The organism is Amycolatopsis palatopharyngis (assembly GCF_003385185.1).
GTDB lineage: Bacteria > Actinomycetota > Actinomycetes > Mycobacteriales > Pseudonocardiaceae > Amycolatopsis > Amycolatopsis palatopharyngis.
This window is the reverse complement of sequence record NZ_PQHZ01000031.1, coordinates 1-54,899: the sequence shown is the minus strand read 5'-3', so window position 1 is coordinate 54,899 and position 54,899 is coordinate 1. Positions and strand designations below refer to the sequence as shown.

Here is a 54,899-nt window from a genome sequence, read left to right as displayed (position 1 = left end):
ACCGAGCACCGCGAGGCACGAACCGTCCGATACCGACATCAGGAACAGGAAACCGTTGGCCATCTCGACCACGGTCTGCGCCACCGTGCCACCCTCGAAGACCTGAGCCGCGCCCCGCGCGAGGCTGGTCAGGCCCGAGGCGACCGCGGCCAGCTGGTCGGCTCTGTCCTTCGGCAGCCCCTTCGAAGCGGCGAGCAGCAGGCCGTCGGCCGAGACGACGACGGCGTGCGCCGCACCGGGAACCCGATGCACGAAATCGGTGATGAGCCAAGCGAAATTGCCCTGTGAACCGGAACCGCCTTGTGGTTTCGATCCGTTCGGCTGTGCGGAACCCGCCCTGGTCACTGTGTCCTTCCCCAACCGTGTGCCGTTTCCCGATACCGCGATGGATTCCCGTTCACGATCACTCCTCCACCCCGTACTCGGCCGATCGATCACTCGCACCGTTGACACCGACGGCGTCACGTTCGTGAGCCTCGGCCGGCGACTCCCTCAGTGCATGGCGCCCGCTCTGGTAGCCACGCTGGAAACTCACCATACGGCTCCGAGCCGCCGCGGCGGACCGGGCGATCGCTCCCTGCCCTGGCTTGCCCGAGGTGGTGTCGGTGAACGCGCTGCCCGCACTCTGCCCGACCGAGCCGGGAACAAGATAGGCATTGGGAACGCGCTTTGGCAGACCGGCCGGGGTGATCTCCTCGTCCTTGGATTCCAGCAGCGCCTGCGCGGCCTGCCAGCCGTTGCCGGTCGCCGCCCCCCAGCCTTCGGCCACTTCGGTCTCTTCGGCCCGATGGGCCTGTTCCGGTTGCTCCACGGCCACCTCCTCGGCCTCGGCTTGCGGACCGGCTTCCTCCGGTTGCGGCTGATCGCCACCCTCGCTGAACCATCTGGAGAGCACCGATTGATAGATCGGCAGGCGCCGCGTCGGAACGTCGTCGTCCAATGCGCTGCCGCCGTTGTGCTCGCTCTCCGGTTCAGGCCGTTCCGGCGCGACGGGCACGTACCGGGGCTCGTGCTTGGGCAGTGCGAGCAGGTAAGAGGTCTCGGCCTCGCTCGGCCTCGGCTCGGCGGGCACGTCCTCGGGATACTCGGCCTCGGCCGGTGGCTCGGCAACGGGCCATCCGGTCTCCCCGCCCGGGTAACCGGGCTCCGGTTCCGGAGCGGGCTCCGCTCGTGGTGCGGGCTCGGGGCCGGAGCTGAGGAACGGCCCTGCGGCGCTTGCCGATCCGCCCACCAGGTCGTCCAGGCTGATCGGCTGTTCCAGCGCCACGAGGCCGCCGCTCTGCGTGGCCGGCTCGGGCTCTGGCTCTGGCCAGGAGGGAGGCTGGCCGGTGTTTTCGACCGGCGGAAGCGTGCGCAGGTCCTCGTCCTCCTGAGGGCGGGCTGCCTCCGCTGCCTGGATCCGGCGTACCTGTTCGGTACTCGGCGCATCGGCGAGCAGTTCGGCAGGCACCACGACGCGGGCGATAACGCCGCCGTCGATGTCCTCGTTCTCCCTGAGCCGGACCTCGATCCCGTGCCGCTGGGCCAGCCGCGCCACCACGTAAAGGCCCATCCTGCGGGTCACCGAAACGTCCAGGTCCGGCGGGTCGGCGAGCCTGCGGTTCGCCTCGGCGACCTGCTGCTCGTTCATCCCGACACCGCGGTCGGTGATCTGGATGGCCAGTGCCTTGCGCCTGGTCACCACGGCCCGCACGCTGACCTTCGTCTCGGGCTCGGAGAAGTAGGTCGCGTTGTCCAGCAACTCGGCCAGCACATGCACGAGGTCGTGAATCGTCAGCCCCTGCACGGTCACGTCCGGGACGACGCCGATCTCGACCCTGGCGTACTGCTCGATCTCCGACACCGCGGCACCGATGACGTCCGCCGCGGGAACCGGGCGGGGCACCGACTTGGCGAGTCCTGCGCCGGAGAGCACGAGCAGGCTCTCCCCGTTTCGGCGTAGCCGGGTGGCGAGGTGGTCGAGCTCGAACAGGCTCGCCAGCTGGTCCGGATCCTGCTCGTCGGCCTCCAGCCGGTCGATCACGCCTAGCTGCCGCTCGACGAGCCGCTGGCTGCGGCGGGACAGGTTCACGAAAATGCCGTTGACGTTCTCCCGCAGCAGCGCCTGCTCGGCCGCCAGGCGCACGGCCTGCCCGTGCACGACGTCGAACGCCCTGGCGACCTGGCCGATCTCCTCCGTGGTCCGCACCGGGACCGGGTCGATGGCCCGCTCCGCCGCTGCCGTCGGATCGGATTCACGCATGATCCGGTCCACCGCTTCCGGCAGGTGCTTCTCGGCCACCTGCAATGCGTTCGTCCGCAGGATCCGCAGCGGGCGCAGCAGGGAACGAGCGACGATGAACATGAGCGCGAGGGCCAGCAGCAGGCCTGCGACCAGCAACGCGGAGGTGATGATCACGTCACGCTGTACCGAGGAGAGCAGACCGCCGGTATAGCCACCCGCGTCGGAGAGCATCGCGATCTCGACGTCGCGGACGAGGTCCAGCGTCACGACGGAGGTGCGGGCGACCGCGCCGGGATCGATGTCCAGCGGCAGTCCGGCCGCGGCGCGCTGCAGCGACAGCTCCTGCAGCTGGAACCGCTGCGCGACCTCGTCGCCCGCCACCGTGTTGGAGTACAGCTGCCGGTGCTCCGGGGTGGCCGCTTCGGTGAAACTGTCGATCGCCGAGACCAGGTTCGACTCGGCGGAGACGATGCCTTCCAGCTCGGCGGGCTCGTACTCACCGCGGATCGCGGCGTTGTGCAGGTAGGCGTTCTGCTGCGCGGAGTACTCCTTGGCGTGCGCCAGCGCACTCAGTGCCTCGTGCCGATCCTGCAGGCCCTTGTCCGTGACGTCGGCTCCGAACTGGTCGGACACACCGAGCAAGGCGTCGATCACGCCGGTGTAGGAGATGACCACGGCGGACGCGGGGAACTCGGCGTCCCTCGCCGACACCCGCAGTTCGCCCAGGCCGTCGAGCCGGGCGATCGCCTGCTGGTACAGCTCGGTCGTGCTCTGGTCGCCCAGGTCCTCGACGGCGTCCGACGCCGATCGGAGAGCATTCGCCTCGGCGTCTGACCGCGAGATCTGGGCGTCCAGCCCCACGCGGTCACCAGGCCTGCCGGAGACGATCCAGGCCGACATGGTCTCTCGCTCGACCTGCATCTTGTCGACTACCGCGGCGACCTTCTCCGCGATCTCGATGCGCTGCTCCGCGCGCTCGTAGACGCCGGTGTCCTCGAAGCCGTCGTAGACACGCAGCCCAGCGAGAAAGATCGCCGCGATGGTCGGCAGGAGGAAGGCGGCGACGAGTTTCGCCCGCAACGGCCAGTTGGCCAGCGAACCTAGCCCGTTCGGCCTATCGGAAGTAGCCGTCTCCTTACTCTCCGCGACTTCAGGTTCCATCGAGGACGTCGCGTTGCGACGCTCCCCGCCCGCGAGGTCGGGCACGAACCTATTCCTTCCGATCCGAGGTCAGCAGCCTGTGGCACCCGGCTTCCCACACCCGAGAGTTCTCGGCGGACCAGGCCCACCAGTGGTTGAGACCAATCACCGAATGCTGGCCGAGTCGACACCGAACGCGATTAATACACATGGGTCACCCGATTGGACGTTGAGGCTATCGACTGGCTGCCCGAAAGGGAAGTCCGAGGATATTCCCTCCATCGAACGGACCACCCACGCGGGGGACCACCCCTCTACGGATTGTAGACGACAGGCGAAAAATCCCGCGCGGACGGAAAGCTGAATCACTGCATCTCCAGCTCAATGTTCCCAGATATTGGGACGACGGACGGCGCCTTCGGCCACCGAGGAGGGGCAACCACTCACCGGACAGCTTGCCGGTTACCGCTTGACGATCATGGTCGTCTGGACCATTCTTCGCCTCACAACTTCTGCGCGTCTCACCCGAAAGGGCAAGTGCCGGTGTGGTCGGACTACTACCCCGAGTAGCTATCCCGGAACGACGTACGAGGTGCCCGACACAGGCGAAAGGACGGCTCCGATGACTTTGGCGTTCTCGACACGGCGGCTGATCACAGCGATCGGCGCTGCCGGTCTCCTGGGAGCGGCGAGCGCGTGCTCCGGCGGTGGTGCCGCCGTACCCGGCGGCGACTCGGGCGAGCAGTCGGCCGCGCAGAGCGTGCTCGACAAGGCTCCGGTCGCCGGGGAGGCGGAGATCGCCGCGAGCCCCACCGCCGCCGCGATCAAGCAGCGGGGCGAGATGCTGATCGGCGGCTCGCTCGACGCACCACTGCTTTCCCAGCAGAACCCGACCACGGGCGAGACCGAAGGCTTCGACGCCACCCTGGGCAAACTGCTCGCCAAGTACATCATCGGCGAGCCGAATGCCAAGATCGTGAACTCCGGTTCCGAGACCCGGGAGGCGCTGCTGCAGAACAGCACGGTCGACGTGGTGTTCCAGACCTACACGATCACCCCCGAACGCGCCGAGAAGGTGGCCTTCGCCGGCCCGTACCTGATCTCCGGTCAGTCGATCGCAACGGTCAAGGACAACAACGACATCAACTCACCTGCCGACCTCAACGGCAAGAAGGTGATCGCGGGGGCCAATACGCCGGCCATCGAGGCGATCAAGGAGGTCGCCCCGGACGCCGAGATCGTCACGTTCGGTACCGACCCGGAGTGCATGCAGGCACTGGAGCAGAACCGCGGCGAGGCCTACGTGCAGGACCTCACCCTGCTCGCGGCCAACGCCCAGCTCAACGACAAGATCAAGATCGTCGGTGAGCCGTTCACCAGTGATCCGTACGGGATCGGCCTCAAGCGCGGCGACGAGCAGTTCAAGCAGTTCGTCAACGACTGGCTGAAGAAGCTGCAGGACGAGGGCATCTGGCAGCAGGTGTGGCAGGACTCCCTCGGCACGGTCGTCGCGGGTGAGCCGCCGAAGCCGCCGGAGATCGGCTCGGTCCCCGGCTCCTGACCCGCACTTTCCCGGGAAAGTGCGATCGTGGTGAGCCCCAAGCCCAGCTCACGGACTTACCATCGCGCGCTTTCCCGGGAAAGCGCGATCGTGAGGAACGCATGAACGTCGTGTTCGACCACGCCGATGAGTTCGGCGAGGGGATCCTGCGCACGCTCCAGCTGGCGGGCTCGTCGTTCGCCGGGGCGGCACTGGTCGCGATCGTCATCGTGTCCTGCCGAGTCGCCCCGGTACGGCCGTTGCGGATGTTCGGCACGGCCTACGTCGAGCTGTTCCAGAACATCCCGCTGCTGGTCTGGATCATCCTGTTCGTCTTCGGGCTCCCGGAGATCGGCATCCAGTTCGACCTGATCACCACGGCCGTCATCGCGATCGGGCTGTACCAGGGCGCGTACTACGCCGAGGCACTGCGCACCGGGATCAACACCGTGGCCAGGGGGCAGGCCGAGGCAGCCCGCGCGCTCGGCCTCGGCTTCCGGCAGTCGCTGGCGCAGGTGATCCTGCCGCAGGCGCTGCGCAGCGTCATCCAGCCGCTCGGCAACCTCACGATCATGCTGCTGATGAACACGGCACTGGCCGCCGCGGCGGGAGTGGTGGAGCTGACCGCGGCGGCGAACCGGATCAACCTGCAGGTCGCCGACCCGATCCTGATCTTCGTCAGCGCCGGTGTCGCCTACGGCCTGCTCGCGCTGTGCATCTCAGGTGTGACCGGGTACCTCGAACGCAGGCTGGTGATCCACCGATGAGTGCCACGGACCTGCTCTTCGACGAACCGGGGCCGAGGGCTCGCCGCCGGATCCGCATCGCGACGGTCGCGGCGGTCGTGCTCGGTGCCCTCGCCCTCGCGCTGGCGCTGCGCCAGTTCGCGGTGAACGGGCAGCTCGAAGCCGAGAAGTGGGCGCCCTACGGCACCTGGCCGATGTGGCGCTACCTCCTCGACGGGCTCGCCTCCACCGCTCTCGCCGCGGTGCTGACGCTGGTGATCGCCGCGAGCGCCGGTCTGCTGCTCGCGTTCGCCCGCGTGTCCCGGTTCGCCGTCGTGCGGGGACCCGCCCGCGCGTACGTCGAGGTCGTGCGGGTCATCCCGGCGCTGCTGCTGGTCTTCGTCGTCCTGTTCGCCCTTCCCCGCTACGGCATGGACATGCCGCTGTTGTGGAAACTGGTGGCGCCGCTGGCGTTGTCGCACTCGGCCCAGTTCGCGGAGATCTTCCGCGCCGGGATCCTCTCGCTGGAACGCGGTCAGGGAGAGGCGGCGGCGGCGCTGGGCCTGCGTCCGGCGCAGGCGATGTGGCACGTGATCCTGCCGCAGGCGATCCGCAGGGTGGTGCCCTCGCTGGTCAGCCAGACCGTGGGCCTGCTGAAGGACACCTCTCTCGGGTACATCGTGAGCTATACGGAACTGCTGTTCAGCGCACGCATCCTGGCCAACTACAACCACCTGCTGATCCAGACCTACCTGGTCGTCGCGCTGGTCTATTTCGTCGTCAACTACTCGCTGTCCCGCTTCGCCCGCTGGCTGGAGGCCAGGCAGACGCGGTGAGGGCGGGTTCGTGCACCAGCGCGGACCAGCGCCGGACCGCTTCGACGTCCACAGTGGACTCCCAGCCCGCCGGGCGGGCCGCGCTGCCGACGTGGAAGGCGCGCACGCCCGCGGCGCGCAACGGCGCGACCAGCTTCTCCCGCAGGCCACCGCCCACGAGCAGCGTCGGCGGTTCGGGCCGCGCGGCGATCTCGCCGAGGACGTCGAAGCCGTCCTCGACCCCGGCGGGGTGGCCTGCGGCCAGCACGGTGTCGCAGCCGAGACCGGCCAGTTGCGCGTGCGCGGCCAGGACGTCGGCGGCGTGGTCGATCGCGCGGTGGAACGTCCACGCGCAGCCCGGCAGCACGGCGGTCAGCGCGGCACAGGCCGCGATGTCGACCCGCCCTTCGCCGGTCAGGAAGCCGAGGACGAACTCCCGCGCGCCCGCGTCGGTCAGCTCCTCCGCGGCGGCGCGCAGCCCGTCCAGGTCGCCTGGCACGAAGGACGCCGAATCGCGCAGCATCACTCGCACCGGGAGATCGGTCGCGGCGAGGACCTCGCGGACCACTCGTACCGACGGCGTCAGCCCGTCCGCGGCCATGTCGGCGACCAGTTCGAGGCGATCGGCCCCGCCTTCCTGCGCGCATTCGGCGTCGCGCGGTCCGAGCGCGATCACCTCCAGCAGGCCGTTGCGCTCGCTCACTCCCAGTTCCCTTCCAGCGCGGCGTCGGACACCGTGCCCAATTCACTCCACGGTGCCGGTCGCTCGTGCCGTCCCCGCCGGACCCCGCTCTGCAGGCTCGCCATCCGCAACCGGACGGCGTCGGGAGCCCGGGAGACGATCGGCCCGTCGTCCATCAACGGAGTGTCGACCACGCTCGGAACGAGGTCGACTCGCGGCATCCGCTTCGGCAGCACCGACGGCTCGTCACCGTTCTCCTCGGGGCCGGGCCAGACCGGCTCCACCCGCTCCAGCTCCACGGTGTCGGGCTCGCTGTCTCGTTTGTGAGTTCCGGTGCCGAACCACTCGGAGAGCACCTTCTGGTAAGCGGGCATCCGCTCGGTCGGGCCGTCGAAATCGAACTCGCCGTCTGGATCGTCGTCCTCGCTCGGCCAGGCGGGAGGTGCGTCCCAGTCCTCGACCGGTGCCCTGCGGGGCGGGCCGTGCTCGGCGAGCGACCGGTCCAGCGAAGGGCGCTCGGCGACCTGCGGCTGCGAAGCCGGTTCCGCCGTCTCGGATGTCTCCAGCTGTGGCTGGAGGAGCCGCAGCGGCACGTACAGCGGCCCCGGCAGTTCCGGCTCCCCCTGTTCGAGGTGGCCCACGTGGTCGACGACGGGTTCGGCCACGGGCTCCGGCTCGGGAGGCGGCGCGGCAGGTAGCTCCCGCGGTGACTCCTGAGCTTCGGGAACGTCAGTGACCAGCACGGCCGGAACGATGATCGTCGCCGTGATGCCGCCCTCGATGGCCGCACCGAGCCGCACCCCGATCTGGTGCCTGCGAGCCAGCCGGGCGACGACGTAGAGACCCATCCGCCGGGACACCTCGACGTCGACGTCGGGCGGTTGGGCAAGGCGGGCGTTCACCCGCGCGACCTCTGCGGGGGGCATCCCGGCGCCCCTGTCGGTGATCTCGATGCGCCAGTCACCGGCCACCGTCGCCGAGCTGACCAGGGTGACCGGCTCGGCTCCGGAGTACTCGGTGGCGTTCTCCAGCAGTTCGGAGATGACGTGCACGAGGTCGCTGACGGCATCACCACGCACCGCGAGCTCCGGGGTGGCGACGACGTCGATCCGCTGATAGTGCTCGACCTCGGAGAGCGCGGCGCCGATGATCTCCTCGGCGGAGATCGCACCGTCCACCCCCTGTTCGAGGTCCTGGCCGGAGAGGACCAGCAGGTTCTCGCTGTTGCGCCGCATGCGCGTGGCGAGGTGGTCCAGCTCGAACAGCCCGCCGAGGGTGTCCGGATCCTGCTCGTCGGCCTCCATCCGGTCGAGTACCGACAGCTGCCGTTCGACCAGCTGCTGGCTGCGCCTCGACAGATTGACGAACATCGAGTTGACGTTCTCCCGCAGCAGCGCCTGCTCACCGGCCAGCCGTACGGCCTGCCCGTGCACGACGTCAAAGGCCCTGGCGACCTCGCCGAGCTCCTCCCGGCTGTACACCGGCACGGGTGCGACGCCCCGCAGTTGGCGCACCCCTTCGGGCCGGGGGTCGGGGTCGGCGAGGATCTCCTCGACCGCGGCGGGCAGCCGGTGCTGGGCCACGTCCAGCGCGGTCCGGCGCAACGTCCGCAGCGGCCGCAGCAGCGAGCGCGCGACGATCGCGGCCAGTGCGCCGCCCACCAGCAGGACCCCGAGCACGATCGCGGCATCCCAGGACGCGGCCTCCCGCGCCTGGCCTGCCAACGCGTCGGTGCGCTGCCGCAACTGGACGAGCACCGCGTCCTGCACCTGGTCCACCAGGTTGACCGTGTACGTGGCCGCGACGTCCCACTGCCCTGCGTCGAGGCCGTCCAGCGGCTCACCGTCCTCGGCGCGGTTCAGCACCGACTCGACCATGCCGTTGCCGATGTCGACGACGAGGCCGATCACCGTGTCGTCGTACATGCGCTGCTGCTCGGCCGTGGCGAACTTGTTGTAGTCACTGCGAGCCGCCGCGAGTTCGGCCTCGGCGCCGAGCAGGGCTCGCTGCTGATCGGCAGGCAGCTCTCCGGTCGCGAGCGCTGCGGCAACGAGCGCACGTTTGACCGACATCTGGTCCTTCACCCTGGCGAGCGCGTTGACCGCGAGACGCATCCGGGTCAGATCGCGGTCAGTCGGCTCGGAGGCCGCCTCGTCCCCGATGTCGAGCAGTCCGGAGACCAGCCCGCTGTACGACCGCAGTACGGCCCCGGCCGGATACGTCGAGTGCTCGCCGGCGTAGCGCAGCCCGGTGAGCAGGCCGAGCCGGTCCTCGCTGCGCTGGAAAGCCGCGGACGCCGAACCGGACAGCCGAGGCTGGGCGTCAGCGAACTCCCGGTCGAACTCACCGATCGCGGTGTCCACCCGCCCCCGCTGATCACGCAGGCCAGCCAGATCTCCCTGCCTGCCCGCGGCCACGTAGCGAACGGTCAGGTCGCGCTCCCGTTGCAGCTGGTGGACCACCTCGGCGAGCCGGTCGTCCACCCGGACCCGCGTGGCGGCCTCGGCGAACTGCTCAGCCCGGTCCAGGTCCGCGCCGATCCGCAGGCCGACCAGGGTGACCAGGGTGAGGGTCGGGATGAGCAGCACGGCGAGCAGCTTCGTCCGCAGTCGCCAGTTCCGTAGCCGCCAACGGCCACCCGTGCCGGCGTCGGCGTCCAGTTGAGGATCCGCCGCGCCACCATCACGGGGACGACTACTGCGACGGGTCACCTGGCTTCCTTCTTCAACCGCTGCGCCTTGCGCGCTACACGACGCTCCGGGGACACCGCGTAAGAAACTACTGGAGGGTAGCGACCGTCGTGCGGTTCCGGAACCCGGTCCATCCCCGCGCGGCCCGCCGGCGATGCTATTGCCTCGCACCGCCTAAGCTCCACCACGAAACCAGATTCTCTCGGTCCATGGGAGCCACCGAATGAGGGCCTGTGCAAGAACAGCGCTCGCGTTCCTCAGCGCGGCCCTGCTACTGAGCGGTTGCTCACTGCTCGGGGGTGGCCAGGAACCGGAACCGCTCGTTCCCGAGCAGCGCACCCTCAGCGTCGGAGTCGGCAGCGCCATCGACACCGCGCCCCTGCGCATCGCGGTCGCCGATGGCCGGTTCCAGCGCGCCGGGCTGCGGGTCGAACTCGTCGAGCAGACCGGGGACGCCGACGCGCTGGCGAAGCTGGCGGCCGGCGATCTCGACGTCGCGTTCGCCAGTGACGTGGCACTGTTCAAGGCGGCCGCGGACGGGAGTCCGCTGCTGCTGCAGGGTGAGGCCTACACCGCGGGCCGCAACACGATGGCGCTGGTGACCCTGCCGGAGTCGGCGCTGCAGGCACCCAACGACCTGCGGTTCCCGGAGATCGCGGTGGACACGCTGGACGATCTCGGCACGCTCACGACCCGCTCGGCGCTCGCCGGAGCCGGGGTCGATCCGGAGCGGATCACTTTCGTCCAGCGCGCCCCGGAAACGATGGTGGAGGCCGTGCGCTCCGGCGACGTGGACGGCGCCTGGATGGTGGAGCCACACATCACCAGGGCGGAGAAGGACTTCGGGGCCAGGGTGGTGCTCGACACCGCGCGCGGCGCCACCCTCGACTTTCCCGTGTCCAGCTACGCCGCGAATGCCGCCTTCGCCGATTCCCGGCCCAACACGCTCGCCCTGTTCCGCCAGGTTCTCGGCAAGGCGCAGCAGCACGCCGCCGATCCGATGGTGATCAGGGAGGCTCTGCCCGATCTCGCGGATATCGACGAGACCACCGCCGCGCTCATCTCGCTCGGCGACTACCCCATCTCCATCAGCGGAGTTCGCCTGCAACGCGTCGCCGACCTGATGCACAGTTCGGGGCTGATCGGCGCCAGGCTCGACGTGCAGTCGCTGCTGCCGAAAACCGGACTCGGCTGACCGGCGCGGGAGAAGCGCCTGACCGGCACGTATAAAGGAAGACGTGAGCAATGGCCCGCTGATCGTCCAGTCCGACAAGACCGTGCTGCTCGAGGTCGACCACGAGCAGGCCGACGACGCTCGAATGGCGATCGCTCCGTTCGCCGAACTGGAGCGAGCACCGGAGCATATGCACACCTACCGGGTCACCCCGCTCGCGCTGTGGAACGCACGGGCGGCCGGACACGACGCCGAGCAGGTCGTCGACGCGCTGACCAGCTATTCCCGGTTCCCAGTGCCGCAGCCGCTGCTGATCGACGTGGTGGACACCATGGGCAGGTTCGGCAGGCTGCAGATCACCAACCACCCCGCACACGGGCTGGTGATGGTGTCCACCGATCGCGCCGTGCTGGAAGAGGTGCTGCGCAGCAAGAAGATCAGCCCGATGCTCGGTGCGCGCGTCGAGGACGACACGGTGCTCGTGCATCCGTCCGAGCGCGGCAGGCTCAAGCAGGCGCTGCTGAAGGTCGGCTGGCCCGCCGAGGACCTGGCCGGATACGTCGACGGCGAGGCGCATCCCATCGACCTGGACGAGCGGGACTGGAAGCTGCGGGAGTACCAGCGCCAGGCGGTGCAGGCGTTCTGGGCAGGCGGTTCCGGCGTGGTGGTGCTGCCGTGCGGCGCGGGCAAGACACTGGTCGGCGCGGCGGCGATGGCGCAGGCGGGGGCAACCACCCTGATCCTGGTGACCAACACCGTGGCGGGCAGGCAGTGGAAGCGTGAACTGGTGGCGCGCACCTCGCTCACCGAGGAGGAGATCGGCGAGTACTCCGGGGAACGCAAGGAGATCCGCCCGGTCACCATCGCGACTTATCAGGTGGTCACCCGCAAGACGAAGGGCGAGTACCGGCACCTGGAGCTGTTCGACTCCCGCGACTGGGGCCTGGTGGTCTACGACGAGGTGCACCTGCTGCCCGCGCCGGTGTTCCGGATGACCGCAGACCTGCAGTCCCGGCGCAGGCTCGGACTGACCGCGACACTCGTGCGCGAGGACGGCCGGGAGGGCGACGTGTTCTCCCTGATCGGCCCGAAGCGCTACGACGTGCCGTGGCGCGATATCGAGGCGCAGGGGTGGATCGCGCCCGCGGAGTGCATCGAGGTGCGGGTGACCCTCACCGAGGCGGAACGGCTGGCCTACGCCACGGCCGAGGCGGAGGAACGCTACCGGCTCGCCGCGACCGCCCGCACCAAGACAGCGGTAATCAAATCCATTGTGGACAAACATGCCGGGGAGCAGGTGCTGGTGATCGGGGCCTACCTCGACCAGCTGGAGGAACTCGGCGACGAACTCGACGCGCCGGTGATCCAGGGCTCCACCCGCAACAAGGAGCGGGAGTCGCTGTTCGAGGCGTTCCGCCAGGGCGAGATCAACACCCTGGTGGTCTCGAAGGTCGCGAACTTCTCCATCGACCTGCCCGAGGCATCGGTGGCCATCCAGATCTCCGGCACCTTCGGCTCCCGGCAGGAGGAGGCGCAACGCCTCGGCAGGCTGCTGCGCCCCAAGGCCGACGGCAGGCAGGCGCACTTCTACTCAGTCGTCTCCCGCGACACGGTGGACACCGAGTACGCCGCACACCGCCAGCGCTTCCTGGCCGAGCAGGGCTACGCCTACACCATCCACGACGCCGACGCCTACCTCTAACCCGACTTGGCAGTTCCCGGGCCCGAGTTTGCAGATCCCGGGGCCGAGTTTGCAGATCCCGGCACGCGAGTCCGAAAACTGTCAGACTCTCGAACTAGTGTTCGATCCGTTGTCGCAGACATCGCCGAACATCGATCCGAGGGGACTCGCCATGACCGTGGTCCAGCTGCATCCGCACACCCCTGCCGCCGAGCTCGCGCTTCCGCCCGGTCGCTGGCACGGCAGGCTGTGGGTGTCGGACTCCGCACTCACGAACCCGGACAGGTACCTCGCGTGCGTGGCCGCCCATTCGCGCACGGGCCTGTGGCCGGTGCTGATTCCACCGGACCTGCGCTTCGAACTCAGCGGCGAGGACTGGACCGTCGACAGGGGCAGGCTCGCCTCCGCGGGCGACCGGATCGCCGATGTCGACGTCGCAGCCACACTGGCCGAGTGGTGGCGCGAACCGTGCTGCGACGGCTCCTGCCTGCACCCCTTCGGGGCCGAGTTCCCTGGGCTCACGAAGCACTCGACACGCAGGGCCGACCCACTCGCCGAGGCTGGTAACACCGGCTCGATCCTCGCCGCGCGAGCCGACTGCCGCCTCGGCCTGGTCGAGACCGAACGGCCCGCCGACGTTCCCGCCCTGCTCGGCTGGGCCGGGATGATCAACACGACCGACGACGTCGCCGCGGTGTCGGCCGTGCTGCGCAGCTGGGAGGAACGGTTCGGCGCGGTCCTGATCTCACTCGGGTTCGACTCGCTGGAACTGTCGGTCGCGGCCCCACCGAAGTCCAGGGACCGCGCACTGGCACTGGCGGCCGAACACCGTGCTTTCTGTGTGCAGAACTTCACCGGCCAACCCGGTGACATGCGGGATTTCGGGACGAATCTCGCAGGCCGCAGGCTATGGCGCTTCTGGTGGGACTGAAGCCGGGCCGGGCTGCCTATCCCTGCCGGATGGCACGTTTGCCGGGTCCGCGATGAGTAGGAGCACCCGCTCCCGCGGCGGAGCCGGCGGTGGCTTCATCCGGGACGTGCGACTGAGCGCGCGGTCGGTCACCGGCCGGTATCCCTTCACCCTGCCCGTGGTGCGGCATCTGGTCGGCGTGGAGCGCCTGCCGCTCGATCCAGCTGTGACGTTCCTGGTCGGCGAGAACGGCACCGGCAAATCCACCCTGGTCGAAGGGCTCGCGGTTGCCGCCGGTTTCAACGCGGAGGGCGGATCGCAGTCCTTCCGGTTCGCCACCCGGGCCACCGAGTCCAGCCTGGGTGATTACCTGGTGCTGCGCTGGGGCATCCGCAAGCCGCGTACCGGCTACTTCCTTCGGGCAGAGTCGTACTACAACGTCGCCACCGAGATCGAGTACCTCGACAAGCAGAGCTCGTACCCGCTACTACCCGCTTACGGCGGTATCTCGCCGCACGAGCGCTCCCACGGCGAGTCCTTTTTGGACTTGGTGATCCACCGGTTCGGACCGGACGGGCTCTACGTGCTCGACGAACCCGAGTCGGCACTGTCGGTACGTGGCTGCCTTGCCCTGATCACCCGCATTTCGGACCTGGTGTCCCAGGGCAGTCAGTTCGTCATCGCGACGCACTCGCCGATACTGCTCGCCGTACCCGGCGCGCGGATCCTGCAGATCGATGACGACGGAGCGATCGAGCAGGTCCACTACGACCACGCCCTCCCGGTGGCCCTGACCCGAAGGTTCCTCAACGACCCCGGGGCCGTCCTGCGACAGCTGTTCGACGATTCCGGCGACTAGCAACGGTTCGCCGCCGGCTCGGATTCGATCCTGCCTCGACCGGGTAAACCGCTCGCCGACGCGGGGAGCGAGGAGATGATGGCCCAGATCCGGATCGGCACCTCCGGGTGGTTGTACCCGCCGTGGCGGGGTGTCTTCTATCCGAAGGGCCTGCCGCAGCGCCGGGAACTGGAGTACCTGTCGCACCGGCTGAACACGGTCGAGATCAACGGCTCCTTCTACTCACTGCAACGGCCCGAGCGGTATCGGACGTGGTTCGAGCAGACACCGGACGACTTCGTGTTCGCGGTCAAGGGCGGCCGGTTCATCACGCACCTGAAGCAACTGCGAGACGTGGAAACGCCGCTGGCCAACTTCTTCGCCTCCGGGCCGCTCGCGCTCGGGCACAAACTGGGCCCGCTGCTCTGGCAACTACCTGCTCGGCTGCCGTTCGACATCGATCGGCTGACGACGTTCTTCCGGCTACTGCCCCGCAGCACACCTGAAGCGGCGGCACTCGCCGAACGGCACGACGACAGGCTCAAGGGTGCGGCTTGGACCGAGCCCGGACAGGAACGGCCACTGCGGCACGCACTCGAGGTCCGCCACCGGAGTTTCGCGACCGGCGAGCTGGTGGATCTGCTACGCGCACACGACATCGCGCTCGTGGTCGCCGACTCAGCAGGCACCTGGCCTTATCTGGAGGACGTGACCTCCGACCTGGTGTACGTGCGACTGCACGGCGACGAGGAGCTGTACACCAGCGGCTACAGCACCGAGGCGCTCGACAGCTGGGCAGGCCGGATCCGCGAGTGGGCCAAGGGCGGCAGCCCTCGAACCGAACACACGGTGGGGACGTCGCCACCTCGCGGACACCGGGACGTCTTCGTCTACTTCGACAACGACGCCAAGGTGCACGCGCCGACCGACGCGATCGCCCTCGCCGAACGCCTCGGTGTCAGTCCCGTTCGGGAAACGGACAAATGAGTACGGTATCCGGCTAACGACCCTTCTGCTCAGGCGCGGGAGTTGCCATACTGCCGCCGTGACCAATGCCGATCGCGATGCCGGCCCCACGACCGCCACTCCGGATCAGCTGGGCCGATGGAGTTCCGTACACGGCCACGAGTACCGCGGCGTCCCGTACCGGCCGCAACGGTTGCCCGCCGAGACTTCACTGCGCACGTCCGCCGAGCTTCGCGAACGGATGAACACCAGGCGGACCGTGCGGATGTTCTCCACAGATCCAGTACCCGAGCAGGTCGTGCTCGATGCGATCGCCGTCGCCTCCACCGCTCCGAGTGGTGCGCACCAGCAACCGTGGACGTTCGTACTGGTGGAGGATGCCGAGTTACGCAGGAGAATCCGCGAGGAGGCCGAACGGGAGGAGCGGATCTCCTACGACGGCAGACTCGGCGAGCAGTGGCTGGACGCGCTGCGGCCGCTGGGCACCGACGGCGTCAAGCCCCACCTCACCGACGCTCCCTTCCTGATCGTCGTCTTTCAGCAGCGGTTCACCCTGCTGGAAGACGGGAGCGTGCGCAAGCACTACTACGTCGACGAGTCCGTCGGTATCGCCGTCGGCATGCTGCTCACCGCGCTGCACCTGGCCGGCCTCGCCGCGCTCACACACACCCCGTCGCCGATGAAGTTCCTCAGCGAGCTACTTCAGCGGCCCCGCAACGAAAAGGCGTTCGCGGTGATCCCCGTCGGGTACCCCGCAGCGGACTGCGAGGTACCCGACCTGCGCCGGAAGTCCCTGGATCAGGTACTCGTCCGGAAGTGACCCGAAACGGTTTCAGCGCCAGGCAGGCCCCGGCGCCCGGTGACGTGGTCAGGCACTACTGCGCGACTGGGCGCGGTGCACACCCTCGCCGATCTCCTCGACCATTTTGTCGCAGAAGGCAGGAAGGTCGCCGGGCTTGCGGCTGGTGACGAAGCCCGAGTCGACGACAACCTCCTCGTCCACCCATTCCGCACCCGCGTTTCGCAGGTCGGTCTGCAGGCTCGGCCACGACGTCATCCGACGTCCCCGGACCACGTCGGCCTCGATCAGCGTCCACGGAGCGTGACAGATCGCCGCGACGGGCTTGCCCTTCGCGAAGAACTCACCGACGAAACGCACCACGTTCTGGTCCGTGCGCAGCAGGTCCGGGTTGGCCACGCCACCCGGCAGCACCAACGCGTCGTAATCGTCCGAGGAGACCTCGGTCACCACCTTGTCCACGGGAAAGGTGTCACCCTTGTCCAGGTGGTTGAACCCCTGGATGGTTCCCGGCTTGATGGACACCAGTTCGGGCTGGCCACCCGCTTCCTGCACGGCCTTCCACGGCTCGGTCAGTTCCACCTGTTCGGTACCTTCCGGCGCCGCGACGAAGGCCACCCGGCGTCCACTGAGTGTGTCCGACACGTTTCGTCACTCCTCCCTGTCTGTGGATGTGCCGATCGACTACCCGTGTGCCTGTTCAGCAAACCGGCCACGGCCGCACTGGCATGATCGGGTGATGGACTTCGCCACCGCCCGGGTGTACGCCATCGGCCTCCGAAACCGCTTCCGTGGAATCACCGTGCGCGAAGGCGTGCTGTTGCGTGGACAGGCGGGCTGGGGAGAGTTCTGCCCGTTCGACGACTACTCCGATGACGAGTGCGTCCCCTGGCTCCGTTCGGCGTTGGAAGCCGCGGATCAGGGCTGGCCCTCGCCCGTCCGCGACCGGGTGCAGGTCAACACCACCATCCCCGTGGTCAGCCCGCAGCAGGCCCACGATCTCGCGGTGCGATCGGGCTGCCGGACCGCCAAGATCAAGGTCGCGGACAGCCGCTCCACCCATGCCGAGGACTGCGAGCGGGTCGCCGCGGTTCGCGACGCGCTCGGTGCGGGCGGCGCGATCCGGGTGGACGCGAACGGCGCGTGGGACGTCGACGCGGCCGTGTCCGCGATCAATGACCTCGATCGCGCGGCTGCCGGTCTCGAGTACGTCGAACAACCCTGCCCTTCCATCGACGAACTCGCCGCCGTGCGCCGGAGGACGCACGTCCGGATCGCTGCGGACGAGTCGATCCGCAGGGCGGAGGACCCGCTGAAGGTGGCGGTGTCCGGCGCCGCCGACGTGGCCGTGCTCAAGGTCGCCCCGCTTGGTGGGGTGCGGCGTGCGCTGCGGGTCGCGGAGTCCTGCGGATTGCCGTGCGTGGTGTCCTCCGCGGTGGAGAGCAGTGTCGGGCTGGCCGCGGAGCTCGCGCTCGCCGCGGCCCTCCCGAAGCTGGACTTCGCCTGCGGCCTTGGCACGATCTCCTTGCTGTCCGCGGATGTCACCGGTAACTCTTTGTCGCCTGTGGACGGTGAACTGACGGCGGTGCCACACGCTCCCGAACCGGAATTGTTCAGCTATGTCGCCGCCGACAGGGAAACGCGGGATCGGTGGCTCTCCCGGCTTCATCGCGTCGCCGCTCTCCTGACGGACGCGGAGCGGAATCGTTAGCCGTGTTCGACGGCCTGCCGGGCGGCTGCCCCGCGCTTGCCCTTCGGCCACCAGTACGCACTTCGGGTGCGGCGAAGCATGCGCAACGAGACCACCGTCGAGCGGCAGACCTGCTCCTTCACCCACGCTCCCGCCCAGCCCCGCAGGATCCAATCCTTCGGGGAATCGTCGGCCCGCACGGTCTGGATCAGTCCGTTCCTCCTGCCGAGGCTGACGCACTGGACGAAGTACCTGAACCTCAGCGGTTCGGCCTCCCGGCTCGCCGCCCGTGCGCTGATCACATCGGCCGCGTGCGCGGCGGCCGGCATACCCGAAGCGCAGGACATGCGCAGTTCGCCTGTCCCGGGAACTCGCACGACCGCGGCGTCGCCTACCGCGTAGACCTCTGGGTGGGATACCGACCGTAGCGTGTCGTCGACTCGGATCCGCCCCCGGTCGTCGACGTCCAGCCCCGCGTCGCCCGCGAGCGCCGGTACGACGAAGGACGCGGTCCAGACGATCACGTCAGCGCGGATGTCGCCCATATCGGTCCGCAGTACACCAGCCTCCACATGCGACACACGTACCCCGGAACGCAGGGTCACCCCAAGGCGCTCCAGTACCGCGCCCACGTAGGCCTTGCCTTTGACCGAAAGCCGGGCGCCTGGCTCATCTGCGCTGACCAACTCGACACGACGGCCTGGATACGCCTCAGCCAGCTCGGCCGCCATCTCGATTCCGGTCAGCCCGCCCCCGACGACCGCGACCGATCCGGTTTCCCCGCGCAGGCGCTCACGCAGTTCACGCGCTTGTTCCACTGTGTACGCGTACTCGGTCACCCCCCGGACCGTGGTGTCGGTCCGGCTGCCGAGCGCGTAGACGAGCGTGTCGTAGCCGATCTCCCTGCCGCTTCGGGTACGCACGATGCGGTCTTCGGGCTCGACTGCGATCACCGTGTCGCGCACCGTGCTGATCTCCCGCCCCCGCGTCAGCTCACCCAGCGGGATCGACACGCTGGGCCTGCCTGCGACGAACTCGTGCAGCCGGATGCGCTCGGTGAAATGCGCTTCCGAGTCCACGATCGTGACTCTGTGGCCAGGGCCGAGCCGCAGCGCAGTGGTCAGCCCGGCGTATCCGGCCCCCAGAACGACGATGTGTGCCATAACTGCCTCCCTCGTATGCGACCGCGAGTAGCCGTCCGCTCTTTCAGTGGAGACGACACAGCCGTCCGGAATGTGAGCATGAGCTGGATCACGCCGAGAGATGGCTGAGCTTGTCGGGATTGAGCAGTACGTCCACCTCGGTGATCAGCCCCTCGGCGACGGAGAACGCGAGCACGGCGTTCACCGCCCCTGACGGCTCGAGGATCACCAGCCCCGGCTCCGTGTTGACCAGTTCAGATCGTGCGTACAACCCGGTTCCGGCGTAGAACTTCTCGACCAGTCCGGTCAGCAGCCTGCTGACCTTGTCCCTGCCGAGCACGGGCACCCTGGCCGCGTTGACCACACCGCCGCCATCGGCACGCCAGACGACCTCGGGATCCAGCACCGCCACCAGCCCCGGCAGATCCCCGTTCTCCACGGCGGCGAGGAACGCGGCCACGGCCTTCCGATGGGCGGACAGGTCCACCGACCGCCTCGGCCCGTGTGCCTGCACCTGCCTGCGTGCCCGGGAGGCGGCCTGTCGCACCGCGGCGGCGTTACTCCCGACTATGCCGGCGATCTCGTCGAACGGGACGGCGAAGACATCGTGCAGCACAAGGGCGATCCGCTCGGCGGGGCTCAGTCGTTCCAGCACGGCGAGCATGGCCACACTCACCGATTCGTCCATGGTGATCCGAGCCTCCGGCCCGGGATCACGGGCCAGCAGCGGCTCCGGCAACCACTGGCCCACATAGGACTCCCGGCGCGCACGGGCAGAGGTCAGTGTGTCGTAGCAGATCCGGCTCACAACGGTGGTGAGGAAGGCGCGCGAATCCACGACCGCACCACGGTCGGCTCCCTGCCAGCGCAACCAGGCTTCCTGGACCGCGTCGTCGGCGTCGCCGACCGTGCCGGTGATCCGGTAGGCCACCGCCCAGAGGTGTTGCCGATGCTCCTGGAACTCGTCGCTCATCCTTGACACTCAAGCACACCCGGGGTGACTCAGGGTCGATGGTTCCGGGTGCGCTCCGGGTCCTTCCCCGATGTGTCCGGGCTCCGCACAGGGCAACCTGGGGTCATGACCAACGACACCACGTACGCCACGCAGACCGACCAGCCTGTCAAGAAGCTGCGCCGGAGTTCGTCCGACAAGATGATCGCCGGAGTCTGTGGCGGCTGGGCCAGACTGCTCGGCGTCGACGCCGCGATTCTGCGGATCCTGCTCGTCGCGACCACGATCCTCGGCCTCGGTACGCCGGTGCTGATCTATGCGGCCTCCTGGATCCTGATGCCACAGGACGAGGACTGAGCACGAACTTCAGCCGAGCCAGGGTTTCGCGATTCGGTCGTAGGTACCGTCGTTACGTACGAGATGCAGCCACTGGTCGATCCACTCCTGTAGTACGACGTCACCTCGCGGTATCAGGTATGCCTTCTCGGAGAACGTGAACGGCTCGTCCGGATGCACAGCGCACAACTCGGGGTGCTGCTCCGACTGCCACCGCGTCTCGGTGGCGTCGGTGATCATGAGGTCCGCGTTCCCGGCGATGATCTCCGTGAAGATCGTGTTGTTGTCCGGGTGCCGGACGATCGTGGCCTGGCTCAGGTTGTCCTCGGCGAACCGCTCGTTCGTGCCGCCCGGATTGACGATCACCCGGACCCCTGGCCGATCGATCTGGTCAAGGGTCTGGAACCGCTCGGCGTTCTCGCAACGAGTGATCGGTGTCTTGCCGTCACGCAGGTAGGGCTCGCTGTAGAAGGCCTGCCGGGCGCGATCCAGTGTCACCGAGATCCCGCCGACCGAGAGGTCGCAACGACGGCCCAGATCCTCGAGCAGGTTTCCCCAGGTCGTCGGCACGATGGTCAGCCGCACGCCGAGGCGGTCGGCCAGGTCTCGCGCCAGGTCGATGTCGATACCGCTCCACTCGCCGGTGGCCGGGTCGCGGTAGGTGAACGGCCGGTAGTCACCGGTACTGCACACCCGCACCTCGCCCCGCTGCAGAATCGCGTCGAGCCCGCTGTGCCCCGGCCGGAGCTCGGCCGACGAGCCGGAGCCCGAGACGTAGTTCGCGCTCGCGGTGCCGATTCCGAGTACGGCGAGCACCGCCAGGGTGATCGCCGCCGCCTTCCACCTCATTGCTTCACCTTTCGCGCACACTGTGAAAGGTCCACGGCCTCGGTCTCACCGCGTGCCACCGACACCTGGATCTCCTGCAGCACCTTGCCGTTGGGCTTGGCGCAGCGCAAGGTCCAGCTTTCCTCGATCGCGTGCCCGGTCCTGTCAGGACGGACGGAGGGGTTGACGTCCCAGGCGAAGTCACCGGATGCCGGGAGCGAGGAGGTCAGAGTGGTGGGCACTGGCAGTCGCGGCCCGGTCGAGCCGTCGGGCTGCCGCACGGGCGCGGTGTACTGGGTGAACGTCTTCTCCAGTGTCAGCAGCGCCTTCTTCGGTGCGGTACCGGTGATCACCGCGTGGTAATCGTCGTCGGCCGCGATCTCGAACTGGCGCAGCAGCCCCTCCCGCACGCCGCCGTCGGCGCCCTCCGCCGAGCCGGTGCCGAAGTACTGGTCGATCACGCCCTGCTGGTAAGGGATGTGGAAGTTGTCGCCGCCGAGCTCGAACTCGAAACCGAAGCCGCCGGTGGTGAAGTACGACCACTCTCCGGTGCTGCCACTGGTGTCGTAGAGCTGGTAGGACGGAATGCTGCGGTATCCGGTCGCGTCCCCGAGCCGGTCACCGATCGCCGCGTAGGTCTCCTCGTCCACGGTCAGCGGCGTGGTGGACTGCTGCGGCGGCCGGAGTACGAGCGCGCCGTAGTTGTGCAGGCTCTGTAGCGACGTGACCTGACGAGACGTCACCAGCTCGACGACGTTGCGTACCTCCGGCTCGGAGAACGGGGCCGCTCCCCGGTACGTGCCGCTGGCCGGGTTGGTGCTCGCACCACGGCCGCCCCAGTTCCCGCCGTAATTGCGGTTGAGGTCCACCCCGAGCCGGGAGTTGTCCTCGTCCGCGCATTGCGCGGGAGTGGGCACCGCACCGTCGGCGACCCGGCAGTTCTTACGCTTGTACTCGTTGATGTAGCTCCTGGAGATGTCGTAGCCGTCGGCGTTGATGACAGGCACGACGATGATCCGCGCCCGGTCGAGCAGACCGGTGATGCGGGAGTCCTTGCCGTCGTTATGCACGAGATCGGTGGCGAACTCCATCGCGATCTCGGCTGTCGGCCATTCGCGGGCGTGGTGGGTGCCCACGAGCAGGAATGTCGGTCTGCCATCCGGTACCGCGACATCGTGGGCGATCTCGACCCCGGAGATCGTCTTGCCCAGCAACGACTTGTGCGGCAGATCGATGGGCCGGACCAGGTCGGGCCGCTGTGCCACCAGCGCGTCCATCTCGGTGCCGAAGTCGGCGTAGGTGCGGTAGGTGTTGCGCCCGGTCGGCAGCGGCGACGCAGCCGTCGTACTGGCCCGCGCCTCGTCCTCGGCGAGCACCGCCTTGGTGTGCGCCACCAGGTCCGCGATCACCACGTCGTAGTCGAAGCCCGCGCTGCGCAACTGTTCGACGTCTTCGCTGCCGTGCGCGAAGACGTCCACCGAGTCGGCGCCCCGATGCTCGCTGATGTCCAGGCCGGTGGCGACCAGGCGGTTCACCTCGGCGTCCGTCGTCGCCGCGACCCGCAGCAGCGAGACCACGTCCGGCTCCTGCGGTTGCGCGGCCGCTCCGGCACCGCCGGTCAGCGTCGCTGCTGTCAGTATCGCCGCGACCACCGTGGCGAAGCCCGATCTCTTCCACCGAAGCGACATCGTCTGCCTCCCGCCCAGATTCCCACCAGTCCATCGAACGTAAAGTGGTTAGTTACCGGTGCGAAAGGTCCATCCGGGTAAATCAGCCGCACACGCACAGGGGCCCGGTCCCGCCGAAGCGGAACCGGGCCCCTGTGTGGCTACTCGACTGAACTCGAGATCGGTGGAAAACCGATCAGAAGTCCATGCCGCCCATGCCGCCGGTCGGGTCACCGGCCGGAGCGGCACCAGCCTTCTCCGGCTTGTCGGCGATGACCGCCTCCGTGGTGAGGAACAGCGCAGCGATGGACGCGGCGTTCTGCAGCGCGGAGCGAGTGACCTTGGTCGGGTCCGGCACGCCGGCCGCGAGCAGGTCCTCGTACTCGCCGGTGGCGGCGTTCAGGCCGTGCCCCTGGGGCAGACCCTTGACCTTCTCCACCACGACTCCGCCTTCGAGGCCGGAGTTCACCGCGATCTGCTTGAGCGGAGCCTCGACCGCAACCTTCACGATGTTGGCACCGGTGGCCTCGTCGCCCTCGAGCTTGAGGCCGGCGAAGGCAGCCTCGGCAGCCTGCAGCAGAGCCACGCCACCACCGGCGACGATGCCCTCCTCGACGGCGGCCTTGGCGTTACGCACCGCGTCCTCGATGCGGTGCTTGCGCTCCTTGAGCTCCACCTCGGTGGCGGCGCCGGCCTTGATGACGGCAACGCCGCCGGCCAGCTTCGCCAGGCGCTCCTGGAGCTTCTCCCGGTCGTAGTCGGAGTCCGAGTTCTCGATCTCCGCGCGGATCTGGTTGACCCGACCCTGAATCTGGTCGGCGTCGCCCGAACCCTCGACGATGGTGGTCTCGTCCTTGGTGATGACGGCCTTGCGGGCCTTACCAAGCAGCGAGAGGTCGGCGTTCTCCAGCTTGAGACCGACGTCCTCGGTGATCACCTGGCCACCGGTCAGGATCGCGATGTCCTGCAGGATGGCCTTGCGGCGGTCGCCGAAGCCCGGCGCCTTGACGGCGACGGACTTGAACGTGCCGCGGATCTTGTTCACGACGAGGGTGGCCAGGGCTTCGCCCTCGACGTCCTCGGCGATGATCAGCAGCGGCTTGCCGGACTGGATGACCTTCTCCAGCAGCGGCAGGACGTCCTTGACGTTGGAGATCTTGGAACCGAAGAGCAGGACGTAGGGGTCCTCCAGCTCGGCTTCCTGACGCTCCGGGTCGGTCACGAAGTAACCGGAGATGTAGCCCTTGTCGAAGCGCATACCCTCGGTGAGCTCGAGCTCGAGGCCGAAGGTGTTGCTCTCCTCAACAGTGACGACGCCTTCCTTGCCGACCTTGTCCAGCGCCTCGGCGATGAGCTCACCGATGGTGCGGTCAGCAGCGGAGATCGAGGCGGTAGCAGCGATCTGCTCCTTGGTCTCGATCTGCACGGCGGCCTTGTGCAGCTGCTCGGTGACGGCCTCGACGGCCTGCTCGATCCCACGCTTGAGGGCGATGGGGTCGGCACCGGCGGCGACGTTGCGCAGTCCCTCACGGACGAGAGCCTGGGCGAGCACGGTGGCGGTGGTGGTGCCGTCACCCGCGACGTCGTCGGTCTTCTTGGCAACTTCCTTGACGAGCTCTGCCCCGATCTTCTCCCACGGGTCCTCGAGCTCGATCTCCTTGGCGATGGAGACACCGTCATTGGTGATTGTCGGCGCGCCCCACTTCTTCTCGAGCACGACGTTGCGGCCACGGGGGCCGAGCGTCACCTTGACGGCTTCGGCGAGGGTGTTGAGGCCGCGCTCAAGACCGCGGCGGGCGTCCTCGTCGAACGCGATCAGTTTGGCCATTGCGGTGTGGTCCTCCGATATTGGGCGCTACCAGCGGAACAGCCGTGTTCCGGCTGCCCGCTGTAGCAGGACACGTCCTCGGCCAGGCTCGGTGCCCGCGACGGACGACTGAGTTCCCGCGGAGATTCCCGCCAGAACACTGCCTCACCGTCCCGACCTTCAGGCGAGCGGTCGGCGACCACCCGCCTAGCACTCGACGGCGTCGAGTGCCAATCTCGGTTTTAGCACTCTCCGGGTGAGAGTGCAAGCAGCGGGGTCAGTTACCCGGCACCACGGGGATGGATGTGGGCGGCGGACTGCCGCGCTCGGCAGGGGCGTTGCCCTGGCTCGGCGAGGAGTCGCCGGGACCGACGGGGATCGGCGGAGCGGTGGCGTCCGGCTCGGGCACGGGTGTGTCACCGCTGCCCTGCTCGTCGTCACCGCCGAGCAGGAGCACCAATGTGAGGACAACGCCCGCCACCACCAACGCGGCGACGCCCACCCAGATCATCCACTTCTTGCCACCGCTCTCGGGCTGCGTGAAGGGCGAACTACCGGCCGCGGCCTGCGGCCGCATCCGCATCGGGTCACCCTGCGGCGGCCCGTACCCATGCGGCGGCTGTTGCTGCGCCATCGGCACCTGCTGGTAGGGCCCCGGCCCCTGTGGCTGACCGTAGCCGGGAGCGAAACCCTGCGGCGGAGTGCCGAGCCCCTGCTGTCCGCCTTGGGCGTATCCGGGATGCGGACCCTGCTGCTGCGGCTGCCCCTGCGGGCTCTGCTGTCCGTAACCGGGCGGCGGAGCGCCGTACGGCTGCTGTCCGTTCGGCCTGCCCTGTCCGTGCTGGTTTCCCTGCCCGTGCTGGTTTCCCTGACCGTGTTGCCCGTACGGCTGCACCGGCGTCCCCTCTCCCGTTCGGGCCGCGGTGCCCACCGGCGCGGGGTTGCGCGCGAGGGCGGCCCCGGCCGCGGAGATCAGCTCCCCGCAACTGCCGTAGCGATCGTCCGGAGTCCTGGCCATGCCCCGCCGGATCACCTCGTCGATGGACGCGGGCAGCGCGGCCGCCCTCGCCGCCGAAGGAGGCTCGCCCCCGAGGTGCCCCTTGATCACGGCAGGTACATCACCCTGGTAGGGCGGCTTGCCGGTCAGGCAGGCAAAGAGCACGCAGGCCAGCGCGTACTGATCGGTGCGCCCGTCGAGGGGCTCACCTCGCAGATGTTCGGGGGCCGCATAGGTGGGCGATCCGAGGAAGTCCCCGCCACGGGTGCGATGGCCGGTGGCCCCGCGCCTGGTCAGCCCGAAATCGGCGACATAGACGTGTTCCCGTGCGGACTCCCTGCTGGTGACCAGCACGTTGGCCGGCTTGACGTCGAGATGCACCAGCCCCCTGCCGTGCAGCGTGTCCAGCGCGTCGGCCACCTGTTCCAGGAGGCTCACCGCGCGTTCGGGAGCCATCGGTCCCGCGCTGATCAGGCTCGCGAGGTCGGACCCGTCGACGAGCCGCATGGCGATGTAGAGCATGCCGTCGAGCTCGCCGAAGTCGTACAGCGGCACGATGTTCGCGTGATCGATGGCCGAGGTGTTGCGCGCCTCGTCGACGAACCGCTCACGGAACTCGGCATCGGCACCGAGGTGCTCCCCGATGACCTTGAGCGCCACCTTGCGACCCAGCCGCACGTCGGTGGCCTTGTACATCACGCTCATGCCGCCCTTGCCGAGCACACCGTCAATGCGGTAATTGCCCAACCGGCGACCGGTGAGGTCCCCCGACACATCGCCTGTCACGCCGCGCAGCCTAACGCGCCGTGGGGCCGATGACGCGGAGCGTCTCCGTTAGCCAGGAGGACGCTGCCCGCGAACCGGGAGGATGCTTCAGGAGACCTTGCGGACGCCCGCGGCTTGACTCCGGCCGTCCCGGCCCGCCTGCACCTCGAACTCCACACGATCGCCCTCATCGAGAGTGCGGAATCCGTCGGCCTGAATGGCCGAGTAATGTACGAACACATCGGGGCCTTCCGGGGACTCGATGAATCCGTAGCCCTTTTCCGAGTTGAACCACTTGACCGTGCCAACAGCCACGGTGTCCTCCTTGGATACAGCCGAAAAACGACGGCAGCTGCACCCCGCCGTCGCGTGAAGCTTCGATCACGCTACCGGAATAACGGCGTCGGGCAATGGGCAATTCGTTCGGAATTCAGTCGACCCGCAAGTGGTCGCGCATCACCCCGCGCTCGCACTTTCCCGGGAAAGTGCGAGCCGTGTCGGGGGCTCAGGAATGCCGGCGGGCCTGGAGCAGCACGGTGCCGGGGCCGGCGAAGTCGAGTTCGAGCCCCTCGCCCGTGCGCACCGACTGCGGACCCGCCGGGTCGACCGCGCGCAGGCGGCACTGCAGCGAGTCCGGATAGGCGAGCAGGAAGCCGGGGGTCACCGTGATGACCTCGCCCCGGTCCAGCGTGAGTGCGTCCACCGGGCCCGCCGCGGCCAGCACCAGCTGGCCGTGCCCGCTGTAGTGCTCGAGGAAGCCCGAGTCCGAGCCGAACAAGGACTGCAGTGGCGGCCACGATTCGTCGGGCCGGATCGTCGGCGGGCGCGCGAGTACGACGTTCCTGGCGATCGACCACCCGGTCCGCCCGTCGAAGCCCAGCGCGTAGACATCGCCAGGATGGCGCGGCGCCAGATCGACCCAGCCGCCGTCCCCGGGCGCGGTGAAGATCGTCGGCCCGCGCCCACGTGCACCACGAGCTTGCCGCGACTCACCCATCCCGAAGCTGCTCGCGACCTTCGCCTCGGCGTCGGCCTGCACGGCCTCACCCGCAGCCAGCACGACACGGGCCACGCCAAACGCCGGCGTGTGCCTGGTCTGGACCTCCATGCTCCCTCTCCCCGCCCGTTCCCAGCCGCCGCGACGCCCGCCTCAGCGGCTGGGTACCTGCGCGACGATCCAGCTCGACAGCGCGCTCGGGTTCCGGGTCTGGGTCAGCACCTGCCCCGGCCCCGCGAAGTCGAACACGAGCCCCTCGCCGCTCTTCATCGACTGGATCATGCCCGAAGCCACCTTGCGGGTCTGCGACTGGACCGTGTCGGCATAGGCCACGACATGCCCGGAGTCGATGGTGATCATCTCCCCCTGCTGCAGGTTCACCGTCTCCAGCGCGCCGTAACAGGCGACCACGAGCGGCCCCTGTCCCGTGGCGTGGGTGAGGAATCCGCCCTCCCCGCCGAACAACTTGCCGAAGCCACCCCAGCGGGTCTCGGTGTGCACGCCGTGTGCGGACGCCAGCCAGGATCCCTTGGTGACACACCAGCCGGTCCGGCCATCCATGTTGATCAACTGGATGTCGCCGGGCAGGTTCGGCGCCACGTCCACCCAACCGCCGTTCTGCGGCGCCGTGTAGGTGGAGATGAAGAACGATTCGCCGGAGAGGAACGCCCTGCCGAGCCCCTTCATCACGCCGCCCTGTGAACTCGACTGGACGTGCACCCCGTAACTGGTCGCAAGCATCGCCCCCGCCTCGACCTGCGCGGGCTCTCCCGGCGCGAGCAGCAGTCTGGCCACGGCGAACGACGGTTGGTGACGGACCTGTACCTGCATCGGCTCTTTCCTCTCCCCACAGACGCCCGGCGAGCACGAACGCGGGGAGAGTCTTGCATGCCGGAGGCCCCGGGGGAGGATGGTCGGCGTGATCTCCGTCGAAGACCATCTCGCGAAGGTGACAGCACTGCTGTCGCGTCCCCCAGGTGTGGAACTGCCATTGGCCGACTGCGCCGGAAAGGTGCTCGTCGCCGACGTCCATGCCGGTGTGTCGCTGCCACCGTTCGACAATTCGGCGATGGACGGTTTCGCCGTGCGCTCGGTCGACGTCGTCGGCGCGAGCTCGGACGAACCCGTCGAACTCCCCGTGGTGGCGGACATTCCCGCCGGTCGCACGGACGTCCCCGCGCTGCTGCCCGGTACCGCGCATCGGATCATGACCGGTGCCGCCATGCCCTCCGGCGCGGACAGCGTGGTCCCGGTCGAACGCACCGAGGGCAGTGGCTGGCCGGGCAGCGATCCGGGCACGGAACCGGTCGTGCGTGTGCTCGCCGGAGCCGACCCCGGCGCACACGTGCGCCGGACAGGCGAGGACGTCGCGAGCGGCAGCCTCGCACTGGCGGGGGGAACCCTTCTGGGGGCCGCGCACCTCGGCCTTGCCGCGGCGGTCGGTCTCGACCGGCTCACCGTCCACGCCGCGCCGCGGGTGCTCGTGGTCTCCACCGGATCGGAACTGGTGCTACCGCCCGAACCACTGCGGCACGGGCAGATCTACGAGTCGAACAGCGTGATGCTCACGGCCGCGCTGCGGGGCCTCGGCTGCGAGGTGGAAACCGTGCGCAGTGTCGCCGACGACGTCGAGACGTTCCGGGGCGCGATCGAACCGAGGCTGGCGACCACCGATCTCGTCGTCACCTCCGGCGGGGTCAGCGCGGGCGCGTACGAGGTGGTCAAGGACGCGCTCACCGGGGTCGGCGTGGAGTTCGCGAAGGTCGGGATGCAGCCGGGCGGACCGCAGGGCTGTGGCCGCTGGAACGGGGTCCCGGTGGTGACCCTGCCGGGAAACCCGGTCGCCGTTCTCGTCTCCTTCGAGGTCTTCCTGCGTCCAGCGTTGCGCGCCGTACTCGGCCACGAGCAGGTGCAGCGCACGAAGGTCGCCGCCCGGCTCACCGAGACCCTCACCTCGCCCTCGGGCAAGCGCCAGTACCGGCGGGGGTACTACACCCCACCCGGCAACGCCGAGTCCGGTCCCGCCGCACAGGTCACCGGCGTCGTCGGCCCGAGGGGCGGGCCCGGTTCGCACCTGCTGGCCGCGTTCACACAGGCGAACTGCCTGATCGTGCTGCCAGAAGATGTCACAGAGGCGGCCGCGGGCACCGAGGCGGAAGTGCTGCTGCTCGGCTGATCGCAGTAGCGTGGGGAGATGGGCTTCTTCTCCTGGATCGTCTTCGGCGCATTGGCCGGTTGGGCCGCGAACCTCGTGATCGGTGGTCGCGACCGGCGCAAGCAGGGCTGCCTCGTCAGCGTGCTGGTCGGCGTCGTCGGCGCGACCCTCGGCGGGTTGATCTACCAGCTGATCACCGGGAACGAGAAGACATTCGAATTCGACCTCGCCAGTTTCGGGGTCGCCGTGCTCGGCTCGGTCGTGCTGCTCGGCGTGGTCCGGCTCGTGCTGGGCGGCGCCCGCCGACGCTGACCGGCCGTAACTTCTCGTAACGTTTTCCGTACTTGGGGTTATCCGATGCTGGTCACCCGCGCTACGATCATCAATTCACCCGAACGGATCGACGGCCGGGCGCATGCGCCGTCGGGGGGTGGATGCGCCCGGCCGACCTGGGGTTTTCCACCAAGGAGCCCGAAGGAGTCCGAAGGAGTCCCAAGGAGCGTTTCGGCAGGTCAGGCCACGAATTCGGCCCAACCTGAAGGAGTCCGAAGGAGCGCCGAGTAAGGGCAGGTCGTCCCACGTCCCGTCCCACGCCGTCCCACGCCACACCACGCTCACGAGCTGGCGATGGACGTGGCTACTCATGTTCCCGCTCACCGCGCTCGCGGTCGGCGTGGTGCACCTCGCAAGCACGCTGTCGCCGCGAGACCTCGGCATCAGCGCGTCCGAAGGCGCGACGATTGCGATCTTGCTCCTGCTCGGGGCGTACCTGGTTGCGCTCGTGACCATCGCCCACGTTCGCACCGTGCAGTACTCCCGGGTCGGGCGGCGATGACCGGCCGACCCGGAAGGCTGCCGGAGGCGCCAGACCGGCCTCCGGTCGACGAGTACGAGCTCGTCCGCCAGGCCGACGCCGCGATCCGAAGGCTGCGCGATCGGCTCACCGAGGTCACCTCCAGCCGGCCGCGAAAGCTGCGGCGGCGGTGAGCCGCGGCCTCGGGCACGGCGTCATCCTTCTCGCCCTGGCCGTAGCCCTCATCTGCACCATCGTCGCGCTGTTTGGAGACGACCGCGGCACCCGACGCTGACACCCAGCAACTCCATCCACCCCGAATCCATCACGTCCCGAAAGGACGACTCTCGTGACCGACCCCAACCCGAACCCGTACCACCAGCCCAACCCGAACCCATTCCACCCACCAGCGGTGGCCGAGACGTCCCAGGCAGCGAAGACCCGGAAGTGGCCGTGGATCCTCGCCGTCGCCGCCGCCTTCGTCGTCGGGACTGGTGCGGGTGCGGCAACAAGCTCGAGCCCTCGTACCGCGTCCCCGTCGTCGGAAGCCGCGCCCTCGCCGGTCACCGAGACCGTCACCGCTCCCCCGGAGACCGTCACCGTGGCTCCGCCCGAGCCCGTACAGACCGGCCCGCTGACCGAGTTCAGTGACGGCGTGTACGAGGTCGGCACCGACATCGAGGCCGGCAAGTACAAGACGCAGGGCGCGAGCGACGGCATCCCCTGCTACTGGGCTCGGCTCAATGCCGACAGCCAGGACATCATCGACAACAGCCTCAGCGCCGGGCCGATGGTCCTCACGGCGCACGATGGTGAGGTGCAGGGCTGCGACTGGACGAAGTCGTAAGCCCTAGAGCGCAACGGCGGCCCCCTACTCGTACGAGTGGGGGGCCGCTGCGTTTGGTTGGCCCGCGCTTACTGCTCGCGAAGGCGCACGTTGTCGAGGAAGGCGTTCCAGCCGGCCGCCGGCACTGTGAGCATGCCGCTGTTTCGGCTCTTGGTGTCGCGCACGAGCGCTACCGCGTGGTTGTTCGCGACCTCGACGCAATCGGTGTTGGTGCTGCTGGCCCTGGACTTACGCCAGTTGGTCGGTAAACGTTGTACGGTCACTTCGTCGACTCCAATCCGTCGATGATCTCCTCGATGCGCCCCGCGGACTCGGCGGGGCGCATCGCTACTTCGAGGACGGCCTCCACTGCCTCGGTATAGGCAGCGACGTCCTCGGACTCGTGGAAGAACAGCGCGCTGCGCCGGTTCTCCGCGTGAACAACTGGGTCTCCGGCTTCAGGTTGGACCAGGACGAAGGGACCTTCCAGGCCCGGATGCCAGCCGGTGTGGTTGGGAACGATGCGCAAGTCGACGTTGGGCATCTTCGCCGCATCGAGCAGGCTACGGAGCTGACCGAGCATCACCTCGCGGCCGCCGATGTTCTGCGTCAGCACCATCTCGCCGATCAGGGCGGTGAGGTGGGCTGGCTTCGATCGGGTGATCGCGTCGCGTCGTCCAATCCGCACGGCGACTCGGGTATGCAACTCGCGTTCGGGCACCTTCCCCTTCCGCATGATCGCTCGGGCGTACTCGCCGGTCTGCAGGAGTCCTGGCACGAGCAATGGGGAGACTGCGGTGATGGACGTCGCGGTAGCTTCGACCTTCAGCAAGGCGTCGAGCTGGCGCCGCTGCCCTGGCAGCCCGACGGCGAGCCAGGGTGACGTGTCGTCAGCCTCGGCCAGCTCGACGAGTTCGGCAACCATGTGCTCTGGTGCCTTCACGAACAGCAAGTAGCGCTTGACGTCCTCGGGCTGCTGTTTGCGTTCGCCCTTCTCCCATCGGGTGATGGTTGAGGGCTGTACGCCGAGGGCCTCCGCGACGTCGGTACCGGTGAAGCCAGCCTCAACGCGGAGCTTCCTGAGCTCAGCTCCAATCTGCCGCGCTTTTGCCAGGTTGCCAGACATGTACCGAAGCATAGCCACTGTCCACCCATCCGATCACATCGATTGGAGCTAGGGTCTTCCAATTTGCCAGGTTGGTGCTACGTTGGCAAAACCGGCAATTCCTGAGGGGAACCGGCAAAGGTAGCTTTCGACGAGCGGGAGGCTCCGATGACGAGAGCGCGCATCGAGTCCGCACCGGGGACAGACAGGCGCAGTCAGCGCCCTTCGAGCAGTGGTCAACGCCACCGGTGCCTGGAACTGACAGCCGTTGACCGCACGAACCACCTCGTGGTCGACGAGAACTACACGAAGGGCCTCAAGAGCGGGTGCTTCATCGCGCTGTGCGGCGGCGACGTCGAACCAGCGGCGATGATCACGGGCCCGGCGCGGCAGTGCCGCATCTGCTGGAGCTTCGGTCGACCTGTCGACTGCAGCCAGCTCCGCACGCCGGGATTCCTTGAACAGCTGCTCCATCGCCACGAACCACCGGCCGCGACGTCGCCGCAGTCCTCGCGCCCGACAGCGGTATCCCCGAGGCGTCGCGGCCGGACATCAGGCCGGGCAGGGGTGAGCGCGCTTATCTCCCTCGCGCGACGCCCTGCCCGGCCGGGGAAGGACTCGCGATGATGGAGGAGGACCAGCTCCTGTTGCAGCAGCTGGCGAGACTCAACGGGTCGATCGGGAAGATCACGATCGACATGCTGCACAACATGGTCGATGGACAGCTGCCCGCGTCCGCGCTTAAAGCTCTCGGGCGGGACCTCCTCAACGTTGGAGGGCAGCTGTGCCACCGCGCCGCGAAGCTGGAGGGACGTCTGATCGAGGGCTCGGTCGTGGTCGAGGTCCGCGGATCCACCACGACCTTCCGCCCGGACGAGCAGCGGCCAACCGTGGAGCAGCAGCTATGAGCTGGATGGCGGAGATCCCCACCAGGGACACGAGCACCCCCGTCCACTGGGTGCCCAAACACTCCGAGTGGCAAGTCGGCGTGCGCGCATGGCGAGCCGCGTGCGGCGCCCGCGTCTCCCCCGTGAACTTCGCTCCTGGGGAACGAGAGAAACGGGGAACATGCGCCGAGTGCGCACCCGTCGCGCGCGACGACAGCGCTGCACCAGGTGCATCGCTCTGATGTGACAGCCAAGTCTTGGGATGGCGTCAAACATGAGCCTCGCGCGGTTTTTGGGGAAATCACCCGTGAGGCAGTGAAGGAGCAGCCAGGATTCGCATGCGTAGACGCGATAGCTACTGCCTGCGCCGTCCCATCGATCCCCCCGTTCGACTCGGGCGGACGAGACCAGCTCCATGCCTGGTGTCGCTCCCCGACGCTCGAGACGAACGGGGGGATCACCCTTCCCCACTGACTGGAGAGGAGCCGTACCGATGAAGCTCATGGGCCACCACCACCCTGGTGAGCGCACCGACAGCGCGGAGCCCGCCGACGGAGGCACGCGAGACGACCTCAGCGAACGGCTGCGTGATCTCTACGCACGCGCCGGCCAGCTACGCCAGGGCGCACTTTCAGCGAACTACTCGACGGACGATGGCGTGGCCGCCGACCACCATTGATCTACACCAGCCGCTGCAGACGGCTGGCGAGCAGTCCACCGGGCGGGGCCCGGCGCGTTCCCAGGGAAGCGCACCGGCCCGCCCGGATCCAACCCGAATCCGAGAGGAACCTGGTGTCCGAACCACCACCCACCAACCCGCCAGCCGCCGGCCGACGGCGCCGAAAGCCGCCAGGTGGCGGGCGCCACTCGCCTGGCGGGTTGGATGCCCCCATGGCGACGCGAACCAACCCGGCCACCCCGCCCGTGATCTGGCTGAGCATGGGGCTGGTGGCGGTATCCGCCGCGGCGCTGTCGTTCGCCAGCCTGCAGCACCTGGCGGTCGCCTGCGGGGTGTCGGTCGCGCTCGCCTGGCTGGTGCCCGTGGCAATCGACGCCGCGGCCGCGGTCGCCAGCTGGGTGTGGCTCGCCCCCAGCTCGCCACAAGCCGCGCGGCGGTTCGCCAGGACCCTGGCGATCGGCACCCTGGCGCTGTCAGTGGCTGGCAACGCCCTCGACCATTGGCTGCAGATCTTCGGAGGGCAGCCAGCGTGGTGGCTGGTGGTGGCCCTGGCGGCCGTGCCGCCCATCGTGCTGGGCGCGGTGGTGCACCTGGTGGCGCTGCTGATCACCGACCACCAGGCGACACCAGCCGCCACCGATCAGGAGGAAGTCGTCACCCACCAGGTCACCACCCACCAGGGTGGCGACAACCAGCAGCCTGGACTTGGCGCCCACCAGGACCTGGCGGACACCATCGCGCCCGGCACTCGCCAGCCTGGCGAGCAAGCCACCGAACCCGCCGCCAGCCACCAGGCGCACAACAACGAGCTGGCCTCCGCCCGGCGCAACGCGCCCGCCAGGCGCCAGGCGCCGAAGTCACCAGGTGGCGACGAGCGCTTGGTGGCCCAAGTGGTGGACATGCTGGTGGCTGGCGAACGCGACGGTCGCCAGGTGGGCCGCGGCACGGTCCGCCGCCAGCTCGAGCTGACGAGCGACCACCAGGCTCGCACGCTGTTGGAAGCCGCCAAGGCCCGACGCGGGCGACCATCGCTGCGAGCCGTGGGAGATGACGGATGACGGACCACAACGCGCCACTCCCTAATCAACTGACTGAGCGGGTTGGCGCCAAGCTGCGACATGCGCGCGAACTCCGACGGTGGAAACGCGCGGACGTCGTCGCCAAGCTGGTGGGCACGCCCGCCACGAACACCCTGGCCACGTGGGAATACGGAACCCGGCTGATCTCCCTACCGCGCCTGCTCGAACTCTGCGAGTTGTACAACCTCGACGCCGGACCGCTCATTCAGCAGCGGAGTACCGAGAACCAGCAGGGCAATCGATACACCGTCGAGGAGATCGGCGAGCGTGACGACTGGATCTGCGGGCTGTGCGAGACCCCGGTCGACCCGATATGGCGATATCCTGACCCGCGAGCGCCGAGCATCGACCACATCCAGCCACTCTCAGACCACGGCACAGACACCCGGGACAACGTGCGCATGACTCACTGGGGCTGCAATCACGAGCGCAACGCCAGCATGGAGCTGACCACCCTCGATGACGCTCGCCGAAGTAAGCAAAAGGTTGCCAACGTCTTCGAACGGCAGTTTCCGGAGTTCGCCGAGCAGTTGGTGGCCAGGCTGGATCCCGAATCGATGCTGCGGGCGAGCCGTGAGCGACACAGTCCACAGCGCTATCGCGATCGGCTGGCGCGCCGGATCGAACGGTTCGAGCGCGAGGGACGGTAACTGTCGCGCGGCCGGGCAACAGTGGGTCACTGATGTGTACCTGCCTGGCCGATGCTCGTCACCCGAGCCTGGTCCTAGCGTCAAGGAGCCGTCATCATCAGGAGGAGGACATTATGCCCAACCCGACCGACGACGAACTGCAGAAGGCCGAGGACAAGGAAGCGGCCGAGGAGATCGAGCGTCGAGCGAAACGCGAGGGGAAGAACACGTAGTGCGGAATCTTCCGGAGCCTGCCCAGTACGGCCGATGGGACGACTTGCCCGAGCTACCGGACGTCTCGACGCTCGACTCCACCGATCCGGTCGTCGCTGATCTGCTGGAGCGTCGCGAAGGCCTCGCTGAGGAGTGGCGGGGGTACCTCGACTACCCGAACGGCGAGGGGTGGCGCAACTGGTTGTTGCGGCGAGCGTACGAGGGCGTGCAGATGCTCGATGGGCAACTCCGGAGGCTGGCCGGGAACGCTGCGGGCGCGGGCCAGGAGCTAAGTGCGACACGGCACTAGCTTGCGTTGTTCGAACGTATGTTCTAGTTTCGTGATGGTCGGTCGGGTTGGGGAAGAACCCGACCGACCACCAGACTCAACGGGAGTGGAACGTGGGTATCCGCCTTACTCGCACGGACACCGGCGAGACCGTCGAGGTGCTCACCGTGCCGGACGCCGAGGACCACGAGGCAGCGCACCCCGGACCGTGGACACGCGACCGGACCCCCGTGCCGATAGAGAAGATCGCCGGATTCATCCCGCCGCAGCCGCCCAAGCGCACGCTGCAGGAGCGCGCCGACAGAGCGGATCCGGCATGACAAAAGAGCCCCCGCGCAGCACCGTCCGAGGACGGGCGCGCGGGGGCTCTCTCTGTCGGCCGATCTGGGGTCGGCCGGTCTACTGGGCAGGCGGCGGTGTTCGTCGCAGCGAGCGTGCCTGTTCGTCGGCGATGCGCCCGAGCTCGGCCGCCTGGTCCAGCGAGGCCAGCAGTTTGGCTCGCGTCTTGGCGAGCGGCTCGTCCGGACGGTTGGGCACCTTCCACACGCCGTAGATGGTGGCCACGGCGAGCACGAGCGTGGGCACCAAGCCGCCGGCCTCGTCGACGTCAAGCACCTCGTCGGCGAACACGGCCGACAGAGCGGTGGTTACCGTGCCGATCGCGGCCACGGTCGCCTTCCATGCCTTGCTGATCTGGATCATGCGGCACTTCCTTCCTTGGTCAGCGCGTCGGCGAGCGCGCGCCGGGTCGCTTCGGGGATCTGCTCGACCAGCTGGGCCATCTGGTCGTCGGGGATGCGGGGCAGCATCTCGGCCAGCGTGGGCGCGAGCTCGTCCGCGAGTTCGGCCTCGTCGATGAGGTCCTCGGCGTCGAGGGCTGCGCTGGCGCCACGCTCGGATGCGGCTTCGATCGCGTCGAGGTCGAGCTTGTGGCCGCCGGCGAACTGCTTGAGCGTCTCGGCCATGCCCGAGAGCAGCGCGCGCAGGGGAGCGATCTGCTGGCGCACGGTGCGGTCCTGAATCGCGCCGAGCGAGGTCTGCGCCCACTCTTTGCGCTTGAGCATGTGGTTGTAGATCATGTGCTTCCACGTGCGCCGCGGTACATCTGCGATCGCAGCGAGGATCCGCTTTTCCTGCTCGGGTGTCATGACGTCGTCCCTTCCGGGGGCAGCGCCGCCGCCACCCGTTCTGGTGAGGCCATCCGCGACCGCCTTAACACGGGCGTAGCTGGCGTTGATCTCGAAATGCATCTCGTCGGCTCTGCCGGTGTAGTCCCCGCCCCAGCGCACGGTCCCGTCGACCTCGGCGAGGATCTTGCGGATCTCGGCCACCTGCGCGGCCGTGAACGTTCCGCGCGCGCCAAGCGGGTGCCGGGTCGCGTTAAGATCCATCGCCGTCGCCGAAGCGTGGTTCGAGGTCTCGTTGCTGCCTCGGATAGGCCTATTCGCCCAGCCCCAGTCGTCAAACTCACCGCGCGTCGAGCGCCAGTCGATGTCCTCGACGCGCTGGTCGAACTCCCGGGCCACGTGCATGAGCACGTCTCCAGCCACACCGTCGGCGACTGTGATGTGCACGGTCGAGCCGGGCACCTGCCGGTACGTCCTCGACGGGTTCACCGGCCACCCGTTCTGTGATGTCGCCATAAGGTCAGCTCCTTAGGTGTTCGACGTGGGCCTCGACAGCGGCCAGGCGCTCACCGTGCTGCCCTTGTGTCTCGCGGACCTGCTCAAGGGTTTTGCCGATGGTGGTGACGGCGTCGTGCATCGAGCTGCCACTGTTCGGTGTCACCTGACCGACGAGGGTCTGCAAGGTCCGATCGGTGGCCTTCTGCGCGCGCTCGCGGCGGATCGTCTCCACGATCACCGCCGTGAGCAGCGCACCGAGCGCAGTAATCAGAGCGACGACAACGGCGTCACTCACGATGCGGCCCGATACGTCGCGGTGAGTGTGAGGTGGTCGTCCGCTGCCCACGTAAAGGGAGCATTCCCCGCGACCAGGCCGTTGGAGAAAACGCCGTTGATGCTGTCGCCGCTGGCATTCACCGTCGACGATATGGCCCAGTAGTTGAATGCGCTGACGTCACGGAGAACACCCGAGCCGACGAAAATTTGCCACGGGTCGTGTGGTGATAGTGCGGCCTGTGCTTCCGAAGGCAGAGAGAAAGCCCAGCTGTTCGTGCCGCCCGTGGTGGTCGATCCCCACAACAGGTAGACCGTCAAGTGCACGAGGTCGCTGATGCGGTTCCACTGGCCCTTTAGGTCCCCGTTGCCGACGCTCGGTTGAGTGCCAGATGTCGACCACGTCGGCGTGTACTCAACCCACGGTTCTGCCAGGTCCTGCGCTGTGACGAAACGGCCAGCGCGAAGTGCCATGGTCGCTCTCCTTACAGTGCGAGAACGGCGCGGTGCGTGAGCCGAACACGTTCACCGGCCGGGATGGTTTTGGTGACCCCGTTGACCGGGGTCTGTTCGACGGTGAACGTCTGCGGGCTGGTTTCGCCCGTAATCGCGGTCACCCGCAGCCGGACACCAGACACCTGAATGTCGAACGGAACCTGGCTCAATACCGGATCGGTTTCCCATTCCGCCCCGGCCAACAGCAGATCGTCGATCCACGCAGCATCCTGTCCGCCGTCGACGGACGTGTCTTTTGCGTAGCGGAAGGTGAGTGTCTGCCCCGGGGTCACCGCGTACGTGGTTTTCGTCCAGGCAACCTCACCCGACGCCGAAAACTGCTCGACACCGTCGATCAGGAATCGGAACGCATCGAACCCGGATTCCGAGGACACCTTGTACCAAAACGACGCGTGCGTTGTGCGGTCTGGAACCGTCACCACAGCGTCAGAGGTTTGGCTCGAGGTGATCGCACCGGAACGCAGCGACCAGCCGCCCGCGTGGGATTCCGTGTCGTCGCGGACCCACCCGAGATCGCCACCGTCGGTGTAGACCACGACCTGGTCGCCCGGTTCGAACCCTTCGAACCGCCCCCCGGCGACAGACAGCGCGGTGTCCGTGCCCGCGACAAACGAGGTCGTGGTTTCGCTGTACGCCGAGTCCAGGCGCGAGTGCTCGGGGTCCTCCAGCACCCATACGTTCCACGGCGACCCGGGCGTGCAGTTGAATGTGATCGTCCAGACGAAGACGCTCAGGACCTCCTGGTAGCCCTGCACGATGAGGTCGATCATTTCCGGCGGCAGCCACTTCGGGGGGTTGGTGATGGTTATTCGGTCTCCCACCTCCACCGCTTTTACCGACTCAATCAAGTGCGGGTTAGCGTGCAGATCCACCGTGACCGTGGGATATCTCGCCTCGTCGACGGTCCCCAGGTGTAGGCGCCATCCCGCCTGGTCGGGGAGTTGGCTGTCGTCTTCGACGTTGATGTCCACCGACGCGTCGTATCGGCCTACGCCGAGCGGTGGTGGCTGTATCGAGAGTGGCCCGGTTTCCTGCGTGGCTTGAGCCGAGCCGCCATCGACGCGGTTGACGGTGAGGTCGTTGCGCAGCGCCTCGTCATCCTCGACCGGTTCGAACGGCTCCGACACGTCACTGGCCGCGTAGTCCAGTGTGAGCGCCGGGGTCTGGCTGTACAGCGACTCCCGCGGCCGGTAGTGCAGCGCCAGAGTGTCCCGCCGGTCCGTGAGGATACCCAGGTCAGCCTCGGCTGCTTCGTCCGTCAAGTCGAGGAACGTCAGGGGGCGTTGAGGGCCCACTGTGGTGGTGTCGCCAGCGCCGACCGTGAGGGGCACGTTTTCTTCCGCGGCCAGCCGGGTGATGCGCTTCTTGGCGGTGTCCCCGTCCCACGCCTTCGCGAAGTTGAGGATCTCCCAGAACTCGTCAGTGTGGAGTACGTGAACATGCCCGACAGTGACGTCGTTCAGGTTGAAGTCCTGCCCGACAATCACCTGGTGTGCCCGCCCGAACGAATGCCCCGCCAGGGTGCCGGAGGCTATTCCGGCCCCCTCGGCGCCGACTGCGCCGAAACCCATTTGCCAGTCGATGTCGGCGCCGTTCTGGACAAGGTAAATCCAGATCAGTCCCGATGCGCCGTTGAGGTTGAAGACAACCGTCTGGTCCACCAGGGTCGCACCACCGTGCGCGAAACACACCAGCCGCAGATCTCCGGCAGCATTAATGAGAAGGTTCCACGCCTCGGTTGTCCCGCCAGTGGTGCGCAGCCGCATCTGGTTCTGTTCGCTCGACACGCCCTCGTCGGGGATCTTGACCAGTTGCATCGAGCGCAGGAAATTCGATTCCGGATAGGCCGGAATGTCCCCCTGAAACCGACCGCCCGTGCTGACCGTAGGGACCGGTAGCGACGCGGCGAAGTCACCGAACGCGGCGGGTTTCACCTTGGTGCCACCGAAGATGCGCATCGGTCCATGCCCGAGCGCTGACCCGAACTCGGTGGCGTTCTTACCGTCCTCGCACGGCCAGTACGCCACCGGCGTGGTGATGTTGCCGCCGGTGATCCCCCGGTACAGGGCACTACTGAGGGGGCTCGCGCCTTGCGATAGCCGTCGCCGGATACCGGACGCGACGATCGGCACGGTCACGTCGCTGCCCGACAAGTCCCAGCGGGCTGGCCACTCCGACACTTCACCGGACATGCGCACCGACAGGTCTTCGATGTAGGCGGGCCCGTTGACGCTCCACACCAGGCCGGCGCTGTCGGTGAAGCTACGGTCCCCCGCCTCGACGGTGGTGAAGTCCGGTCCCGCGACGAGGGTGCCGTCGATGCCGTTGCGCACCTGGAAGCCATAGACCGAACCTTTGAGGGGGAACACGTCGAAAAACCCGTCGGGGCCCATGCGCCCGATCTCCACCGGCTGGTCGGACGCGAACAGTGAGGTTACGGCCGCACCGGTGACCGTGTCCCCGAGTTGTGTCCAGGGGCCGTCGAGGGTGGTGGCGGTGTAGAACCGCGCTTCCCACACTCCGGCGCCGTTATCCACGTCGAGCGTGACGCGCACCGACTGGCGGCCGCCTTCTGGGACCGGCACCGTCGAGTTGGCGCGGATCCTGGAGGCGTCGCTTCCGTCCGGGGACCACCACAGCCGTACGGTGCCGTCCGGCTGCAGGAACCACGACCACGAGAGCTCGTCGGTGGAAAACTTGAACTTCCTAGCGAACGCTTTCGCTTCCGGGTTCCGCCACGCGGCGGGTTCCACGTCAATACGCAGATCCAGATCGCCAGTGATGTCGAGAGCCGCGGCGTCCGGGGTAGACGCGTACGCGCTCTCCACTTCGGGAAGGACCAGCCGCGACGCGCGCGCTCCTACGCGGGTCCTGATCGGTGTGTTACGCCCGATCTTCCCGAACAACGGGGAGCGAGGATTGCGGGGCGAGTAACGGCCGTGCCGGTTGTTCAGCTGCAGGCTGAATGTCGACGGGCTCGCGTTGGATGCCTCATCCTGCCTTCCCTGCCTGATGGCGACGTCCTTACGGACACGGACATCACCGGTGATGTCATTCCACACCCCGTCGTAGTGAAGCTCGAAGTAGAGATCCTGAGGCACCCGGTCACCTCCCGAATGTCTTCTGGACGTCGCCGCCGTCGACCCGCACCATTTTGCGGATGAGGCGCTTCATGTCCTCGTCTGCACCGTCCACATCGAACGTCACCTTCGTGCCGCCATCGTTTACGCGGTTGGCAGTGTTAGAGGAGACAACCCCTTGCAGCCACTTCCGTGGGTCGGACTCCTTGCTCGGGTCCCACTGGTCAGCAAATTTGTCGTTGAATCGGTCGAGGTTGTCCGACATGCCCTTGAAGCTGAAGTCCTCGAACACCTTCTTCCCTGCGGAGAGCGCGTCCAGAACTTCCTGCGCAGCCATGCCCATCGGGTTGAGCTGGGTCTTGCCCATCTCATCCGCGATCGCCGGGGCCATCCGACGCACGAAGCGCATCACGCCGCCGAACCCGTCAACCAGGCCGCCCTCCAAGCCGTCCATGATCGCCAGACCGGCGGGAATCAGCAGCGTCCGGTCGTAGGGCAGCGGCCCCTTGAGTGAGGCGATCTTCGACCCGATCCCGGACACGAAGTCCCACACCTTCCGCGCGGCGTTCTTGATGCCGTCGAGCAGGCCAGTGATGATCGACGAACCGGCTTCCCAGAGCAGTTGGCCGAGATCTCCGAGGGCACCGAGGACCTTCCCCGGGATGCCCCGCACCCAGTCGACGGCCTGCTGGAACTTCCGGACGATGGCATCCTTCACGGACCCGAACCACGCGCCGACCTTCCCTGGGAGGGTGCCGAGCCACTCGAAGAACCCGATCACGTCATTGATGCGGCCCTCGACCCAGTTGGCGATGTCGGTGACTCTGTCGGACACCCACTTCCACACCGCGTTCCAGACCTGGGTCGTGACCCGCTTGATGGTGTCCCAGTTCGCGATGATCAATGCAACGATCGCGATCACTGCGGCGATCACCCAGCCGATCGGGCCCATCGCGATCAGCCAGGCCGCTGCCACGCGAGCAGCCTGGATCAGCGACTGGACGCCGAGGAATACCCACTTCGCGACCATCGCCACGACCGTCGCCGAGTGCAGCGCCGCAGTGCTGATCGCGCCGGCCTTCATCACCAACCACGCGATGCTGACCTTCGCCGCGTTCACTGTCGCCGCCACTCCCAGCGCGATGAGGTGCGGGATGAACACCGCGGCGATCAGCCCAGCGACGATCATGAGCGGCGTCTCGTTGTCAGCGATGAATGATCCGAACGACTTCAGGGCTGGCAGCACATTGGAGTCGATGACATCGCCGATCGTGGCGAGGGCTGGGCCGAACGTCGACGCGAGCGTGCTCGCGGTCGCGTTGACGATCGGCAGGACCTTCCCGCCGACGAGGTCGACGAACGCGGTCTTTGCCTGACGCCAGAACGAGGTGAGATTGGTCTGAGCGTTGTCGTTGAGGGTGTCGCCCATCTTGCTGGCGGCACCTTCCACGTCCCCGAGGGCATTCACTGCGGCGGCAGGGTCGAGGGCGAACAGTGCCTCTCCTAGGTCCTCCGCCTGGGTGCCGAACAGAGCCACCGCGGCGGCGTCGCGGGCGACCGGGTCTTCCATTGCGCGAAGGCTGTCCAGGACCGCGGTGAGCGCCTCGGTGGCCTTGGGGCCACCTGCCGCGATCTGTCCGGCCATCTCCTCGGCGGACATGCCGATCGCCGTGAACCCCTCGGCGGTGGCCTTGCTGCCGTCGATCGCGCGGATAGAGAATTCCTTGATCGCGTCGGCGACGACGTCTGCGTCCCGAGCACCGGCCTGCAGGCCCTGTGACAGCAGACCGGTCGCCGTGGCTCCGTCGAGGCCGAGCTTGCGGAACTGGGTTCCGTACTCGTTGATGGTGTCAAGGAAGTCTTCGGACTTGTCCACGCCCTGCTGGAACCCGATGGTGATGATGTCGAGCGCTTCCTCGGCGCTGGACGCCATTCCCGTCTTCATCATCTGCCCGACGGCCTTGGTGACACCACCGAGGTCCTGCTCGAACGCGGTGGCGACGTCGAGGACGCTCGCGGTGACGCCCTCGAGTTGCTCGCTCGATGCCGAGGCCATCCCGCCGACGTTCTGCACCACACCTCGTAGGGCCTGGTTCACGGTCTCCAGCGAGTCCCCGTACGCGCCGGCGTACAGGCGCCCCGCCGAGTCACCGATACGGGCGGACTCAGACTCCGTCAGCCCTAACTGCGCAGCGAGCTTGTCGTTGGCCGCATCCACTGAGATGGCCTCTGTCAGGCCAACGGCCACCGCACCGCCGGCCGCGAGCCCAGCGGCCTTGCCCGCCGTGGCCATCGTCGACCCCAGGCCGTCGAACGCACTGCCGGTCTGCTCGACCTGGTCCTCCAGGTTTGCGAAGTCCGACGTCGCGGACTGCACACCGGAGGAGGCTTCGTTCTTGAGCCCGAGCGACACCATGAGCGAGGCGAGGGTCGACATGAATCACCCCCCGATCTGCCCGCCTAGGGCTGCGTTGATCTGCCGGGCCTTCTCGTACAGCTCGATCGGGGACAGCGGCTGTGCGGGCTCCCAATGTGGGAGGAACTTGTCAACCTTGTAAGCCGCGCGCTGGCCGCGGTTCGAGTTCGCCACGGTGGCGGCGACCACCGCTGCGAGGATGTCGTCCCTACGGCCGCCGAGGGGGCCGGATATGCGCTCGTAGGCCATCCACTCCGACAACTCCCGCGAGGAGATCCGCTCGAGCAGCTCGGTGACGGTATAGCCGAGGTGGCCAGCTAGGCGGAAGTAGAACTGGCGCTCACCCCGGCTTCGGAGTTTCCCGCCAGCTCCTCCGCGTCGTCATCGGTCAGTCCGGACAGTCGCTGCGCGGTCTTGAACACCTTCTGCAGCGCCGCGGCGGACTTCTTGCCTAGTTCCCGCACGTCGGACTCGCTGAAGAGACGCTGACCGTCCTCGTTGACGATCGACGCGGCGGCCATCTTGGCGCGGACGTTGTCCATCGTCACTGTGCGGTTCTTGCCCTTGCCGGCGACCATCGCCGCTTCGAACTTGTCGCGCTCCCACCCGGAGAGCGCCATGACGCGGACCGTGCCGCCCCATTCAGGTACGTCGACGTCCTCGGAGGTGATGTCCTTCGCTTCGAGGATCTGATCGCGCGAGAGGAGACTCATCGCGTTCCTTTCTGTGTGTGTGATGTGGATGGCGGCCAGGGCAACCAGCCAGCCGAGGCCGTAGTGCTGGGCTACGAACCAGGTGACGACTAGCAGCGGCCAGAGGTCGTCAGAGCTCCTACGCGGAGGCACCGATGATGACGACGTCGTAGGTGACGGTGGATCCAGCGCCGGAGTTGACCATGTTGATGAGGTCCGCGGTACCGGCGGTGACTGCGGCCGCGGTCGCGTCAGGAGCCACCCACAGGAACATGCCACCAGGGCGGACGGGCACGCCGTCACCGGCTGCGAGGAACAATGGGGCGCCGGCGGTGGCGTCCTGGACCACGTTGACGTTGTTCGTGTTCGCCGCGGCGGCGGACACGAACAACGCCTTGACCCGGGCAAAAGTGATGCTCGCGCCGAACGCGTCGGTGAGCACGCCCGCGAGGTCGAGCACGTCGGTGCCGCTGGCCGCGATGGTGCGGCGGTCGCTGAAGATCTGGTCGGCCTGGTTCGCGCCGGTGCCGTTGGCCAGGTCGACGACGTCCCGAACCTTCAACGGGAGGCTGCCAGTGGCCAGATCCAGGGCGTTGGTCTGATCGGCGGACAGGGACAGGGTGAGCTTGCTGGTGAGCGCCACGGCTATCTCCTTGTCAGGTCAGGACCGGCTTGCCGCTGACCTTCAGCGTCAGCTCCGCGGTGAGCTTGTCGTCCGTCGGCGCGGACGGGTTGAAGGCCGTGAGAATTGCTGCGAAGTCCCACTGCCCCAGTGCCTGGGGCCACACGACGCGCCAGTTCCGCGGATCGGTGTCACTGAAGTCGGCGACCAGCACATCGTGCACGTCGGGCTTGTAGTTGATCTCGATCGAGACCTCGCCACCGTCCTTCAGGCCACCGATGAACTCGCGCCACCCGTCCGGGCTGTCGTGCGCTGTGACGTCGTACGTCTCGCGGGACAGCTCTGGGCCGCCAAGGTTGGTCAACCTGGCGATTGCGGTGAATGCCTCGGTGGGCGCTCCGTCACCGCGGAGCAGGTCAACGCCGAAGGCGTCGATACCAGACATGATCAGTTCTCCTTCGTGAGCCAGATCCGGAACCGGACCGGGATGTGCCGTATCTGCGGGTCGGGATCCCGCAAGGTCTCGTGGAATTCGCGCGCGACAGACACGTCCGTGAATCCCGCAACCGCGAGGGGCTGGCGGTCGAGGAGCCGATCGACGTGACCGAGGATGGCGAGCGCTTCGGCGAAGCCCTTGTACTTCGACCAGACGTGGATGGTCACCGTCACCGCGAGGCCCTGGGCGTCGTGGGCGTCGTCGGGGACCTCGGTGGCCTGCCCCACCGTGAGGTAGGGGAATGTGGCAGTGCCATCGACGTAGTCGAAGACACCAGACACGACCTCGAGCAACTGCGGGTCGCTGAGTAGCTTCGCCCGCATGGCCACCTGGACGGGCCAGGCCGCGGTGGCCATCAGAGGTACCGTTCCAGCGCCGTCTGGATGTACGGCTTGATGTCGCGGTGTCGTTCGAACGCGGGCAGCAGGAACGGTTGGGCCTCTATGGACGAGGTCCCGTGTTCGATGAATGTGCCGTAGTAAGCGTCGTCCTCGAACACGCCGACTTCGGCCTTCAACCGGCTGGCGTCGACCTTGGATTCAATGGCGGATCCGAGGTTGCCGCTGTCGATCACAACGTCCCGCTTGGCTTCGGACTCGACGTCCGAACTCCACTCCTTCAGTGCCTCCACGCCGACCGTGTCAACGGCGTCCTGCAGGTTCTTCAGCGCGGCGGCGAGTTCCTTCCCGCCGTTGAGGTGCGCACCTTTGGCCACTACTCACCTCCGTTGGGCTGGCGTTCCTCGCACTCGCATCGCAGGTACGCGGGCGCCGAGGGGACGAGGGTGGCCATCACCCGCAACGTGAGGGTGGGGTCGCGGAGTTCGTCACCACGCTGGATATCTGTGGCGGGTTCTGCATAGGCGACGTGGGTGAGGACGCCGAGGAGCTGCTGCGCGGCGACCCGTTCTTGCACTGTGGGTTGCGAGATCCTCACCGCGACGTCACCGATCTCAGCCCAGGTGGTGACCTGGCCGCCGCCGTCGTCCTCGGTAAGGAGCCGCCGCCACACCGTCATCGTCCGGTTGCACAAATGCGCGATCACGTCTCGCCCCCCTACCGGTTGGCCGAGTAACGGGCGAGCGTCTTTCTGTCCGTAGTGGACAGCGACATGCCCTCCCGGACCCAGGACGCGGAGTAGTCGCCGATCTTCTCGCTCTTCTTCGCGCCGACGTTGCCCCACGATCCGGATGCGACCTCGAGCACGAGGCCTTTCACGCTCGCCGGGATCGGATCCCAGCCCGCGGTGTAGACGACGGTGACCTTCTCGTCCCAGCAGCCGCTGACACGGATGAGCAGACCGGCGGTCTCCCACGTGTAGTCGGTGCCTTCCACGAGGGTTTCGCCGGACACGACCACGCTGGTGATCGCAGTGACCGGCCATCGCGGCAGGACGAGAGTGCGGGTGTAGGTCGGGGTGAGCTCCACCGTGTCGGTGGAGCTCACCAGCGACTGTCCGATGTCGTCCTCGACTAGGCCTGTCGCCGCGTCGAGTTTCAGGTCGGCTCGGGTTTCGTCGACGGAGGGCAGGCCCATCCACGACGCGAGCTCGGCCGCCGTGGCGTAGGCCATGGATCAGCCCTCGTCGCTGCGGCGCGCGCGGCGGCCGCGGCGGGCCGGTGCGTCGTCGTCGCTCGCCGGGTCCTCGTCGGCCGGCACGGCGAACCTGCCCTTGATCAAGGCTTCCGCCTCGTCCCGTGGCAGGTCTACGTTCTGGCCAGGCTGCAGTGTGCGTTTCGGTGTGACCGACAGGGTCTTCATGGTGACCCGCATGGATCAACCTCCTCGTTGGGGAGTGGCGCCCCGGGCCGCGTGGCCCGGGGCGCCGGAACGGATTACTTCGGCAGCTTCCGCGGCTTGCCGCGGACCACGGTGGCTGAGCACACCAGCGTCGGCGAAGTGCCGGACGCGGCGGTGATCGCCACCCGGACGTACCGCTTGATGCCGCGGTAGCCGACCTCCGACACGCTGTCTCCTGCTGTGACGGCCGCCGGCTGCCCCGAGTCCAGATCCGCCGCGGCGACCGCGGCGAAGGTGGAGTTGTCGTCCGACTCCTGCACCTCGAACGTGAACGACGGCGTAGTGCCGCCAATCGCGCCGAGATCCAGCACGACAGCCGCGGCGTCGTACCCGGCGAGGTCCACACCGAGGCCGTCCACGGCGGCGGTGCGAGACGCGGGACGCAGCGACTGGGCAACGCTCACGTTGCTCTTCAGATCGGTCCTGCTCATGACTCTCTGTCCCTTCTTGGGCGAGTGTTTTGCTTATCCGGGGGATCAGCGCGTGCCGCTGCGGACCTGCAGGCGGACGAACGCCTCCTCGAGGACCGGCATGCCGTCGGTCTCCATGCGCCCGATAAAGCCCACCTGATTGGTTTCGGCGTACAGCTCGACGAGCCGCTGGATCTCCATGTCGAGGGCGTCGACGATCCAGTAGTGCGAGAAGTCGCCGATCATGCCGACGTAGTTGTCCGCGGCCACCGTGTTCGGCGCGAACTCAGACATGACGTAAGGAACTTCGAGGATCGTGTCCGGGCGGTCGCCCTGCAGACCTGGCTGCCACAGGTACTGGTTGTTGGCGTCCTTCAGCTTGCGCACCACGCGCAGGATGTCGCGATGGAACAGCCACCGTGCCCGGTTCCAGTACGCGGCCTTGAGGGTGTGCTTGGCGTCGATCAGCTCGTCTCCGGTGAGGGCGTCGAGGCTGAGCGCGCCAGATGCGCCGATCGATACGTCACGGCCCGTGGAGATGCCGTCGGTGGAGGCGGCGAACAAGCCCAGCGGCTTTTTGTTGCCGTCGCCGGTCATGAACCCCTTCTCCTGGGTGACGCCGAACTTGTAGTCCAGGCGCTCCCGGACCAGGGTTTCCGGGTCCCGGCTGGCCTTGCGCAGCAGGGTGCGGGAGATCTTGACGCGCTTCGCGACCGGATTCGGCCGGAACTCCCGCTTCCCGAGCCGGAGGCCGTCGTCCTGCGAGCCGGTACCCAGCTCCGACGTCCACTCGGCGTCGCCGAGGTCGGTATCGAGACTCGGCACACCGAGCGACTCCCCATCGCTGAGGGTCATCGTGGTGGCCAGGCCGCGGAGCGGCACAGCGTCGTCGATGGCCTGGATGAGCTGGTTCACCCACTGCTGCGGGGCAACCAGGTACCCGCCCTCGGGGTCGGAGCTCGCGTTGAGCGCACGTGCCTCGTCAGGGGTGAGGTTCTGGCGGCCGCCGAGCACGTAGGAGCGGAACGCCCGCGTCCGTGCCTCGTCCGCGTTCTTCGGTGCCCCCGGCGGCGGGTCGTTGGGGGCACCGTCGGCGATCTTCCGCTCGAGCTCGCGGGCCTTCTCCTCCCGCTGGATCCGGGCCTCGATGCCGTCGGCGTCCTTCATCAGGGCGTCGAACTTGCGCTCGTCGTCGGGGCTGAGGTCGCGCTTGCCTTCCTGCGCCTCGGTCAGGAGGTCGCGGGCCTGCTTCGCCAGGCCGGCGCGCTCCTGCTTCAAGGCGTTGATGTCCACTCCGGACATGGTGTTTCTCCTTGATCGGGATTTGGGCAGCCGTCAGCGCAGGACCAGCCAGGGCCCCGTCGTATCGGCAGTGAATGGGTGTTGCGAATCCGCCCAGCCAGGGGCGGAGGATCAGAAGCGCTCAGCGAGCGCCAGGCGCCGCTGCGCTGCCGCCAGGCGGGCAGGCGTGGTTGGCGCGCCGCGGCCGTCGTCTTCGTCGTCTGCCTTCGCCGCGGACTCCATGAGCGCGGTCAGTGCTGTGATCGCGTCCTCGACGAGGGTGATGTTCTTCGTCGACAGCACCTTCCCCGCGCGCACGTTGCTCAGCGCGCGGGCCAGGGCCAGGGAGCGGCCGTCGTCGGCAGTGGCGTCCGGGTCCATCGGTAGCGGCACCACCGACGTCTCGAACAGCTCCCAGCGAGCCGGTACGCCGGCATCGTCGATGTCATGGGCGTCGAACCCGACCGAGACCGCGTTGAGGAACCGATTCCGGATCTTGTGCTCGACTTTCACCGCGAAATCGTCGTTGCGATCGAACACCAGGCCGCCGAGCAGGCGCCCGCCGTCGGTCTTGGGATCGTCGACACGACCGATGGGGAGAGCTTCGCGCCCGAAGTAGTCGTGGCCGTACATCAGGACCGGGTTGGACCGGAACCGTTCGAGGTCGAGGGTGTCCATCCGTAGGTCCAGCCCGTCCGCCTTGCGGCCCTCGGTGGCCAGGACGAACGGCACGGGCCCGTCGGTGTCCTCGGTGTCGCGGACTGCGTAGCCACGCAGGTAGACGCGGGTCATCGGTCGCTCCTCGGTCGTGCCTGCCGGTTGCGGGGGGAGCGCTGTTCGCGCTCGGCCGGCTCATCGGCGGGCTTGTCTGTCGTCCGGTCGTTTGGCTTGCTCTCAGGCACGGGAACCTCCTCCTTGCCGTCGAATTCGTCGGCCACGGCACGTAGCAGCGCGGCGACCTCGCTCTTGCCGTGCTGCATCGAGCGGCCGGCGATGACGACCTGGCCGACTTCGCCCGGTGGCTTGTCGTTGATCCGCAGGAGTACGGAGACTGTCGTCGACAGCCTCGTTGTCTGAACCACAGCGGGCTCCTTCCTCAGTCCGGGGTCACGCTGCAGTCGCAACCCGGGTGTAGCGGCGGGTGGAACGTCTTGCGGTCGACCTTCAACGTCTCGGCCAAACCCACCTCGGTGCCCGCGGCCACGAACGGCTCTTCGATCCCGACGACGCGGCCGTCCATCGCCTTGCAGAACGGGCAGTTGTCGCCATTGGTGACCCACCGCAGCCGCCGCACGCCCGCGGAGCGGTACGTTTCCCGCGCGGCGGCGTTCGGGAGCTGGTTCGTCTCCCACTTCGCGGTCCGTTCGGGGCGCTTCTCGACCCACTCATCGAGCTTCGCGAGAATCGCGGCGGCTGGATCGTCGGAATCGGCGGCCGCGCGGAGTTGTCCGAAGGCTGAGTTGACCCGGTAGTCCGCATGCGTGCGGACATACGCGCCGACCCACCGCTCCAGGTTGACGTCGCCGTCGTAGCCGACGTCGGCGATCGAATCGGCTACGACCTCCACGACGAGCGCCTGCATGAGCGGCGTCCACCGGTCCACGGTCTTCTGCCGCACCACGGCGTCGTACAGCTCCCACAGCACAGCAAGGAACGTCGAGATCGACCCATCTCGCGCGCCGCGATCACCCTCCAGATGGCGACGTACCAGGGATTTCACCTCGGCACGTTCGAGCTTCGCCAGGCGCTCGTCCGCGTCCATGATGAGCGGCGCGAACGATGCGGCGATCCGCCGGCGAGCTTCCAGCCCGCGGCCGCGCAGCTCCCGGGCGGCGGGCAGAGCCTTCTGGTTCTCCACGACCTCGCCGTCGATGACGTCGTCGTCAGGGCTCGGCGCGGGCACCATGTTCAGTGGCACCAAGTAGACCTCGCCCTTGCCATCCGGCAGTGGATTGAGGTTTTCCTTCTCGCGGATGTCGTCGGCATTCATCCAGCCCCAGTTACGGGCGATGGCGTACGCCTCGTACCGGGACTTGATGTCGCCGCGCAGCAGCCCGTCGACCAGGTGCTCGGCGAAGTAGCGGGACCGCTCGCGCGCGGTGAGCAGCCGCAGCGAAATCGCCTGCTCCCACCGCACCAGCCAGGACCGCAGCGCGCTCTTGAGGTAGTCCAGGTCCTGCTGCTCGATGTTGGAGAACGTCGAACGTTCGAGGTCGCCGAGTTTGTGCGGCGGGACTCGCATCCAGCGGGCCATGTCGGTGACCTGGAACTTGCGGGTCTCCAAGAACTGGGCATCCTCGGGTGGGATGCCGATGGACTGCCAGTCCACGCCCTCCTCGAGGATCGCGACCCGGTGGGATCGGTCCACACCACGGTGCAGGTTCTCCCAGTCCGCTTTCATCCGCAGCCGGGCAGGCTCGGACACCTGCTTATCGCTCTTCAGCACCCCGCCCGGGCGAGAGCCGTTGCCGAAGAACGCGGCACCGTACTGCTCGGTGGCCAGGCCCAAGCCGATGGACTGGCGGGCGTGGTGAACGATGCTGTAGCCGCGGACCCCGTCGTAGCCGAGACCCGCGATGTGCAGCACCTCGTCGGGCAGCAGGATGACCGGCGTCCCCCCGCCCGACCGGTACTTGTAGGCGACGCTGAACTTGCCCTTGTCGAGTTCGATCATCTTGATCTCGAGCCGATCCGGGCGCAGCGGCCACAGCGAGTCCACCTCGCCCGCGCCGTTACGTTCGATGTAAGCGACGCCGTTGCCCCACGTCATCGCGTGGCCCTGCAGCGTCTCTCGCAGCTGCATCGACGTCATGTACGGGTTGGCCACGTCGTGCAGCACCGGGTACAGCGAGTGTTCCGTCGCTCGGCGCTTCCCCTTCGACAACCGCTCATACAGCGGCAGCGGGAGGCCGGCGACGTCTTCGGAGACCACGCGGACTGCGGCGAAGAACGCCGAGTAGTGCATGGCGGTCTCTTCGGAGACGTGCATTCCGGCCGCGGTGGGCTCGCCCCCGAAGTAGCCGGTCAGCCACTTCTCGGGTTTGGACAGACTGGAGCTGCGCAGGGAGCGGATCAGCGCCACGATCAGCCTCCGCTCTCTTCGTCGTCATCGCCTGAATTCAGCCCACCGAGCACGGCGACCACTAGGACCAGCGCTCCCCCGACGGTCAACGCTGGGCCGATGCCGAACCACAGGTAGACCCCGGCTACCAGCAGCGCGAGACCGAGCAAACCGAGCACGTCCCAGACGTCGACACTGGCCTTCAGGGCTGCGAGCACCGGCCACCTCCTACAGCGACGACAAGCCGCGGGTCTCGTAGATGCTCTCTGCCGGTTCGCCGCGCATGGCGGCGTCCTGGGCGAAGAAGAGCGCCGGCATACCGTCAATGCGTTTGCCCTCGCGGTCCCGGTTCGGTTTCACCGGCCGGATACGGTCCGGGTCGCCCGTCGGGCGCTTTGCTTCCAGGTTGTCAGCCATCCATCTGGCCACCGGGTTGCCGTGGTGGGCGTACTCGTGGGCTTTCAGCCTCCGCATGAACTCGGTCATCGGTGGGGTCATGCGTTCGAACGTGGTGTTCGACTCCACCATCGTCAGGCCGGTGCGCTTCTCGATCTCCTGCCGTACCGGCTCACCCGACCACTTGTCGTAGGTGATGTCGGAGATCACGTACAGGTCGTTGTCGTATTCGATGTCGGTGTAGATCCGGTCATAGTCGATCGTGTCGCCGTCGGTGAGGGTGATCCATCCGTCCTGACACCACCCGGAGAACTTTCCGCCGGTCGCTTCATCCAGGTCCGGTACCACCGACTCAGGCGCCCAGAAACGCCACACGATCGACCCGTTCTCGAACAACAGGCACCACGCGGTCAGGTCCAGCTTGGACGACAGGTCCAGGCCTGCGTTACACAGCCGACCTTCGAACTGCGCTTCCAGCCAGCCAGGCCGCAGGGCGATCTCGCCGCAGTTCTCGTCCCACAGGTCCAGCGAGATGTACCGGGTGGCTTGAGATACCCGTTGGTTCATCCGGAACTGGATGAACCCGTTCTCCTTGGTGCGGTCGTTCTTCGCCTCGAGCGCTTCCTCGCGCAGCGCCTGCCGTGACAGGAAGTCGTCCAGGCCGGGATTGGGCCACTTCCAGTTCCGCTCGTCCCACTTGTCCGTCGACACCGGCAGATCCGGGTGCCCGGGGAACAGCCGGTTCAGCCGGTCCAGCTCGTCGGCGTTCTTCGGGAGCTTCCGAACGTAAGCGAACTGGTGCGGTGCTCGCGCCGGGTCCTCCATGACCCGGTCGGCCTCGTCGATGAACGTCGCACCGAACGAGAATGGCTCGTTGGTCTCGGTGGTAATACACAGCAGCAGCGGCTGTGTCCTCGCACCGGCCGCTGTACGCATCGCCGTCCACAGCGAGTCGTCCGGCTGCGACAGCACCTCATCGAGCACAAAACCATGCGGATTGTGGCCCAATTCGCCCATCGCATCCGCGGTGATGACCTCGTAGTACGACGCCGTCTTCTCATCGATCAGTCGGCGGGCGTTCTTGTTGTGCGTCAGCCGGCGCTTCAGTACCGGCGACAGTTGCACCATCCTCGACGCGGGCTCGAACACCTTCCCGGCCTGCTTCGTGTCCTTCGCCGCGCCGTACACCTCGGCGGACTCCTCGTCGTCCCCGACGAGCAGGTACAGCACCGCACCGGACAGCAAACCGGACTTGCCGTTCTTCCGGCCCATACAGATCGTGGCCACCCGGTACCGGCGAACGTAGCGCGACCATTCGGTGGACCAGACGACCTCGCCGAACAACGGCCGGACGATGTCGTGCTCTTGCCAGTCCGCCAACGTAAACCGCTGCCGGGCATGCGCACCCTTCGTGTGCACCAACAGCTCGGTGTAGAACGCCACCACCTTGTCGGCGCGCGGTTCGCAGTAGTGCGCTCGCCGCTTCGAACACACCTTCCCACGGAACGAGTACCCGCAGGTTCCACCCTTGCGACCTCGTGGGCGCCAGCGGTCATCCAGAGAGGAGGTCTTCGCCCGGTTCATGGCCAGCCTCCCCGATGTGCAGGTCGGCCCGGTCTGACGGAGTCAGGCCGAACCGTGCGCCGTAGCGCTGCACCTGGGCATCGGCCTCATTCAGCACCAGCGTCCAGGGGTTCTTGCCCATCCGGAATCCGGTCTCGTCGCCGTTCTTGTTGAACACCGGCATCTCGATGACCTCGCCTTGCCGCTGCAGGTTCGCCGCGGCCGTGCGGCGGCGCACCACTGCGTCGCACCAGCAGGCGAACGCCTCGACGTCCCACGCGGTCAGCACTGACTTGCGCATCAGGTCCGGAGCGAGGGCGTCCCAGACCTCCATCGCGTCCGCGCTCAACCATTCGGGTGCGGCCACCGACGGCGCCGATGGCTTCGGCTCGGAGTTGTTGATCCGGTCCTTGCGGGCGCCTCGCACCACAGCGAGGTTGGTCGGCGTCTTCGCGGGTCCACGTTTACCCATGGCTGGCGCTCACCGCCTCACTCCACTATGGACAGTCACCCTCGGTTACGGAAACGCCCTGGGTACGGCGGACCTGAAAACCTGTCAACCCGAAAGCCGCCTCCCCCCCCCACTTTCCTCCCCCCCCCCCCCCCCTCCCTCTTTTACCCTTCTCCCACCCCCCAAACCCCTACCCTA

Annotated in this window: 61 protein-coding genes (1 of these 61 running past the window's edge); 22 read left to right on the top strand and 39 right to left on the bottom strand. The window is 67.7% G+C overall.

Annotation, left to right across the window (positions count from 1 at the left end):
- Both D0C15_RS22050 and D0C15_RS22045 read right to left on the bottom strand, forming a co-directional pair.
- Positions 1 to 345: the 5' portion of a roadblock/LC7 domain-containing protein gene (locus tag D0C15_RS22050; RefSeq protein ID WP_116048704.1), read on the bottom strand. 117 nt of this gene lie to the left of the window's left edge; 345 of the gene's 462 nt are visible here — the first part of the coding sequence; its start codon is at positions 343 to 345; its stop codon lies beyond the left edge, outside the window.
- Between the two features lie 58 nt (positions 346 to 403).
- A complete protein-coding gene (locus tag D0C15_RS22045; protein ID WP_245976109.1) occupies positions 404 to 3,430 on the bottom strand; it encodes a nitrate- and nitrite sensing domain-containing protein in 3,027 nt (1,008 codons plus the stop codon).
- Positions 3,431 to 3,986: 556 nt separating this feature from the next.
- On the opposite strand from D0C15_RS22045, the gene D0C15_RS22040 reads away from it, so the two are divergent.
- The 3 genes from D0C15_RS22040 (at position 3,987) to D0C15_RS22030 (ending at position 6,465) form a co-directional block, all read left to right on the top strand.
- Complete coding sequence (locus D0C15_RS22040) at positions 3,987 to 4,925, top strand: glutamate ABC transporter substrate-binding protein (RefSeq protein ID WP_116048701.1); 939 nt, start codon at positions 3,987 to 3,989, stop codon at positions 4,923 to 4,925.
- A gap of 101 nt (positions 4,926 to 5,026) precedes the next feature.
- A complete protein-coding gene (locus tag D0C15_RS22035) occupies positions 5,027 to 5,671 on the top strand; it encodes an amino acid ABC transporter permease (RefSeq protein WP_116048698.1) in 645 nt (214 codons plus the stop codon).
- On the top strand, positions 5,668 to 6,465 hold the full coding sequence (locus D0C15_RS22030) for an amino acid ABC transporter permease (RefSeq protein ID WP_116048696.1): 798 nt from the start codon (positions 5,668 to 5,670) through the stop codon (positions 6,463 to 6,465). The genes D0C15_RS22035 and D0C15_RS22030 overlap by 4 nt, the downstream gene beginning before the upstream one ends.
- Here D0C15_RS22030 and D0C15_RS22025 read toward each other — a convergent pair.
- Both D0C15_RS22025 and D0C15_RS22020 read right to left on the bottom strand, forming a co-directional pair.
- On the bottom strand, positions 6,410 to 7,147 hold the full coding sequence (locus D0C15_RS22025; protein ID WP_116048693.1) for a copper homeostasis protein CutC: 738 nt from the start codon (positions 7,145 to 7,147) through the stop codon (positions 6,410 to 6,412). The two genes, D0C15_RS22030 and D0C15_RS22025, sit on opposite strands and share 56 nt — an antisense overlap.
- Positions 7,144 to 9,837 carry a sensor histidine kinase gene (locus D0C15_RS22020; RefSeq protein ID WP_116048691.1) on the bottom strand — a complete coding sequence of 898 codons (2,694 nt, stop codon included), beginning with the start codon at positions 9,835 to 9,837 and terminating at the stop codon, positions 7,144 to 7,146. The genes D0C15_RS22025 and D0C15_RS22020 overlap by 4 nt, the downstream gene beginning before the upstream one ends.
- Before the next feature lie 202 nt (positions 9,838 to 10,039).
- On the opposite strand from D0C15_RS22020, the gene D0C15_RS22015 reads away from it, so the two are divergent.
- The 6 genes from D0C15_RS22015 (at position 10,040) to D0C15_RS21990 (ending at position 16,205) form a co-directional block, all read left to right on the top strand.
- Positions 10,040 to 11,011 (top strand): ABC transporter substrate-binding protein, encoded by a 972-nt coding sequence (locus D0C15_RS22015; RefSeq protein WP_116048688.1) that lies wholly within the window; start codon positions 10,040 to 10,042, stop codon positions 11,009 to 11,011.
- A gap of 43 nt (positions 11,012 to 11,054) precedes the next feature.
- Entirely contained in the window at positions 11,055 to 12,692 is a 1,638-nt protein-coding gene (locus D0C15_RS22010; RefSeq protein WP_116048685.1) for a DNA repair helicase XPB, read from the top strand.
- Positions 12,693 to 12,843: 151 nt separating this feature from the next.
- Positions 12,844 to 13,602: a DUF4253 domain-containing protein gene (locus tag D0C15_RS22005; RefSeq protein WP_116048796.1), complete on the top strand. Its 759-nt coding sequence runs from the start codon at positions 12,844 to 12,846 to the stop codon at positions 13,600 to 13,602.
- 52 nt (positions 13,603 to 13,654) lie between these two features.
- The gene (locus D0C15_RS22000; RefSeq protein WP_211323296.1) at positions 13,655 to 14,440 is read left to right on the top strand and encodes an AAA family ATPase; all 786 of its coding nucleotides are present in this window, start codon (positions 13,655 to 13,657) and stop codon (positions 14,438 to 14,440) included.
- A 75-nt stretch (positions 14,441 to 14,515) separates the two neighbouring features.
- A complete protein-coding gene (locus tag D0C15_RS21995; RefSeq protein ID WP_116048682.1) occupies positions 14,516 to 15,406 on the top strand; it encodes a DUF72 domain-containing protein in 891 nt (296 codons plus the stop codon).
- Between the two features lie 109 nt (positions 15,407 to 15,515).
- Positions 15,516 to 16,205 carry a nitroreductase family protein gene (locus D0C15_RS21990; RefSeq protein WP_116048791.1) on the top strand — a complete coding sequence of 230 codons (690 nt, stop codon included), beginning with the start codon at positions 15,516 to 15,518 and terminating at the stop codon, positions 16,203 to 16,205.
- Positions 16,206 to 16,253: 48 nt separating this feature from the next.
- On the opposite strand, the gene D0C15_RS21985 is transcribed toward D0C15_RS21990, so the two are convergent.
- Positions 16,254 to 16,829 (bottom strand): type 1 glutamine amidotransferase domain-containing protein, encoded by a 576-nt coding sequence (locus D0C15_RS21985; RefSeq protein ID WP_211323295.1) that lies wholly within the window; start codon positions 16,827 to 16,829, stop codon positions 16,254 to 16,256.
- A gap of 94 nt (positions 16,830 to 16,923) precedes the next feature.
- Between D0C15_RS21985 and D0C15_RS21980 the strand changes: the two genes are divergently transcribed.
- Positions 16,924 to 17,895 carry an o-succinylbenzoate synthase gene (locus D0C15_RS21980; RefSeq protein ID WP_116048679.1) on the top strand — a complete coding sequence of 324 codons (972 nt, stop codon included), beginning with the start codon at positions 16,924 to 16,926 and terminating at the stop codon, positions 17,893 to 17,895.
- On the opposite strand, the gene D0C15_RS21975 is transcribed toward D0C15_RS21980, so the two are convergent.
- The gene (locus D0C15_RS21975; RefSeq protein ID WP_116048677.1) at positions 17,892 to 19,037 is read right to left on the bottom strand and encodes an NAD(P)/FAD-dependent oxidoreductase; all 1,146 of its coding nucleotides are present in this window, start codon (positions 19,035 to 19,037) and stop codon (positions 17,892 to 17,894) included. The two genes, D0C15_RS21980 and D0C15_RS21975, sit on opposite strands and share 4 nt — an antisense overlap.
- An 88-nt stretch (positions 19,038 to 19,125) precedes the next feature.
- Entirely contained in the window at positions 19,126 to 19,989 is an 864-nt protein-coding gene (gene sigJ, locus D0C15_RS21970) for an RNA polymerase sigma factor SigJ (protein ID WP_211323294.1), read from the bottom strand.
- Between the two features lie 105 nt (positions 19,990 to 20,094).
- On the opposite strand from sigJ, the gene D0C15_RS21965 reads away from it, so the two are divergent.
- Positions 20,095 to 20,325, top strand: coding sequence for a PspC domain-containing protein (locus D0C15_RS21965; protein ID WP_116048671.1), 231 nt, complete (start codon positions 20,095 to 20,097; stop codon positions 20,323 to 20,325).
- Between the two features lie 9 nt (positions 20,326 to 20,334).
- Here D0C15_RS21965 and D0C15_RS21960 read toward each other — a convergent pair whose 3' ends face one another.
- The 7 genes from D0C15_RS21960 to D0C15_RS21930 form a co-directional block, all read right to left on the bottom strand.
- Positions 20,335 to 21,153, bottom strand: coding sequence for a transporter substrate-binding domain-containing protein (locus tag D0C15_RS21960; RefSeq protein WP_116048668.1), 819 nt, complete (start codon positions 21,151 to 21,153; stop codon positions 20,335 to 20,337).
- The gene (locus D0C15_RS21955) at positions 21,150 to 22,820 is read right to left on the bottom strand and encodes a M14 family zinc carboxypeptidase (RefSeq protein ID WP_116048665.1); all 1,671 of its coding nucleotides are present in this window, start codon (positions 22,818 to 22,820) and stop codon (positions 21,150 to 21,152) included. The genes D0C15_RS21960 and D0C15_RS21955 overlap by 4 nt, the downstream gene beginning before the upstream one ends.
- Before the next feature lie 175 nt (positions 22,821 to 22,995).
- A complete protein-coding gene (gene groL / locus D0C15_RS21950; protein ID WP_116048663.1) occupies positions 22,996 to 24,627 on the bottom strand; it encodes a chaperonin GroEL in 1,632 nt (543 codons plus the stop codon).
- A 256-nt stretch (positions 24,628 to 24,883) separates the two neighbouring features.
- Complete coding sequence (locus D0C15_RS21945; protein WP_116048660.1) at positions 24,884 to 26,389, bottom strand: serine/threonine-protein kinase; 1,506 nt, start codon at positions 26,387 to 26,389, stop codon at positions 24,884 to 24,886.
- Positions 26,390 to 26,476: 87 nt separating this feature from the next.
- On the bottom strand, positions 26,477 to 26,683 hold the full coding sequence (locus tag D0C15_RS21940; protein ID WP_116048657.1) for a cold-shock protein: 207 nt from the start codon (positions 26,681 to 26,683) through the stop codon (positions 26,477 to 26,479).
- Between the two features lie 190 nt (positions 26,684 to 26,873).
- On the bottom strand, positions 26,874 to 27,476 hold the full coding sequence (locus D0C15_RS21935; protein ID WP_116048654.1) for an AIM24 family protein: 603 nt from the start codon (positions 27,474 to 27,476) through the stop codon (positions 26,874 to 26,876).
- Positions 27,477 to 27,518: 42 nt separating this feature from the next.
- On the bottom strand, positions 27,519 to 28,196 hold the full coding sequence (locus D0C15_RS21930) for a TIGR00266 family protein (protein ID WP_116048651.1): 678 nt from the start codon (positions 28,194 to 28,196) through the stop codon (positions 27,519 to 27,521).
- A 79-nt stretch (positions 28,197 to 28,275) separates the two neighbouring features.
- Between D0C15_RS21930 and moeA the strand changes: the two genes are divergently transcribed.
- The 5 genes from moeA (at position 28,276) to D0C15_RS21910 (ending at position 31,160) form a co-directional block, all read left to right on the top strand.
- Positions 28,276 to 29,541, top strand: coding sequence for a molybdopterin molybdotransferase MoeA (gene moeA, locus D0C15_RS21925; protein WP_211323293.1), 1,266 nt, complete (start codon positions 28,276 to 28,278; stop codon positions 29,539 to 29,541).
- A gap of 18 nt (positions 29,542 to 29,559) precedes the next feature.
- Complete coding sequence (locus D0C15_RS21920) at positions 29,560 to 29,832, top strand: GlsB/YeaQ/YmgE family stress response membrane protein (protein ID WP_116048649.1); 273 nt, start codon at positions 29,560 to 29,562, stop codon at positions 29,830 to 29,832.
- Between the two features lie 331 nt (positions 29,833 to 30,163).
- Positions 30,164 to 30,355, top strand: coding sequence for a hypothetical protein (locus tag D0C15_RS21915; protein WP_116048647.1), 192 nt, complete (start codon positions 30,164 to 30,166; stop codon positions 30,353 to 30,355).
- Positions 30,352 to 30,507, top strand: a complete 156-nt coding sequence (locus D0C15_RS34240) for a hypothetical protein (protein ID WP_162830193.1) — start codon at positions 30,352 to 30,354, stop codon at positions 30,505 to 30,507. Before D0C15_RS21915 ends, D0C15_RS34240 begins: the two co-directional genes overlap by 4 nt.
- A gap of 155 nt (positions 30,508 to 30,662) precedes the next feature.
- Positions 30,663 to 31,160, top strand: a complete 498-nt coding sequence (locus tag D0C15_RS21910; RefSeq protein WP_116048645.1) for an Rv1352/Rv1906c domain-containing protein — start codon at positions 30,663 to 30,665, stop codon at positions 31,158 to 31,160.
- A 68-nt stretch (positions 31,161 to 31,228) separates the two neighbouring features.
- Here D0C15_RS21910 and D0C15_RS21905 read toward each other — a convergent pair whose 3' ends face one another.
- On the bottom strand, positions 31,229 to 31,423 hold the full coding sequence (locus D0C15_RS21905; protein ID WP_116048643.1) for a DUF397 domain-containing protein: 195 nt from the start codon (positions 31,421 to 31,423) through the stop codon (positions 31,229 to 31,231).
- On the bottom strand, positions 31,420 to 32,265 hold the full coding sequence (locus D0C15_RS21900; RefSeq protein ID WP_116048783.1) for a helix-turn-helix domain-containing protein: 846 nt from the start codon (positions 32,263 to 32,265) through the stop codon (positions 31,420 to 31,422). The genes D0C15_RS21905 and D0C15_RS21900 overlap by 4 nt, the downstream gene beginning before the upstream one ends.
- Positions 32,266 to 32,867: 602 nt before the next feature.
- On the opposite strand from D0C15_RS21900, the gene D0C15_RS21895 reads away from it, so the two are divergent.
- From D0C15_RS21895 to D0C15_RS21870, 6 genes are all read left to right on the top strand, one after another.
- Positions 32,868 to 33,152 carry a hypothetical protein gene (locus tag D0C15_RS21895; protein ID WP_116048641.1) on the top strand — a complete coding sequence of 95 codons (285 nt, stop codon included), beginning with the start codon at positions 32,868 to 32,870 and terminating at the stop codon, positions 33,150 to 33,152.
- Positions 33,153 to 33,624: 472 nt separating this feature from the next.
- Complete coding sequence (locus D0C15_RS21890; protein ID WP_116048639.1) at positions 33,625 to 33,810, top strand: hypothetical protein; 186 nt, start codon at positions 33,625 to 33,627, stop codon at positions 33,808 to 33,810.
- A gap of 212 nt (positions 33,811 to 34,022) precedes the next feature.
- Entirely contained in the window at positions 34,023 to 34,868 is an 846-nt protein-coding gene (locus D0C15_RS21885; protein WP_116048637.1) for a DUF2637 domain-containing protein, read from the top strand.
- Positions 34,865 to 35,539 carry an HNH endonuclease gene (locus D0C15_RS21880; RefSeq protein ID WP_116048635.1) on the top strand — a complete coding sequence of 225 codons (675 nt, stop codon included), beginning with the start codon at positions 34,865 to 34,867 and terminating at the stop codon, positions 35,537 to 35,539. The genes D0C15_RS21885 and D0C15_RS21880 overlap by 4 nt, the downstream gene beginning before the upstream one ends.
- 211 nt (positions 35,540 to 35,750) lie before the next feature.
- On the top strand, positions 35,751 to 36,041 hold the full coding sequence (locus D0C15_RS21875) for a hypothetical protein (protein WP_116048633.1): 291 nt from the start codon (positions 35,751 to 35,753) through the stop codon (positions 36,039 to 36,041).
- A 92-nt stretch (positions 36,042 to 36,133) separates the two neighbouring features.
- Positions 36,134 to 36,340, top strand: a complete 207-nt coding sequence (locus tag D0C15_RS21870) for a hypothetical protein (RefSeq protein WP_116048631.1) — start codon at positions 36,134 to 36,136, stop codon at positions 36,338 to 36,340.
- A 79-nt stretch (positions 36,341 to 36,419) separates the two neighbouring features.
- Here D0C15_RS21870 and D0C15_RS21865 read toward each other — a convergent pair whose 3' ends face one another.
- The 23 genes from D0C15_RS21865 to D0C15_RS21755 all read right to left on the bottom strand — a co-directional run bounded on the left by D0C15_RS21865 (position 36,420) and on the right by D0C15_RS21755 (position 54,722).
- Entirely contained in the window at positions 36,420 to 36,722 is a 303-nt protein-coding gene (locus D0C15_RS21865; protein WP_116048627.1) for a hypothetical protein, read from the bottom strand.
- On the bottom strand, positions 36,719 to 37,663 hold the full coding sequence (locus D0C15_RS34780) for a M15 family metallopeptidase (RefSeq protein WP_211323292.1): 945 nt from the start codon (positions 37,661 to 37,663) through the stop codon (positions 36,719 to 36,721). Before D0C15_RS34780 ends, D0C15_RS21865 begins: the two co-directional genes overlap by 4 nt.
- 4 nt (positions 37,664 to 37,667) lie before the next feature.
- A complete protein-coding gene (locus tag D0C15_RS21855) occupies positions 37,668 to 37,940 on the bottom strand; it encodes a hypothetical protein (RefSeq protein ID WP_116048625.1) in 273 nt (90 codons plus the stop codon).
- Positions 37,937 to 38,392 carry a hypothetical protein gene (locus tag D0C15_RS21850; RefSeq protein WP_116048623.1) on the bottom strand — a complete coding sequence of 152 codons (456 nt, stop codon included), beginning with the start codon at positions 38,390 to 38,392 and terminating at the stop codon, positions 37,937 to 37,939. The genes D0C15_RS21855 and D0C15_RS21850 overlap by 4 nt, the downstream gene beginning before the upstream one ends.
- Before the next feature lie 11 nt (positions 38,393 to 38,403).
- A complete protein-coding gene (locus D0C15_RS21845) occupies positions 38,404 to 41,535 on the bottom strand; it encodes a hypothetical protein (protein ID WP_116048620.1) in 3,132 nt (1,043 codons plus the stop codon).
- A gap of 4 nt (positions 41,536 to 41,539) precedes the next feature.
- A complete protein-coding gene (locus D0C15_RS21840; RefSeq protein ID WP_116048617.1) occupies positions 41,540 to 43,951 on the bottom strand; it encodes a phage tail tape measure protein in 2,412 nt (803 codons plus the stop codon).
- Between the two features lie 3 nt (positions 43,952 to 43,954).
- Positions 43,955 to 44,191 (bottom strand): phage tail assembly protein T, encoded by a 237-nt coding sequence (locus D0C15_RS21835; protein WP_425455411.1) that lies wholly within the window; start codon positions 44,189 to 44,191, stop codon positions 43,955 to 43,957.
- A 56-nt stretch (positions 44,192 to 44,247) separates the two neighbouring features.
- A complete protein-coding gene (locus D0C15_RS21830) occupies positions 44,248 to 44,643 on the bottom strand; it encodes a hypothetical protein (RefSeq protein WP_116048780.1) in 396 nt (131 codons plus the stop codon).
- 118 nt (positions 44,644 to 44,761) lie between these two features.
- Positions 44,762 to 45,265: a hypothetical protein gene (locus D0C15_RS21825; protein ID WP_116048611.1), complete on the bottom strand. Its 504-nt coding sequence runs from the start codon at positions 45,263 to 45,265 to the stop codon at positions 44,762 to 44,764.
- Positions 45,266 to 45,278: 13 nt separating this feature from the next.
- Entirely contained in the window at positions 45,279 to 45,689 is a 411-nt protein-coding gene (locus D0C15_RS21820) for a phage tail tube protein (protein ID WP_116048609.1), read from the bottom strand.
- Positions 45,690 to 45,691: 2 nt separating this feature from the next.
- Positions 45,692 to 46,096, bottom strand: a complete 405-nt coding sequence (locus D0C15_RS21815; RefSeq protein ID WP_116048606.1) for a DUF3168 domain-containing protein — start codon at positions 46,094 to 46,096, stop codon at positions 45,692 to 45,694.
- Positions 46,096 to 46,455, bottom strand: coding sequence for an HK97-gp10 family putative phage morphogenesis protein (locus tag D0C15_RS21810; protein WP_116048604.1), 360 nt, complete (start codon positions 46,453 to 46,455; stop codon positions 46,096 to 46,098). The genes D0C15_RS21815 and D0C15_RS21810 overlap by 1 nt, the downstream gene beginning before the upstream one ends.
- Positions 46,455 to 46,784 (bottom strand): phage head completion protein, encoded by a 330-nt coding sequence (locus D0C15_RS21805; protein ID WP_211323291.1) that lies wholly within the window; start codon positions 46,782 to 46,784, stop codon positions 46,455 to 46,457. The genes D0C15_RS21810 and D0C15_RS21805 overlap by 1 nt, the downstream gene beginning before the upstream one ends.
- 11 nt (positions 46,785 to 46,795) lie before the next feature.
- Positions 46,796 to 47,311, bottom strand: coding sequence for a hypothetical protein (locus D0C15_RS21800; RefSeq protein ID WP_116048601.1), 516 nt, complete (start codon positions 47,309 to 47,311; stop codon positions 46,796 to 46,798).
- Between the two features lie 3 nt (positions 47,312 to 47,314).
- Positions 47,315 to 47,512 (bottom strand): hypothetical protein, encoded by a 198-nt coding sequence (locus tag D0C15_RS21795; RefSeq protein ID WP_116048598.1) that lies wholly within the window; start codon positions 47,510 to 47,512, stop codon positions 47,315 to 47,317.
- Positions 47,513 to 47,574: 62 nt separating this feature from the next.
- On the bottom strand, positions 47,575 to 47,970 hold the full coding sequence (locus D0C15_RS21790) for a hypothetical protein (protein ID WP_116048596.1): 396 nt from the start codon (positions 47,968 to 47,970) through the stop codon (positions 47,575 to 47,577).
- Positions 47,971 to 48,015: 45 nt separating this feature from the next.
- Positions 48,016 to 49,251 carry a phage major capsid protein gene (locus tag D0C15_RS21785; RefSeq protein ID WP_116048593.1) on the bottom strand — a complete coding sequence of 412 codons (1,236 nt, stop codon included), beginning with the start codon at positions 49,249 to 49,251 and terminating at the stop codon, positions 48,016 to 48,018.
- A gap of 111 nt (positions 49,252 to 49,362) precedes the next feature.
- A complete protein-coding gene (locus D0C15_RS21780) occupies positions 49,363 to 50,022 on the bottom strand; it encodes an HK97 family phage prohead protease (RefSeq protein WP_116048591.1) in 660 nt (219 codons plus the stop codon).
- Positions 50,019 to 50,312 carry a hypothetical protein gene (locus D0C15_RS21775; RefSeq protein WP_116048588.1) on the bottom strand — a complete coding sequence of 98 codons (294 nt, stop codon included), beginning with the start codon at positions 50,310 to 50,312 and terminating at the stop codon, positions 50,019 to 50,021. Before D0C15_RS21775 ends, D0C15_RS21780 begins: the two co-directional genes overlap by 4 nt.
- Positions 50,313 to 50,326: 14 nt before the next feature.
- Positions 50,327 to 52,312, bottom strand: coding sequence for a phage portal protein (locus tag D0C15_RS21770; protein ID WP_116048586.1), 1,986 nt, complete (start codon positions 52,310 to 52,312; stop codon positions 50,327 to 50,329).
- A gap of 2 nt (positions 52,313 to 52,314) precedes the next feature.
- Complete coding sequence (locus D0C15_RS21765) at positions 52,315 to 52,509, bottom strand: hypothetical protein (protein ID WP_211323290.1); 195 nt, start codon at positions 52,507 to 52,509, stop codon at positions 52,315 to 52,317.
- 10 nt (positions 52,510 to 52,519) lie between these two features.
- A complete protein-coding gene (locus D0C15_RS21760; RefSeq protein WP_116048583.1) occupies positions 52,520 to 54,271 on the bottom strand; it encodes a terminase large subunit in 1,752 nt (583 codons plus the stop codon).
- Positions 54,240 to 54,722, bottom strand: a complete 483-nt coding sequence (locus D0C15_RS21755) for a phage terminase small subunit P27 family (protein ID WP_116048581.1) — start codon at positions 54,720 to 54,722, stop codon at positions 54,240 to 54,242. Before D0C15_RS21755 ends, D0C15_RS21760 begins: the two co-directional genes overlap by 32 nt.
- Between the last annotated feature and the right edge of the window lie 177 nt (positions 54,723 to 54,899).

What these genes read in the sequence shown, in the direction of transcription:
- D0C15_RS34780 (WP_211323292.1), bottom strand. Translation starts at nt 37,663, where the DNA reads ATGGCGACATCACAGAACGGGTGGCCGGTGAACCCGTCGAGGACGTAC.
- D0C15_RS21965 (WP_116048671.1), top strand. Translation starts at nt 20,095, where the DNA reads ATGACCAACGACACCACGTACGCCACGCAGACCGACCAGCCTGTCAAG.
- D0C15_RS21915 (WP_116048647.1), top strand. Translation starts at nt 30,164, where the DNA reads ATGTTCCCGCTCACCGCGCTCGCGGTCGGCGTGGTGCACCTCGCAAGC.
- D0C15_RS21890 (WP_116048639.1), top strand. Translation starts at nt 33,625, where the DNA reads ATGAAGCTCATGGGCCACCACCACCCTGGTGAGCGCACCGACAGCGCG.
- D0C15_RS21820 (WP_116048609.1), bottom strand. Translation starts at nt 45,689, where the DNA reads ATGTCTGGTATCGACGCCTTCGGCGTTGACCTGCTCCGCGGTGACGGA.
- D0C15_RS21840 (WP_116048617.1), bottom strand. Translation starts at nt 43,951, where the DNA reads ATGTCGACCCTCGCCTCGCTCATGGTGTCGCTCGGGCTCAAGAACGAA.
- D0C15_RS21780 (WP_116048591.1), bottom strand. Translation starts at nt 50,022, where the DNA reads ATGACCCGCGTCTACCTGCGTGGCTACGCAGTCCGCGACACCGAGGAC.
- moeA (WP_211323293.1), top strand. Translation starts at nt 28,276, where the DNA reads ATGGTCGGCGTGATCTCCGTCGAAGACCATCTCGCGAAGGTGACAGCA.
- D0C15_RS21790 (WP_116048596.1), bottom strand. Translation starts at nt 47,970, where the DNA reads ATGAGCAGGACCGATCTGAAGAGCAACGTGAGCGTTGCCCAGTCGCTG.
- D0C15_RS21795 (WP_116048598.1), bottom strand. Translation starts at nt 47,512, where the DNA reads ATGCGGGTCACCATGAAGACCCTGTCGGTCACACCGAAACGCACACTG.
- D0C15_RS21760 (WP_116048583.1), bottom strand. Translation starts at nt 54,271, where the DNA reads ATGAACCGGGCGAAGACCTCCTCTCTGGATGACCGCTGGCGCCCACGA.
- D0C15_RS21935 (WP_116048654.1), bottom strand. Translation starts at nt 27,476, where the DNA reads ATGGAGGTCCAGACCAGGCACACGCCGGCGTTTGGCGTGGCCCGTGTC.
- D0C15_RS21920 (WP_116048649.1), top strand. Translation starts at nt 29,560, where the DNA reads ATGGGCTTCTTCTCCTGGATCGTCTTCGGCGCATTGGCCGGTTGGGCC.
- D0C15_RS21850 (WP_116048623.1), bottom strand. Translation starts at nt 38,392, where the DNA reads ATGGCACTTCGCGCTGGCCGTTTCGTCACAGCGCAGGACCTGGCAGAA.
- D0C15_RS21960 (WP_116048668.1), bottom strand. Translation starts at nt 21,153, where the DNA reads ATGAGGTGGAAGGCGGCGGCGATCACCCTGGCGGTGCTCGCCGTACTC.
- D0C15_RS22005 (WP_116048796.1), top strand. Translation starts at nt 12,844, where the DNA reads ATGACCGTGGTCCAGCTGCATCCGCACACCCCTGCCGCCGAGCTCGCG.
- sigJ (WP_211323294.1), bottom strand. Translation starts at nt 19,989, where the DNA reads ATGAGCGACGAGTTCCAGGAGCATCGGCAACACCTCTGGGCGGTGGCC.
- D0C15_RS21955 (WP_116048665.1), bottom strand. Translation starts at nt 22,820, where the DNA reads ATGTCGCTTCGGTGGAAGAGATCGGGCTTCGCCACGGTGGTCGCGGCG.
- D0C15_RS22030 (WP_116048696.1), top strand. Translation starts at nt 5,668, where the DNA reads ATGAGTGCCACGGACCTGCTCTTCGACGAACCGGGGCCGAGGGCTCGC.
- D0C15_RS21815 (WP_116048606.1), bottom strand. Translation starts at nt 46,096, where the DNA reads ATGGCCACCGCGGCCTGGCCCGTCCAGGTGGCCATGCGGGCGAAGCTA.
- D0C15_RS21800 (WP_116048601.1), bottom strand. Translation starts at nt 47,311, where the DNA reads ATGGCCTACGCCACGGCGGCCGAGCTCGCGTCGTGGATGGGCCTGCCC.
- D0C15_RS34240 (WP_162830193.1), top strand. Translation starts at nt 30,352, where the DNA reads ATGACCGGCCGACCCGGAAGGCTGCCGGAGGCGCCAGACCGGCCTCCG.
- D0C15_RS21995 (WP_116048682.1), top strand. Translation starts at nt 14,516, where the DNA reads ATGATGGCCCAGATCCGGATCGGCACCTCCGGGTGGTTGTACCCGCCG.
- D0C15_RS22040 (WP_116048701.1), top strand. Translation starts at nt 3,987, where the DNA reads ATGACTTTGGCGTTCTCGACACGGCGGCTGATCACAGCGATCGGCGCT.
- D0C15_RS21830 (WP_116048780.1), bottom strand. Translation starts at nt 44,643, where the DNA reads ATGAGTCTCCTCTCGCGCGATCAGATCCTCGAAGCGAAGGACATCACC.
- D0C15_RS22035 (WP_116048698.1), top strand. Translation starts at nt 5,027, where the DNA reads ATGAACGTCGTGTTCGACCACGCCGATGAGTTCGGCGAGGGGATCCTG.
- D0C15_RS21975 (WP_116048677.1), bottom strand. Translation starts at nt 19,037, where the DNA reads ATGGCACACATCGTCGTTCTGGGGGCCGGATACGCCGGGCTGACCACT.
- groL (WP_116048663.1), bottom strand. Translation starts at nt 24,627, where the DNA reads ATGGCCAAACTGATCGCGTTCGACGAGGACGCCCGCCGCGGTCTTGAG.
- D0C15_RS21895 (WP_116048641.1), top strand. Translation starts at nt 32,868, where the DNA reads ATGATGGAGGAGGACCAGCTCCTGTTGCAGCAGCTGGCGAGACTCAAC.
- D0C15_RS22000 (WP_211323296.1), top strand. Translation starts at nt 13,655, where the DNA reads ATGAGTAGGAGCACCCGCTCCCGCGGCGGAGCCGGCGGTGGCTTCATC.
- D0C15_RS21930 (WP_116048651.1), bottom strand. Translation starts at nt 28,196, where the DNA reads ATGCAGGTACAGGTCCGTCACCAACCGTCGTTCGCCGTGGCCAGACTG.
- D0C15_RS21980 (WP_116048679.1), top strand. Translation starts at nt 16,924, where the DNA reads ATGGACTTCGCCACCGCCCGGGTGTACGCCATCGGCCTCCGAAACCGC.
- D0C15_RS21900 (WP_116048783.1), bottom strand. Translation starts at nt 32,265, where the DNA reads ATGTCTGGCAACCTGGCAAAAGCGCGGCAGATTGGAGCTGAGCTCAGG.
- D0C15_RS21785 (WP_116048593.1), bottom strand. Translation starts at nt 49,251, where the DNA reads ATGTCCGGAGTGGACATCAACGCCTTGAAGCAGGAGCGCGCCGGCCTG.
- D0C15_RS21755 (WP_116048581.1), bottom strand. Translation starts at nt 54,722, where the DNA reads ATGGGTAAACGTGGACCCGCGAAGACGCCGACCAACCTCGCTGTGGTG.
- D0C15_RS21865 (WP_116048627.1), bottom strand. Translation starts at nt 36,722, where the DNA reads ATGATCCAGATCAGCAAGGCATGGAAGGCGACCGTGGCCGCGATCGGC.
- D0C15_RS21885 (WP_116048637.1), top strand. Translation starts at nt 34,023, where the DNA reads ATGGCGACGCGAACCAACCCGGCCACCCCGCCCGTGATCTGGCTGAGC.
- D0C15_RS21880 (WP_116048635.1), top strand. Translation starts at nt 34,865, where the DNA reads ATGACGGACCACAACGCGCCACTCCCTAATCAACTGACTGAGCGGGTT.
- D0C15_RS22015 (WP_116048688.1), top strand. Translation starts at nt 10,040, where the DNA reads ATGAGGGCCTGTGCAAGAACAGCGCTCGCGTTCCTCAGCGCGGCCCTG.